We start from the raw sequence: 46644 nt of genomic DNA, 5'->3' as shown, positions 1-46644 counted from the left end.
ATTTCTTTCCCCGCTTAATCAGCTTAGGGTTGTTCTCTTTCCATTCCCAAACACCGCGTTTGTAGTGGTCCTGCTCTTTAAATTCGATATCTACCCATACCCAGTCATTCTGGTGGAATACCTTGATTTGTGCAGTCGTATCTGATGTTTTGTTGAACATGTTCCCTCTATAAAAAACAGGGAATTCTTTGTGTTCCACCTGCAGGCACGGAGGCTGTTTCTTGAATTTTTTTCCTTCGGAAAGAGCGTGCTTCTGCTCTTTTTCCCAGTTTTGATAGTTAGAGCGGAAGCTCTTTACCTTGCCAAAAGCAGAAGCAATGGCACTTCTGCGGAAGTAGGAAGGAAACTTGTAAAAACGCTCGTTAAACTCTTTGTATTTTGGAAGAGGGTTTGATTTGGTTGCGTGAATCAGTTTTTCTACTGCCGGCACAATTGACTTTGTTGTCAGGTCGTTGGTATTATCAAACTCTTTGTCGATGATCTCAATCACATAAGCTAAAGCGTGATTGTAAATATCTAGCGTAGCATTAAAGATTTCCGTCTGGTTTGTAATTTTGTGCAACAGCGACTTCGCAACTTTCATAAACAAAACCTCCTTTCCATTTTTTAGTCCGTATGATAGGTTGATCGTATCAAAATGGAAATCAATTGTAAAACGAAAAGGGATTCAGTATGAGTGATGATAAGTAAGAATCGGCAATCGATGTAATAAAGAATATATAGAAGAACAAGGAGAATAAAGACCTTAGCGCCTAACCCCCACTAAATCGGAGATTTTGAAGGGGAATGCGGCGCTAATTTTTTGTTCAATTAAAGAACAGATTAAATAAAATAATAGTCCGCTAGCTGTTTTGCAGCAGTGCCTTAATCCGAAAAGCAAGCCGGAGGCACAGCGTCTGTTCGGGGTCTTTTAAGCTGCGGCCGAGCAGCTCCTCGCATTTTTCCAGCCGGTAAATAACCGTGTTGCGGTGGATAAACAAACGCTTCGCGGTTTCGGACAGCTGGCAGTGCGACTCTAAATAAACCGACAGTGTCTGCATTAACAGATCATAATCTTTTTTCGGTTCGTCCACGAGTGCCTGGAATGTATTGTGGTAAAACTGCTTCATTTGCTCGTACGGAATCATCCGCAAAATCTCGGACACTTCTTTTGGCTGATAGGACTCTATGAATCCAGTACTGCCGAGCATAGCCCCGTAATAAAGCGCATTTACGGATTCTTTATAAGCTTCTGGAAGCCGCAGCAGCTGTTCGGCATACGTGCTGATGCCAAAAGAAATCGTTTTTTGCAACAGTGTTCCAACCGATGACTGGACCGCTTTTAAAAAAGAAACGAAGCTTTCTTCACTGTTCTTCCAATTCCCTCTCGCCTCCATCAGAATCACAAACTTATCCTCTGAAGCAAACAGCTGCATGTTTTCTCCGGTTCCCTGTATGTCTTCATCAATCGTATCGTAAATCAGCTCGGATTCCCATTGGTGCTCGGCAAGAGAAAAACTTTTTTCTGATTGATCTATACGGCCGGCTGCACAGAAATAGCGGTTTTCATTCGACAGACCAAACTCTTTCGCCCGGTTAAGGATTTCTTCAGACGAAGAAAAAGCCCCGTTCATAAAGTTTGTAAAAAATTCATTTCGAAGCCGCTGTGTTTTTTGTTTGAGCGCATTTTCTTTCATGAGCTCAAATGCAATCACGTTGGCAGCTTGCTCCACCGTTAAAACCGCAGAACGGTCTGTCGGCGGGATAAACCGGTGAACAGCAAGGTAGCTCGGCTGTTTTTTATGCGTGTAGATCGGAAACAGCGTAAAGGTTTTTTGGATTTCGCTGTCTCGAAGCGAAAAAGCGGTTAAACCGGCTTTTGGCAAATGAGCACCCATGCCGGCAAACAACGAGTAAAACGGATCCCCTAAATCGCCTGTGCTGTAAAACGGGCGCAGCTGGTGATTAAGCAAGGTGACCTGGTCCCCGATTAAGCCGGACAGGCTTTGAAGAATTTTATCGAGCCCCTGCCCGTTCAGAATAAAGTTGGTAAATTGCTGGTGTGTTTTCATTGCCTGGTGAAGTTCGGTTGTCCGCATATCCAAAATGCAGCTTAAGGATTGATGGACAATATCTCCAAGAGATGTTTCAAAAGGTATATCAACCAGCGGCATCTCGTATCGGTCGGCAAGTTCAACCGCTTCTTCCGGAATGTGATGTAAAAAGCGTTTCGTTTTAATGCCGAGGCCGGCACAGCCCTGCTTGTGCATTTCCTCCAGCAGCTCCGACAGGGAAGAGGGGTTGTCTTTTAAATGAAAAGCCGTCGTAACCAGCAGCTCATTAGGTTTCAAATAAGAAACGATATCGGGAGCGTCCATCATGTTAACCGTATTTACTTCACGGTCCAATCCTTCCCGCCCTCCGGCCACAACCGCGCCGGAGAAGACAGGGAGATTCAGTAAATCTTTCATGAACATGTTCGTTCTCTCCTTGATGTTCAAATAGGTTGATCTTTTAGTTAGATTAAACAATAAAACAAGAGAATTTTCTACATTTTTATGAATGTTTTTCATTTATCGTTCGATTACAATAAAATTACACAAGAAAAGAGCGGGGGGATGGATATGATTAAAACGGATCCGCCTATCGAAATGAAAACGGCCTATGAAATGACAGAATGGCTGGCTCGTTACGGGCAGACCGAAAGAGGCGGCGTTACCCGCCTTTTATACGATCAAAAATGGCAGGAAGCCCAACAGGCGCTTCAAAAAGAAATGGAAGCTGCCGGACTTGTTTCTTATTTTGACGATGCCGGAAATCTTTATGGGCGCTTGGAAGGGGCCGAAAAAACGGACGCTGTGATTTTAACCGGTTCCCATATTGATACAGTGGCAGATGGCGGTAAATATGATGGGGCGTATGGCATTGTGGCCGGTATACTGGCATTGAAGTCACTCTTTAAGCAGTACGGGCAGCCGAAGCAAACGATCGAAGTGGTGTCGCTTTGCGAAGAAGAAGGAAGCCGTTTTCCCCTCACATATTGGGGATCGGGAAACATTACAGGACTGCGGAAAGAGGAGCATATCCAAGAACTGAAAGACTCATCTGGCACAACGTTTACAGAAGCGATGAATGCGGCGGGATTTGGTCTTGGACACTTCCGCAAAGCAAAACGGGATGATCTGGATTGTTTTATTGAACTTCACATTGAGCAGGGAGAGGTACTGGAGCGGGAAGGAAAAGCAGTGGGCGTCGTCAGCCACATTGTCGGACAGCGCCGCTATAACGTAACGATTACAGGAGAAAGTAATCATGCGGGCACGACACCGATGCCGTACCGAAAAGACGCGGTTTACACAGCGGCCGCGCTTACTCAAACGCTGATCGAACAGGCAAAGAAAACCGACCCGGACCTCGTCGCGACCGTTGGCAGGATGGAGATTAAACCAAACATTCCAAACGTCATTGCCCGTGAAGTCGTGTTTTCAGTCGATATTCGCCATAGCGAGGAACCGTTGCTGGAATCGTTCAGCACTGCTATTTTCGAAACCTTTGAGCAAATCTGTCAGGTGCACCAGACAGGTATTCACATTGAAAACTGGATGAATGAAAAACCGGTGCCGATGTGTCAGAAGCTGAGTGCGCTGTCGACTGACATTTTAGAAAGAGAGCAGATTCCTTACAAAGTGATGACAAGCGGTGCAGGACATGATTCTCAAGTGTTTGGCCAGTATGTGCCGACCTCTTTATTGTTTGTGCCGAGCCACCGGGGGATCAGTCATTCACCGGATGAATATACAAAATCGGAAGACTTGGAACAGGGAGTCCAGCTGTTAAAAAAGACGTTATACGAGTTAGCTTACTAAGGAGGAAAACAAGATGACGGGATATCGTGAATTAAATACACCTTTACGTACAATCATGACACCGGGACCAGTTGAAGCAGATCCACGGGTGCTTCGTGCCATGAGTACACCGATTCTAGGCCAGTTTGATCCGGCTTTTACTCACATTATGAATGAAACGATGGAGATGCTGCGCCAGGTATTTCAGACAAAAAACCAATGGGCGTTTCCAATCGACGGAACATCCCGCTCAGGCCTTGAAGCGGTATTAACGAGTGTGCTGGCACCAGGAGATAAAGTTTTAATTCCGATCTTTGGACGGTTCGGCCATCTGCTGACGGAAATTGCAGAGCGCAATGGTGCTGAAATTCATACCATTGAAACAGAGTGGGGCCAGGTATTTGACCAAGATGAAATTATTGAAGTGTTAGAGCGTGTAAAACCGAAAGTATTGGCCATTGTGCATGGCGAAACGTCAACAGGATGCATGCAGCCGCTTGATAAAGTCGGGAAAGCCTGCCGCGAAATGGGCATTATCTCTATCGTAGACGCAGTTGCAACCATTGCCGGAACCGAAGTGAAAGTGGATGAGTGGCAGCTTGATGCGGTTATTGGAGGGACGCAAAAGTGTTTTTCTGTGCCATCTGGTATGGCGCCGATTACGTACAATGAGCGCGTCGAGAAAATTCTCGCTTCCCGTAAAAAAGTGGAAAGAGGCGTACGGACAGCGGAAGATGCAGAAAATGTCCTGCATCCTATTCAAAGTAATTACTTCGATTTAAGCCAGCTGCAGGACTACTGGGGACCACGCCGTCTGAACCACCATACGGAAGCGACGTCTATGCTTTATGCACTTCGGGAAGGCGCCCGTGTTGTGCTTGAAGAAGGTCTTGAAGCGCGTTTTGCCCGCCACCGCCTTCATGAAAAAGCGATCATGGAGGGAATTAAAGCCATGGGGCTGACGCTGTTCAACGATGTGCCATGGAAACTGCCAGTGGTCACATGTGTGAACATTCCAGAAGGTATCGATGGAGAAGCTGTTCGGTCTATGCTGCTTGAGCAGTTTGGAATTGAAATTGCCAGCTCATTCGGTCCGCTCCACGGAAAAATCTGGCGTATTGGCGCAATGGGATACAGCTGCCGGAAAGAGAATGTATTTGCTGTATTATCTGGCCTTGAAGCCGCATTGATCCGGAATGGCGCCGTTGTTCAAAGAGGAGAAGCACTGCAGGCTGCGCTAAATGTGTACGAGACAGCGGCTGCTGAAAAAGTTATGATGTAATAAGAAGCCGGCCCGTGTCCATAGTTTGTTTATGGTGGAAGCCGGCTTCTTACTCTTTTGCTTGGAAAAGAAGGTGAAGATATGCGGGAATGGATGAAGGTAAAACATTGGACCGCGGGTATGCAATGGCTGTTTTTTCTTTTTACAAATACAGTCGTCATCCCGATTACGATTGGAAGTGCATTTGAGCTGGAGCAGGGGAAAATAGTAGCGCTCCTTCAGCTTTCTTTTATTTTTACAGGACTCGCTTGTATTGTACAAGCCTTGTTTGGCCATCGCCGTTCGATTATGGAAGGGCAGTCAGGTCTTTGGTGGGGCGTTATTTTAAGTATGTGCTACATAGCACCCGCACAAGGGATTCCTCTCTCAGTGCTGGGAGGCAGTATTTCAGCCGGCATTGTTTTGTCTGGACTGATCACGGTGCTGGTCGGCTTATCCGGCTTATCCGCTCATATCGCCAAATGGTTCAATGCCGGTGTTATGGCCGTCTTTACGTTTTTGCTGGCCGTCCGGCTGAATACGATTTTTTTAAAAGGGATGCTCGGGCTCCCCTTTAGCACCGGCGAAGCCGCGCCGCAGATTGATGTTCCTGTTTTTTTACTGTCATGCGCCATCGTCCTGTTTACGATTTTGCTCAGTGTAAAAGGACATCCAAGCATCAGCCGCTATTCGCTTCTGATCAGCATTATCGTCGGCTGGATTGTATATGAAGCCCTGTTTTCAGCTTCAGGAGAAACCGCCGGTATGAGCAGCGATCCTGCTTTTGGCTTGTTTCTTCTTGGGGATCTGTCTTTTGATGCTGGCATTATCATGACAGCTGTCGTTGCTGGTATGCTGAATCTATCGAATACATTTGGTGCCTTAAAAGGAACCGACTCGATGTATCAGGATGAAACAGGGAACCGGCAGTACCGTCGTTCTTTCACGATTTCAGGTGTGTTTACCATGGTCTCTGGTGTCTTCGGCATGGTGCCATACGCTCCATACGTGTCGTCCATTGGTTTTTTGCATCAAACGCGCATTTTGGAGAGGCTGCCGTTTATTCTTGGAGGTATCTTCTTTATCATCATGGGGATCATTCCGGCGGTGGGCCATTTAATGGCGCAAATGCCTTTAAGCGTCGGCAGTGCCGCGCTGCTTGTTGCGTATATGCGCTTGCTGCAAACCGCGCTCGGTTACTTTGCTCAGATTGAGATGACACCGGCCAACCTGTACCGGGTGGCTGCGCCACTGTTTATCGGTATTATTTTTCTATTTTTCCCTACGGAATATTTTCTTTCATTTCCGGCTTTTATCCGGCCGCTCGTCAGCAACGGCCTGCTGATCGGGATTTTACTGTCGCTTGTGCTGGAGAACAGCCGCTTTAAGGAACGTAAGCGGAAACAAAGCAGGCGTTTCAAACTTATTAAAGGGGAGGCGTATCAAAATGAATGATCAATGGAATGCGTTTATCGATCAAGAAATCAAGCTTGTACCGACTGGAAAAGGAGCACTCGATGGCCGTACCTTTGCGGTCAAAGATGTGTTTTCCATCAAAGGATATACAAGCAGTGCAGGCAATCCAGACTGGCTCCGGACGCACGAGCCGGCGGAGGAAACAGCAGATTCGATTCGAAAACTGGTTGATGCAGGGGCCGCCCTTACAGGTACTCTTCAGACGGATGAACTGATGTACAGCTTGAACGGTGAAAATGCGCATTACGGAACGCCGGTGAACCCGAAAGCGCCGGACCGCATTCCAGGCGGCTCTTCAAGCGGCTCTGCTGCTGCCGCGGCGGCCGGGCTTGTGGATTTTGCCATTGGAACTGATACAGGCGGCTCGGTCCGCATTCCATCTTCATACTGCGGCTTGTATGGCATTCGGCCGACACATGGCGCTGTCGATATAAGCGGCGTGATTCCGCTGGCCAAAAGCTTTGATACGGTCGGCTGGATGGCACAGGATCTAAATCTGCTTGCCCAGGCAGGCGATGTCCTGCTTCCTGCTTCTGATAAAAAAAATCCATTCCAACGTATTTTAATAGAAGAAGAGGCGTGGGCACTGCCGGATACCGAAACGAAAGCGGCACTGCGACGTCTGCTGCCGGCAGCAGAAAAACAAACGAACCATGTGGAGCATGTCCGGGTTGCAGAAGAAGGGTTAGCGGCCTGGACAGAAGTGTTCCGGACGATTCAAGCGCTGGAAATTTGGGAAGAACACGGTTCATGGATTACGAAAGAGCAGCCAGTATTCGGGCCGGGTATTGCGGAGAGGTTTCAAATGGCCGGCACTCTAAAGAAAGCGGAGTGCCAGGGCCAGCTCGATAAGCGGAAGGACATTCAGCAGCGTATGGACGAACTGTTAAAAGATGACGCGCTTTTAATCATTCCAACGGCGCCAGGTCCTGCCCCGCTTTTGAATTTACATGGGGAAGCTGCGGAACAGTACCGTGCTAAAACAATGCAGCTAACCTGTATCGCGGGTCTTGCCGGCCTGCCTCAAATAACGCTGCCCCTGACAGAAGCCGGCGGCCTGCCAGTTGGATTATCCGTGATCGCTGGAAGACATCAAGACAGGCGGTTGATCCAATGGGCTTCTGCTTTTGTCCAAGCGTGCAGCGGGGAGGAAGTAAAAGGATGAAACTTGCTGCGATTTACAACGAAGGCTACGAAAAAGCGGTATTGATTGAGCAGGAAACGGTTTATTTGATGAGCCATGTGAACGAAGCTGCGGGAAAACAGTGGAGTGAAGACCTGCTTCTTCTTTTGCAAAAAGGGGAGCTGGATGAGGTAAGGAGCTGGTACCAGCAAGAAGGCCGTACCCGGCTTCAAACGCTAAATGGCTTTGCACTGGATGCTGTGTCATTTGCTCCGTTATTCCGCCATCCGGAAAAAGTATTCGGGGTCGGCATGAATTACATGGAAAAAGCATTAGAGTTATCAGGCAAGCCTCCCGAAGAAGAGCCGGTTATTTTTATGAAGCCAAATTCCAGTTTAATTGGTCCAGGTGAAGCGATTCAAATTCCGCCACAGTCGCCCAATGTATCGGGGGAAGCGGAACTGGCTATCGTGATAGGCAAAACATGCGAAAATGTAGAAGAAGCTGATTTTTGGGATGTAATTGCGGGCTTTACCGCCAGCCTGGATATGACTGCAAAAGATATCCAAAATCAAAATCCCCGTTTTCTCCAGCGGGCAAAAAGCTTTAATACGTTTTGCAGCTTTGGCCCGTATTTGATCACATCGGATGAAGTGACGGATCTGGCTTCAATTAAAGTTGAAACCGTACTAAACGGCTCAGTCTGTCACGAAAACGTCATTGCCAATATGATGTACTCACCGGCTTTTATCGTCTCCTTTTTCTCGAAAATCATGACGCTTCAGCCAGGAGATATGATTTTAACCGGAACACCGGGATCGGCTATCATCCGTGAAGGGGATGCCATCGAGTGCCGGATCACCGGGTTCCCCCGTTTAACAAATCCAGTCAAAAAGCGCAAATAAGAAAATAAGGAGCTGTTTCAGAAACCGGCGGAAAGGCCATTTCTGAAACAGCTTTTTTATTTGGTTCTATTTATTTAGTAACAATTGAATTTACCTGTTCGTCCACGGATTGGTACTTGCATACACAAGAGGAACACTGGACAGTCACCAGCAAGCTGACAGGCGAATGGAAAGAAAGATGTGATACCTACTGTAAAGGTGAGGGATTTGTTTCTTACGGAGCGACGGCATACTGCAGGAAAACAAAGGCGGGCAAGATCAGGACTGTTTAAATAACCGGGGAGAAGAACTCCCTCCTAACAGTTGGCCGGGACAGCAGTGAGCATTATTGTTTTCCCGATCCATTCTGTTGATTAGTTTGATCTTTTGGTTCAGGTTTATTAAGTTTGCTGTTCGGGCTGAAGCCTTGGTAAAGAAGCCAAGCGATAACAACAAAAGATACGACAAAAAATATGAGAAAAAAGGTTGTTTGAGTAAAAATGATAACCACTCCTAAAATTTTCTTTATTAGAATGGTTGCCAATTTAGGGGTGTTTATTCGTAAAAACGTAAAAAAGTCTTTTGCGTGTCGGGGAAGGTTACTCACATCAAAGAACTGACTCATTCGGCCTGCCGACCGAATTGTGTTTTTTCGTTCCAGTAATCATTATAAGGAGATTAACCATTTTTTAAAATTTTGTATAAATTTACTGGGAAATTAGTTAAGAGGAGTATCAAAGACGCGCTGAACGAGAGGATCCGGAAAGGGACAGTCACTGAGTGGTTTCAATTTCTATAGCGAATCGCCAAGAGTAGAGGTACTGGTTAAAGAGTTCAACAGAGGTTCATCAGCCATTAACCGAAATAATGCAAAAAAACTCTAAAATTTCTAGAGACTTTATAGAAAAGCTATTAATCTATTCGTTTACCGATGATACATGCAGCTTCTTCTACATTTTCATAATATTCAATCGCTTCATTTTGGATAAATGCTACTTTTAGTGTATCGGTGTTTTTCACATAACTAATTTTTAATAAAGGCTGTTCATCCTTGCTGAATGTATGAGTAACCTCTACATCTTTATAGTAACACAGCGTTTCCAACATCGTTTTTATACTATCGATTGACATTCTATTTCTCCTTTCCAATCAAGGGAAAGTGACGAAGGAAAGTCAAAAAGTTTCCGATGCTTTTATATCTTAACTTTAGTATAGTATGTACTTTGTTATTTTGCTCGACAGTTTGTTCAAAAGGGAACAAAAGGAGTGGCATCCTTGGTAAGAGATAAGGGTTAGCTCATTCGATACTGTAGGCGAGGCAGCTTCACAGGATTTCTCGTTCCGGAGAAATCTTCTAGTGCAGGGGATCGGGCAGGAAGCTGCGGTAATAGAATATAAACAAGAGGAGTGGAGGTGGAAGCGGTAACCTTATGTGTGCCGGAACAATAATAAAATTTGCAGGTTTTATGGGGAAATCCATGAAATGACCACCTTTTTACCCCTCATATATTGTATGTTTTGCTTATTCAAAAAGGGGGAGACAGCCTTGGAGATTGGAGAGTGGAAAAAAGTCAAAATTGGGCATGCTACGGTCGTTGGATATGTCAGTCGCATTGGTTATTACCATAGTCAAATTGAGCTGGTAATTGTCGGCAGAATCAAAAACGGTATTATGCAGTGGGAATGCCAACGAGGTTACTATTTGAGGAGCATCGTCTAGAACCGATGGGCACACTGCTGGATGATATACAGGATAAAACCACGCTCATTGATCTAGCCCTTATGACGAAAGACAAGGAATGGTTTGAAGAATTGACGGAAGGCTTAAAAAATGGCATATCGAAGAGCAATAGTTAAGAAGAAGTGAACGCCGGAAGAATGAAAAGCCTGCTGCGCTCAAAAGTTTGAATCAAAGCGGTCGGCTTATGTGAAGATACAATTGCAGTGAAACAAGCTGATTATATATACTATATCTATTATGAAACCTATCAAACTTAATATAAGTATTCTGTCAATGACGTTATTGACATTCGTCATTTTGGGTACCTTCATTGGAAGTGCCGTTTCTGGTGCCTTAGTAAGTAAAAGCAACTTGGAGAACAACTTTTTAGTAGACAATGAATTTTATGCTCAAAAGCTGGCTGCTACAACAGATTCTCTTTTTAAAAGCATGTTACAAAATCTCCGTGTAGAGTCACAAGAAGAGGAACTCCTGACGAAAGATACGGAAACGATCCAACATACATTAAACACCATTTTAAATGCTACTCGTTTTTTTAACACAGTTTGGTTTATAGATGAAACAGGCCATGTTGTTTCAACGGCACCGCATATGGATTTAGAAGGCCAAAAGGCGAATAGAGTCGGCGCAAGGGAAGCGCTCAAAAAAAGAGTTCCTTTAATATCTGAACCTTATGTAGGTCTTAATGGTCATCTCATTATGCTCGTTTCTTTTCCAGTTTATGATGAAAATGGGGGTTACGTAGGGTTTCTTGGTGGATCCATCAATTTAGACGAAAATAACAGTCTATCTGATATACTTGGCGAACATCCACAGCATGAAAGCGGTTCATATGTATATGTAGTGGATTCTAAAGGCAACATTATCTATCACCCGGATTTTAGCAGAATTAGTGAGAACGTAAAGGATAATGCAGTGATCAAGAAAGTGTTGAAGGGGAAAGATGGAAGCCAGGAGGTTGTTAATTCAAAAGGTATAACGATGTTAGCTGGCTATGCTTCCTCCAATTCATCAGCAGGTCATTGGGGGATTGTATCTCAAACGCCTAAAGAAGCTATTTTAGAACCAACTATTGAGCTGGCAAAAAAAGTGAGCTTGGTTACTTTTCCATTTATTGTATTGATGTATATATTAACCTACATCTTATTACAGAAACTTGTGAAGCCTATAAGGGATTTAGCCGCTTACACACAACAAATTACAGAGAATACAGCGGTTACAAAGCCGCGTATTCCTGATTGGTATTCTGAATTAAAGGAATTAAAGCGAGCTGTTTTGATCGCCTTTGATTTCTATGAGAAAAGAGCCAATTATGCTGAGAATGAATCAAACATTGATCCATTAACGGGTTATTTTAATCGCCGCTATTTAGAAAAAACCATCCAAGACTTAGATATATACTCAATCATTTTGTTTGATATTGACCACTTTAAAAAAATAAATGATCAATACGGACATTCAGTAGGAGATGAAGTATTAAAATATGTTGCCAGCTTGGTTCAGAAAGAAACCAGGGTAAACGATTTGTGTTTCCGCATAGGCGGTGAAGAGTTTTTAATTGTTCTTCCTGACACTGGCTTGGAAACTGCCCAGATTGCTGCAGAAAGAATTCGAAAAACATTGGAAACAACGAATAGTCCTACAGGTAAGCCGGTTACAGTCTCAATTGGAATCGGGAATACGTCAGCGATGCCCATTGATTTTAAAGCGTTATTGAATATGACTGACCAAGCATTATATAGAGCAAAACGAGAGGGAAGAAATAAAGTAGTCAGGGCAGATGATTTGAAAACAATGAATAAGGGTGCAAGCAGCACTCTTAATTGAACTATAGACAAAAAAGATTGGGCCGAAACAAGCTTGTGCCTATAGATTGATTTTGAGAGAAACCTATGCGTTAAATTGTAAAAGCCCTGGCTAATACCAGGGCTTTTACAATTTTATGTTCATATTCGCATTTTTAACAATCTCAGATGACATACCTCAAGCAACATTTAAAGAGCTTTTAAAGATAAAGCGGACTTGTAGATAGCGGTAAGCTATAACTAGTTAGACGATGGGCTCAGACAATATCCAAAAACACAAAAAAGATTTTTGATTACCTTATTACTTGAAGAATTTAATTAATATTCCTCCTTTTGTTTCGTCACCATATTAAACCAAAAATGAAGGCAGTCAAAACCTTATCACAAATATACATGTAGATGAGTATGTGTGTATACATGTATACATTGGAGGATTTTAAACATATGTTAGGCTGCTTTCCCATACACTGATTTAAAAATTTAGAAGTCGTGGAATGTGAAATAGAAATGGTAAAGGAAGAAACCGTGCCTGGCCAGGTATTTGAAGAAAAAATGTTCGGCGAGTCAAAAGAACTGCAGTTCTTCGAACAGATAAAACTTTTCTAAAGGGGTGGCGGAATTGCGATTTTTAGAGGGCGATTGGGTCATTGCTAATGCCAACGGAGGATACAGTAAAACAGTCGGTTATGTAACGAAAGTGGGTTATTCGGACGGACACATCCAGATTAAGCAAGTATTCCGGGTGACAAACAACCAATGGGAATGGATTAAGCCAAAGGTGAGTTCCTATATGCCGATCCAACTGGTATCAGCCGTTGAGCTGTTTAATCAATATCAAGACAAAACAACGCTTATTGATTTAGCGCTTCAGACAAAAGACAAGAAATGGTTTGAAGAATTGACGGGAGAAAAACAAAAATGGCATACCGTAGAGCAGTAAGTGGGCAATGATTGGGAACTTGATAAAAACCCAGAAACAATGCCCCTAGGCAATCAAGCTTAAGCCACAGGGGGTGGATTGCTTGATATCCCCATACTATCCTTTAACAATTTAAAAAACAAAAATGGATATGTTAATTTTTACAAAAATGCAGCCAGATAAGAGCTTGACTGCAGAACAGATTATTCTTTAGGAGTTAGATTTGAAACTAACAGAATAATCGGCAGTGTGTCGATTATGTAAAGGAAGAAAGAAGGGCTAACCTGCTTCCTTCTTCCCGGAAGTAGTATATGTTTCGAAATGGCGATTGACACTCCCACGGCTAAAGCCGCAAGCCCTTCACCTTGCGGTGAGACGGGTGGAATTCTGAAGTGCGAACGCGTTTTCAGTCCATTTCTGTTTAGAACTCGCCTTCAGTTAAGGGCGGTGTCATCAGCCCATCCTGCTTCGTTATGTATGCCTTCGGCATACATGTACCTAACAGGCGGTCCTGCTGTTACCACAGGACTAGGTTAAACTGCTTGCTTGTTTTTCTTTTTTGAAAGGCCGCTGATGGCCTTTGAAATATTAATGGCCGCATTCGCATCGGCATGAAGTTTATACTGGCATTTGACACACGCAAACGTGTGTCTTTTTCGATTCTTTTTGTCTACATGGCCACATTTACATGTTTGAGAGGTATGATGTGGATTCACATATTCAACTTGAATCCCTGCCATTTTGGCTTTGTATTCAATAAACTGCTGAAGCTGATAATGTGCCCAAGAATGCAGATTCCTGCCTGCGTCTTTTTTTGATTTGGCTTTACGACGAATGCCTGTCAAATCTTCCATTCGAATGCAGCGAACACCGTTCTCTGCAGCGAAATTCACGATTTGTCGGCTCATTTTATGATTTAGATTTTTCATCCATTGGGATTCTTTATTTTTAGAGGCTTTAATAACAGAAAGAAGCTTATTTCTTCCCAAGGTTTTTCTCCTTGAAGAAAATGTTCTTCGAATAAAAGCAGCCTCATTTCCTTTGAAAAACAATGAATTTGTCCCTACTGAAGCAACAGCTAAATAATTCAGCCCCACGTCTACACCCATCACTTTAGAAGAAGAGGAAACAACCTTCGGTTCAAAGGAAACCGCTACAGACATATACCATTTCCCTTTTTTCTCATAAAGCTCGCCGGCACCTAATTTTGCTTCGCCGGACAGTATTTTATCAAGCCAATGCTGCTGGTAGAGCTCTGCCACAACTGGAACACCAACCCGTTTCTCTAATGTAGGAAAAGAGAGTTTGTATAAGCCTTTTTCTTTTTCAACTTTTAAATTTTGGTTGTTAAAGGTACACCAAAAACGGCGAAAGACTTTTGCTTTTTGATTTTTCTTTTGTGACTTCACTTCCCGGATGGTTTGGTTGACAATGGCCAAAGGCAATTTGTCCGCAGAAAAAAGTTTGTAGACCTTCGAAGTGGCTTTTGAAAGTTCCTCATAATGAAGAAGCCAATTGGAAAATTCGGTGTTTAATTCGGTCATTTTGTAGTATATCTGTTCTTTTGCATGGGTTGGCTTCATGAGTTCTAGCTTTAAAGAAATGGTTTCCATTTCGTTCCTCCTTTCCAAAAGATTGGGTTATGTCAATTATAACAAACAAGTGTTTGGTATACAAGAGAGATAAACTAAAAGAAAAAAGTCGAACCTTTGACATGTCTGAAGACATGCCCGGTTCGACCTCGCTATCATCCCACACCTGAAGAAGTGGGCTTTCCCGCTCGTAAGGTCTGTAATAGAAAAAGCGAACGGTCTCTCAAATACGCTGCCGTCATGCTGCCAGAATCCCGTGGGCGCATTAGGTTGATTTTGAAAAAATTATAAAACCAGCACAGAAGTGAGTCCAGCTGCTCTGGTTCTTGTATGTATGATGTCACGGCTATTTTTCAAAATAGGAGAATCCATTTTGATCAGTCCTTTTCAAAATGGACTCTTTTTGTTTTACATAAGATGTAACATTATCAGGAATTTTGATTAAATGGCACTTTGATTACTTACACTGCATCCGTCTGGATCGGCGTGTTGTCTGTTGACATATGGGTCAATCCTTTTTCTGCCTTCAAGGACATAAAGAAACAAAGCAGAGAAAGCGGAGCACAGGACCAAACAACCATATATCCTCCATAAGAGTAAATGGTAAAAAAGATAAAGCTGATACTCAACAGGTAAAGAGAAAAAGCGAAATACATAATCATGCACCCCTTGTAAAAGGCAGCACGTTCATTCATTTGTGCTTCTTTTTTGCCGAGTTCTTTATGATGACGGTTAAAGGAATGGACAGAAGACAGCAGCAAAACGGCAAAAACAGGCAGGATATAAGCATATATATCAGGCTGCTGCAGACACACATACAAGCTGACTAAAAGAGACAATCCAGCAAAAGTTAAAAGGGAGGCTACATCGTAAAGGCCCGGGTTTTGTTTGGAATGGTTCATAACATCTTTTCCTTTCTTTGTGATGTAACTGCCTTTATATTTTGTCCCGATTTTCTTTTGTTCATAACTTTGTCACATTTTCACAAACATTTTTGTATAAATGGATCAAAAAAATGGAGGAGTTACAAAAGAATTTAAGGAAAACAAGCAATAAAAGAGCTGAAAAGTGGATATAATGCAGAGAAAGCGCTTTATATTTTCTTTATAGGAGCAGAGTAAAATGAATATCACAATCGATGAAGCACTTATCATTATTAATGAAGAATTATTAAACCAAAAGCCGTCCAGTTACAGAATTGAACGAAAAGATCATTATCCTAAGATAAGGGAAAATGATGTGCTGGCCAGCCTCGGCTGTTTAGGAACTGAGCTGAAAAAATCCGGTATTGTTCCTTTTCAAGATGCCGGTTACCTGCATCTTTTGCGGCTGGCTGAGCAGAAATTTGAAGTAGAGTTTCAATTTGGGGGAATGAAGCTGCCGAAAGAAGTATAATTCTGGCTGGACGGTTTCGATTCTCCCATCTACTGGGCTGGGCCAGGTCATTAAGATGTCTGTTTTTCCTTATAATTCTAAAAAACAGGCCTGAAACGAACAAAGCATAAAGAAAAATCCACCCAAACTGCCAGTAAATTAGGGGAGGAACAGCCGTAATGGTGTCATCCATGATCCTGATATTCAAAGAGAGTTGAAGTGGCAGCATCAGCCAGATAAGGCCTTTTGTATGTACAACCGAGTTGTTTAACGTAACTATGGAAATGTATCCAATTAAAACAGAAAGAACGCCCCACCACGTATTTCCCCTTTTTTGACGATCCCCCGTATAAAAAGCGCCCAAAGCACAATGGACAGTGTGGACAAGCTGAAGTGCGCTAAAAAGCCAAGAAGCACATGCACCGAATGAACCGGCCCGCCAAATGTATCAAAAACAATGAGATAGGCTGTTGAGCCAATACCCAAACAAAAGCCGATCAATAAGCAGATAAGAAACGCAGATAAGAAACAGCGATATATAGTAAGACCATCTGCTTTTTTTATGCATGAGTAATGTGCCGCTGACCTTGATCTTCGTGGGGTTTAGAATCCCATTTGCTTTAGCCGTGGGAGTGTCAAAATAATAAAACTTCACTTTGCTGAAGGCGGGAGATCTCTTGTATACGCCTTATTTAGCTGGTGAACAAACACCTGTTTCAATCTTGGGAAGAACCGTACAGAAAACCCCTCAAGCACAAAATGGACATCTCCCTGTGCTTGAGGGGTTCAGTATTTGTTTTACTTTAAGCTGATCGCTTGTTTCCCCATTTGTTCCCACGCAGCAATAAAAGCGGCTTTGTTTGATTTATTGTTTTTGATTCCTGTCAGCGGGTCATTAAAATAAATATAGTTTTCATCAAAGCCTGTCACGAGTACAGAGTGCTCTCTATACGTAATTTCCACCGGTCCATCTGGTGTTTCCCACGTCCTAAACTCTTCTTCTCCTAACACGTTGAATGTAGCGTTTGTAATAATCCAGACCGTTTTGTCGTCTTTGAGTTTGTTAATGACACTATCAAAGCTTTCCCCGGTGATGTTTTCTACTTTGCCAGGAAGATAGCGCTCAGCCAATTCGAAAATCGGCTCATTATACACGCCGTATCCCGGTGTTTCAAAGGAATACATGTCACCGACAAAACCCGTATGGGGGTTGCCAAAATAGGTTTTTCCATTTTGCTTCGTCATCGGTGTAGGGTCTCTTTTAATTTCTTTGGCAAGCTTCATCTTATCCGCGTTCACACCCGCATCCTGGAGCAGCATAGCAAGACTCGTCACTTCGCATCCCCGCGGCAGTTCAGGCATTTGATTGACTAAAGGGGCATCCAGAACTTTTTCTGTTACATTCGCTTCTGTGATTACACTCGCCTGTTTTTGCTCAGGCTCTGTTGCTTCTTTGGGCTGTTCTTCCTGGATGGTTTTCTCAGGCTCTGCTTGTTCGAAGGAAGAAACGGCCTGGCTGATGTCGTCTTTATACAAATTGAAGTTGTATACACAAAGAACGACAAACAGCACGAGTGATAAAAGAGAATAAATAAGAAGTGGTTTGGCGGGTTTTAAAAACCTGTTTTTTACATAAGCTGCTGCAAAAATAAGTGTCATGGCACCTGTGCCAAAAAGAAGGATAACCTCCATTGTTCAAACTCCTATAATTCGATGCCGAAAAAAAACAACACGGCATCTTTTATTTGTAAACCGTACTTTCTGCTTTTTTAGCCAAACGATTTCGCCAGCTTCCGAGAAACAATGAGGAAAAAAGATAGCTAAAAGGGAGCAGGAAGAGATTGATATCTAATCGTATTCTACCATAATCTGGTCAGGACGTTCATTGATTGATCACCTTTTATGCGGAGGAAGGTATAAGCGTTGGCGGGTTACATCTAGAAGATACCTATATGAGGGAGGAGAAGGGACATGGGAAGAAAGTGATTGACTGTATAGGGAAAAACCAAATGAATAATTTCTTTGTCAGAAAATATAACGATATGGCTTTACAATGAAGGAAATTTATTTATAATCATAGTAACCAGTTAAACAGATTTGTTTAAACTTGATTTTATTTAACAGATTTGTTTAAAATTAGTTTAACGGATTTGTTTAAACTGTCATCAGTCTTTCCAAAATTTCATCGTTTGCTAAATTAAAAGATCAAAGGGAATGGCTGAACTAAGAAAGAAAGCGCTTACGTATTTTTACCATCTGTTTCTATATTTAAAGGAGAGTGAGAAGATGAACCATTCACCAACAGAGTTAAAGAAAGATTTAAAGATTCGGCATATCACCATGATTTCTTTAGGTGGAATTATTGGAGCCGGATTGTTTGTAGGAAGCGGCTCACTTATTAATATGGCAGGCCCCGCTTCAATCTTTTCTTACGCCCTGGCAGGCCTGCTTGTCATTTTGGTTATGCGCATGCTGGGAGAAATGTCGATGGTCAACCCATCAAGCGGCTCGTTTGCGACCTATGCTAGAGAAGCACTTGGTCCCTGGGCAGGCTATACAATCGGCTGGCTGTATTGGTTTTTCTGGGTAATCGTAATCGCTGTTGAAGCCATTGCCGGAGCAAACATTATTCAATATTGGTTCCCGTCTTTGCCAAGCTGGTCCGTCAGTTTGATCCTGACTTTCTTGTTAACATTGACAAATTTGTACTCTGTTAAATCGTTTGGAGAATTTGAGTATTGGTTCTCATTAATCAAAGTAGTCAGCATTGGACTGTTTTTAATTCTCGGGGGAGCCATTATCTTTGGATTTTTCCCAGGCATTGAATCACCTGGAACATCTAATCTTATACACCACGGCGGCTTTTTCCCGAATGGAATCAGCTCTATTTTCCTAGGCATTACCCTTGTGATGTTTTCATTTATGGGAAGCGAAATTGTTGCGACAGCTGCAGGAGAGACGCCGGATCCTGAAAAAGCGATTACTGTGGCTACCAATAGTGTCATTTACCGCATTCTCATTTTTTATCTGGGCTCTATTCTTGTACTGGTAACGGTTCTTCCGTGGGATTCCCAGGATCTTTTGAAAAGCCCGTTTGTATCTGTATTGGAAATGGTCAATATTCCAGCTGCAGCACAAATTATGAACTTTATCGTACTCACTGCTGTGCTTTCCTGCTTGAATTCCGGCCTTTATACGAGTTCACGGATGCTGCTTACAATGGCGCAAAATGGAGACGCGCCTCGCATGTTCTTAAAAATTAATAAAAAAGGCGTACCCGTTCAGGCGATCTTAGGCTGTACCGTTATTTCTTACATCAGTGTGGCATTCAACTATTTGTCTCCGGATAAGATCTTTCTTTTCTTAGTAAACGCTTCCGGGGGAGTAGCGCTACTTGTTTATCTTGTTATTGCTTTTTCACAACTGCGCCTGAGACGCAAATATGAGAAAGAAAATCCAGGCGCGTTGCGCATCAGAATGTGGCTGTTTCCGTATTTGACGTATGCAACTATTCTAGCGATTTCGGCTATTTTTATCGCAATGGCATTTATTGATTCTCTTCGATCCCAGTTCTTCTTAACACTGTTGATCGCGGTTTTAGTTGTCGGTTCTTTCTTTTTGAAAAGAAACACACGGTCAGCAGATGCCGTTTCAAAAGAAAAAAAGCAAATGACCATTTAAAAACAGAATGCAAAAAAGAAAAGGAGCGAGTCCAAACCATTTGGACTCGCTCCTTTATTTTTTATAGAAACCGGAGGGACGTACTTAATTGATTTACATGCTGCTGATCAGCCCAGAGAATAAAATAGTTGTAAGTCGTTCCTTCAATCTGCACCGGCTTTGGATAGCGGACAATCAAAGCGGCCTGCCCGTTCATTTCCGGAGGCTGGTCCTCTGATGGGAAAATCAAGCAGGCTTCCTGCTGCTGGATTTTTGTATGAATGATTCTAGGCGCGGAGCCGTATGGCTGTAACGGGTGAAAGGCTTCGTTACGGCAGACTTCATGAATCGCTTCCTCTGAAGCAATAGCGGATATTTGAAAGAAACCGTCTGGGCCTTCATACCGCTCATCGCTTACTTTTTTCCAATGAGAAGGGTATTGAAATTGAACGCGATAGGAAGAATTTGTGAATGTTTTTGTCAGCGGCAAACGTGGCGCAGGAGACCATTGTAAAGCGGTAATAAAAGCCCCTTTTACAAGCTGGATTGGAACGGGGTGCTGGATATCTACCACCCACATCTCATCCGCGATTTCCTCAGTGCTGCATCCTGACAGATAAGCAACTTTTCGGCCGTTTGGCGACCATGTGACAGGAGTGGCAAAGCAATTAGAAAGAGCTTTTGTCCGGTCGTTTTCCCCTTGTTTTCCAGACGTTCGAATTAACGAAAAATACCCGGCTTCTTCAAAGGCAGTAGCACTGTAAGCAATCGTTGATGAATCAGGGGACCATACCGGAAAATAGTTTTTCGCAAGCGGTCCGCCTTTTATTTCAAATATTCTGCCTGTAGAGAGTTCCAGCGTATAAATCAGAGAGATACTGACACCAGGAGTGGTGAATAAGACGTATGCATCATCAGGAGAAAGGCGTACATTGTGAAGCGGCCCGCCAGTGTTTTGGGTAATTTGGCGTTTATGTGAGCCATCGCTTCTTATACGGTAAAGCTGGCTCGTTCCCGATGCATCCGGTGCTTGAAACAGCAGCTCCGCTCCGCCTTCAAACCATTGGACATCCGTTGCACCAGGCTCATTTATTTTTTGGGGTTGATGGGTGGAAAGAGGGTATAAGATAATCTGATTTTGGTTTGTATACGCTAGCGTTTGGCTATCTGGTGACCAACTGGGGTAAATGCCCAGCCCTTCTTCAAATTGATCAATACGGGAAACGGTTCTCTCCATTAAGTGGATAACATAGAGAATGTTGTTTTTTCCGACAAAAGCAATTTTCTGACTGTCTGGTGACCAAAAGGGGATTGAAAAAGCTTCTCCTAACCCTGTGGTCACCCGTGCACTTTCCCCGTTGTTTGGGTTATAAAGCCATATGTCATACGTTCCTTCACGATTAGAGGTGTAGGCAATAAAGCCATCATCGCCCGGAGGCGCATAAGGGATATGCAGTCTCATCCCAGGCAGCAGTCTATCAGACGGAAGGTGATTGGCTCTTCGGATCAACTCTGTATTAATGCGTCCTCCTGTTACTACGTTAAATCTTCTGGCAATGTCAAATAGCGTATCTCCAGGCTGCACAACATAATAAGGTGCGCCCTGGGGGACTTGTAGCAATTGTCCGACTTGAATCGTATAAGGAGGGCGAAGCTGATTGGCTTCAATAATCAACGATTGCGGAATGCCGAAAAATTGAGCAATGCCGAAAACGGTATCCCCCGGCTCAACGCGAATCGTATCAACACCAGGAGGAACAGAAAGCTGCTGCCCGACATAAATCGTATAAGGCGCCTTTAAGTGACTGGCAGCAATTAGAGACTCAAGCGGCAGCTGCCATCGCCTTGCGAGCTGATAAAGCGTGTCCCCAGGGCGGACTGTGTAAAAAAGCTGCATCCTCGACCCTCCCATTTTTATTTTTTAATAATCAGTTTAGCGTATTACAAACACGAGAAAAAAGTGCTTGTCCTTGATCCGTTCATGCTGAATTGGATAAAAGGATAGATCTTACTGCTTGGCAATTCGTTTGCTGCATATGGGGAACAGGCACATTCCTGCTATTCAATAAATGAACAATGCGTGAAAAGTATCTGTTTCAAGTTTAATACTTTCCCAGTCGGTCATATTAAAAGGGTATGTATATTTATGTGAAAAATTTTCCGTGAACCATTTCACAAATAATGTGTTTTATACTAAAATTTAAAAGTGTTTAAACTATTTTCATAGGTTATTATAGGGAGGGAATTATGGACACGTCTTTGTTGTTAGAGTATGGATGGATTTTAATTGTTTTAATCCTTCTAGAAGGTGTTCTATCGGCTGATAACGCCCTGGTTTTAGCGGTCATGGCTAAAAACCTGCCGGCAGAGCAGCAGAAAAAAGCGATTAATATAGGGCTGATGTTAGCTTTTGTATTCAGGATTGGAGCGATTTTTCTTATTTCGTTTCTTTTCCATGTTTGGCAGGTACAAGCTATCGGAGCCGCTTATTTAATTTTTATTGCCTTAAAACACCTGCTTAAAAAGAATAAGGGTCACGAAAAAGAAAAGAAAGTGAAAAGCTACCGCGCAACAGTGGCACAAATTGCGTTAGCGGATATTGCCTTTGCGATCGATTCGATTTTAGCAGCTGTAGCGCTAGTTCTGGCTTTGCCCGATACACCGATCGGTGCTATTGGCGGTATGGATGGCGCCAAGTTTATTGTCATTGTTCTTGGGGCGCTTGCTGGCCTGATCGTCATTAAATTTGCAGCCGGCTTTTTCGTTGAGTTACTTGTTAAGCGTCCAAGCCTTGAAACGGCGGCAATGGTGCTGGTAGGCTGGGTTGGGGTCAAGCTATTGATGCATACCCTTGCACACCCGGCTGTACATCTCATTTCTCATGATTTCGTTGAAGGACCTATTTGGAAAACGATTTTCTGGTCCGTGATGGTTCTGATTGCTTTAGGCGGCTGGTTTTTATCTAAAGGGCAGCCTGAAAAACTTAAAAGCGGGAACTAATAATATAGAAAATAAAAAGCGCCTGGAGCTTCCAGGTGCTTTTTTCGTTTTTTAATTTTATTATTTGCGTATAGAACACCCATTTGGTATGCTTGTTCTATAAAAGAAAATTGGAAATAAGGCTCATAGATGGAAATTATTTCATTGAAGTTAGAGCTGATGAAACCAACGGAAACAAAGAAACAGATGTATCAAAAAATGACCGAATTAAACACTTCTTTTTCAAACTGGCTGCTAAGTTATGAAGAACTGTCTAAAGCAACGTCTAAGGTCTACAAGCTTTTTTCTCAAGAAAAACTGCCTTCGGCAGTGGTGAATCAGACCATCCGTGAAGTGAAATCCAAGAAAAAGAATCAAAAAGCAAAAACGTTTCGCCGTTTTTGGTGCGGTTTTAATAATCAAAACCTCGCTATCGAAAAGGAAAACAGTTTATATAAGCTGTCTTTCCCTACGTTAGAAAAGAGAATTGGTGTGCCGGTTATCGCAGAAGTGTATCAGCAGCACTGGCTGGATAAAATTCTTTCCGGGCAGGCAAAACAAGGAGCCGCTGAGCTGTATGAGAAAAAAGGCAAATGGTATATCTCGCTTTCTATTTCATTTGAGCCAAAACGAGCTACTTCTTCTTCAAAAGTGATGGGCGTCGATGTAGGTCTGAACTATTTAGCTGTTGCCTCGGTGGGTACGAAAACGCTCTTCTTTCGCGGAAACGAGGCTGCTTTCATTCGAAGAACATTTTCTTCAAGAAGAAAAAAGCTAGGAAAGTTAAAGCTTCTATCCATTATTAAAAAATCTAAAAACAAAGAATCACAGTGGATGAAAAATCTAAATCATAAAATGAGCCGGCAAATCGTGAATTTTGCTGCAGAGAACGGTGTTCGCTGCATTCGAATGGAAGATTTGACGGGTATTCGCTACAAAGCAAAATCAAAAAAAGAAGCTGGAAGAAATCTGCACTCCTGGTCTCACTATCAGCTTCAAACGTTTATTGAATACAAAGCAAAAATGGCTGGTATTCAAGTCGAGTACGTGAATCCACATCACACTTCCCAAACGTGTAAATGTGGTCATGTTGATAAAAAGAATCGAAAAAGACACATGTTTTCGTGTGTCAAATGTCAATATACACTTCACTCTGATGCCAACGCGTCCATTAATATTTCGAAAGCCATCAGCGGCCTTTCAAAAAAGAAAAACAAGCAAGCAGCTTAACCTAGTCCTGTGGTAACAGCAGGACCGCCTGTAAGGTACATGTATGCCGAAGGTATACAAAACGAAGCAGGATGGGCTGATGACACCGCCCTTAACTGAAGGCGAGTTCTAAACAGAAATGGACTGGGAACGCGTTCGTACTTCAGAATCCCACCCGTCTCACCGCAAGGTGAAGGGCTTGCGGCTTTAGCCGTGGGAGTGTCAAAGTTTAATTAAAAAATAGGATGTGGAGCAAATGAAAACCTATTGCTGTGAAGACATGAAGTATCATGCTTCTTTTAAATGTAATGTTCATGAAAATCCCTTCGACTGTCCTGATCAGCTTGTCTACTGTGATAAGGATGGCAGGGAGTTTGGAATCATTATTCACGACGGGGGCAGCTCGATTATTGCAATTCAATATTGTCCTTGGTGTGGGAGCGATTTAGATTAAATACAAATAGGGTTTCCTATTTATTATGGAAAATGATAAGCATAGAAGATTATATTGACTGTAAATGCAGTTAATTCCATTATATTTGCAGAGTTGATTGTAGATTATCCAACTTAAGGATACTCATACAATATTATCTGTCTCTCTACCTATTTACTGTATTTTTGGAAAGTGCTAGAATCATTTTAATAAATTTGCAGAATAGGAGATACCCCTTTGAAAAAACTTTCTTTATTTACGGCTGCCACAGCCACTACAGTAGCGATTTCTAGTTTAGCCATTCCAGCGAGCGCGGCGGAGACCAGCCATCCTTTTACGGATGTAGGAAGCCGGTACGATGAAGCGGTCAGCTTTTTATATGATATTGAAGTAGTCAATGGGATTTCGGCTACAAAATTCGGTACGAGCCAAACGTTAACACGGGGCGATGCGGCGGTTATTTTAGCGAATATGCTGATGCTTGATACAGAAAGCGCACCAGACGCTGGATTTAAAGATTTAAATACTCGTGTAAGAGGATCGGTTAACGCACTTGCTGAAATCGGAGTGATTTCAGGTGTAACCAAAACGGAATTCAAGCCGGAATTGTCTCTCAGCCGCGGTGCAATGGCTAAATTCCTTGTAACGGCATTTGAGCTGGAGGATTATGCAGAGCAGACACCATTTACGGATGTTGGCGGCGTATTCAAGCCTTATGTTGAAGCTCTTTACGGAACAGGGGTTACATCAGGCAAGACGAGCACATCATACGGCACGAACTTAAATATTACGCGCGGCGAATTTGCCAATTTGTTATATGGAACGTATCTCTTTGTTGTTGAAAATTCTTATTTCCCAGTGGTTGCAAATGTACAAGTGACTTCTGCCACACAAACGAAAATTAATCTGACAGAAGCGGTGCCGGCAGACTATACAGCAGCTGATGTAGCAGCATACCTGTATTTCAGTGTTCAGTACAGCGATGGAAGTCTAGAGGAATTCGAACCTGCTTCTTATTCTCTTACAGCCGACCGCAAAGCTTTAGTGATCAACCATGCAGGTGTATCCTTAACAGGCAAAAAAGGAACGATGATTGTTGAAGACTTTGAATCCGAAGCAAAAGCAGCATTTGATTTCACAGCTGTGAAGACAACTTCAAGTGCAAATGCGGATTCTTCATTTGCACACACAGCAGGTCTTCCTGCAACGAAAGCAGCAGAATAAGCAGACAAAAAAGCCCAAACGTTTTGGGCTTTTTTTTATTTGTCCAAAACGGCACTGAACCGTGAAAGGAGCACGATTTTTCATCAAAAAAGTGTGCAGGCAGTCTTTCTTTAAGAGCAACTGCGGCCCATACTCTTAAAAACCGTCTGTCCAGCTGGATGGGCGGTTTTTTTATCTCAAAAGTGGATGACAGCCTTTGAGACATATTTTGCAGGCGTTTAGCCAATACTATCGGCTACAAATACGAAATTTATTCAAAGGGTGGGTTTTTGGTGCTGAAAATTTTATCTGTTCCGTTTGCGGAAAATAACATGACTGAAGCAGTACGCTGGACGAACGAAAGAATGGAAAAAGCTCTTCCAACTTTTATTGTAACGGCCAATCCGGAAATCGTCATGAAAGCCAGAAAGGATTCAAGCTTTTATGAGGTGATTTCTGCTGCTGATATGATTACACCTGATGGCATCGGTATTATCTATGCGTCTAAAATATTAGGATATTCCTTAAAAGAGCGAGTGGGGGGGTATGATATGATTCATGCCCTGCTTGAGCACAGGGAACATACAGGCGCGGCCACAAAATTGTTCTTGCTCGGAAGTACGGAAGACGTAGTGGCAGCTGCGGGCGAGAAACTAACAGACCTATATGGCCATGCTCGGGTTATGGGTACACACCACGGCTATTTTGAAAAAGACTCCGACGAGGAACGTCTCATTGTGGAACGGATCTCCCGTGAGAAACCGGATCTTTTATTAGTCGGTGCGGGTAACCCGAAGCAGGAGGAATTTATTCATCGGTTTAAAAATGAACTCGGTGCAACGGTGATGATTGGCGTCGGCGGCAGTTTTGATATTTTATCGGGGCGAATCTGCAGAGCACCTGAATTGTTTCGGAAATTAGGATTAGAATGGTTTTACCGCCTCTTATGTGAGCCGAAAAGAATAAAAAGACAAATGGTTCTGCCTGTCTTTGCCCTTCAAGTATTTGTAGAGAGAGTACGGCGCGGCAGCGGAGCTGTAGAGGTGAAATCGACAAAGACGAGGGTGTAAAGATCCCGAGTCAGCCACTAAATAAAGGCTTTCAAATAAATCCTTTCACACGATATGAATAAATGTACCGATTTATGTCTACAAAATAAATAATTGCCGGTATGGCTGCCATTCCTTCCAGCCGTCAATGGTGGCGGTCTTTGGAGAAAACGAAGCCTGAAGGTAAAAATATTAGTAGAAAGATGAGGTGGTTTTATGGGTAATGTATCGTGGATTTACAATGTAATAAAATTTCCGAAAACTCGTTCCTTTGACTATAACGCAGACGGCTATTATGAAGTTGAAAATAAACAGGGGAATAAAGCTAATCAAACGAAAGTATCTGTGGTCACGCCGGTTTATAATGCAGAAAAGTATTTAAGGAAAACGATCGACTCGGTTATCAACCAAACAATAGGATTTAAACACATTGAGTACCTCCTGGTTGATGATTGTTCAACGGATTCCTCCAGAAAGATCCTGTTAGAGTATGCTGCTAAATATAATAACATTCGGGCAGTTTTTTTAAAGTGCAATACGGGAACACCCGGACAGCCGCGCAACCTCGGCATTCAATTATCCACTTCTAAGTACATTACTTTTCTGGATGCGGATGATTGGCTTGAACCTTCTGGTTTAGAAACCTTGCACGATATTTTAGAGAAAACAGGCGATGACTATGCTGTAGGAAGAACCATACAGCTGAAATCGAATGGGTCCAAAATTGTAGGAGAGCATGAATCCTGTAAAGAGCGGAGAAATGTATCTCCTTACTCGATCCCTCATATATTTCAGCATTTGGGACCGCGGGCGAGGATGGTCAGAGCCAGTGTTATTAAAGATAATGGAATTGTGTTTCCAGAAATGAAGTTTGCAGAGGATAAACAGTTTTTTATGGACGTATTAATCCATTGCAATACCATTTCAACGACAAAAGCACCCATCTATTATTTGAACCGGCTTGATGATAATAATGCTTCACTTACAAAACAAACGAATATTATGCAAAAAACAGACAGCAATATCAAAGTGATTCATTATATCATCGATAAAAAGTTAGAGCCTGATAAAGAAAAAATGCTGCTCAATCGATTGTATGAATTTGATTCCGTCACACGATTGTTTAATACGGGCCATTTTCAAAAAACGAAACTGAAGGCACTCTACTACAATAAGTTCAATGAAATACTTAAAACGACAGAGGGGCTTCGCTATGAGGTCTCCGATAACTTTTTTCACCCATTAAATAAAACAGCTTATGAACTCTTCAAGGAAGGAAAAACGAAGCAGCTTGAAAAGCTATTTGAATGGGAGAGAAAAGAAAAAGTAAAGCCAGTGCTGATTAAAGACAATCTTCCTTATCATGTAGCTCCGTTCCTTGAAGAAAAATACCGGCATATACGGGTGCCGATGCTGGCCATTTTTAAAGAAGACCGGTTTTATGATAATAAGTATTGCCTGGACTTTAGGGTATACGGTGATTATATTGATCAAATTACCGATGTGATCATCAGGGACCGGGAAGAGGTGAATAGAGAATATTCCATCCCTGTTCAAGTGGATCAGGATGGACATGGAAGGCTGGAAGTAAGCCTTGATCTATTAAACCAGCTGCCGTCAGCGGGCTATGCGATGTTCCTGCGCTATAATGACTACCACAAAATCAATATTAGGAAACTCAATGAAAACCAAATTCGCTATGAAAATCGCGACTTTACTTTTTACACGACGATTCATTCAAATATGGGGTTAAAGGTAAAATAACTAAAAAAGAACCGGTTATTCGAAACCGGTTCTTTTTTAGCGTAAAAAGATTTGTTCCACGACTTTGCGGGTGGAATTTCCTTCTTCTAAGTAACAAAACTTTTCATAAAAGGAATCAAGCTTTGTGGATGGCTGAAATCCGTCTTCTTTGATTTTTCGGATTGCTTGAATCACTTCTTCCGTTGTTTTCACCAGCGGACCCGGTGCTTCCTGTTCAAAGTCAAAGTAAAAACCGCGAAGATGATCCCTGTACTGGTCAATATCGTATACGTAGAAAATCATCGGCCGCTTTAAGTTGCCGTAATCGAAAAATACGGATGAATAATCCGTCAGTAAAATATCGGCCATCACATACAATTCACGGATATCTTCGTGATGGGAGACATCATAAGCAAAATCTTTATAAGGAGTTAAATCCAGATTTTCAGACACCAGATAGTGCAGGCGGGTAAGAATCACAAACTCTTCACTCAGCTGCTCTTTCATTAAATCAAGATCCAGCTGGAGATCAAAACGATAGCGGCCTTTGGCATAAAATTGATTATCCCGCCAGGTTGGCGCGTATAAAATCACTTTTTTATGCCGGGGAATCCCATAAGCGGCTGCCAGCTTTTCAACCGTTTCCTCCTTCTCATGATTACAAATAAAATCATTTCGCGGATAGCCTGTTTCCAGTATTTCTTTATCGAATTGAAACGCTCTTCGAAAAATTTCGGTTGAATACGCATTAGGGGAGATTAAATAATCCCAGTTTTTTGCTTCTTGAATGAAATTTTTTTTGTAATTTTCAGCCGTTGTGCCGGGTATATATACTTCATCCATATCTGCCGCCAGCCGTTTTAACGGAGTACCATGCCAAGTTTGAAGATAAAGCGTTTGTTTTGGTTTTGGAAGCCACCCGGGCATCCGGCTGTTAGTGACCCAAAAGCGGGCCCGCGGCATGATCAAAAGCCATTTAAGAGAAAAACGGTGGATGCAGCGTACATTTTTATCCTGAAAATGATGAAGATGCTTCCTGTCCGCACTCCAATACAGTTTATAAGGGAAATTGTGCTGCTGCAAATATTCATAAATAGCGCGGGGATTATCGCTGAATTGTTTCCCCAGAAAGCTTTCAAACACAATGACATTTTTATTGACCGGAAGTCTGCCAATCCAATAAAAAGCATTTTTATAGAGCTGTTTGACGAGAGCATGTCTTTTTATAAAGACCATTCTTTCCTTCATTTTTGCTTTTACATTTGTCATCACATTAAAGTCACGGACCTGAATGGTTAAATGCCCGCTTTTTTTCGTTTGCGTGATCGAGATTTCTTTCTTTTGACCGTTTACTTTTTTAACGAGCACTTTTTTTGTAAAGCGGGGAGTTTTAAGCTTGATAGGAGCTGTCTCCATTTTGATGTTCCTGCTGTCCTCAGCATAGGAAAATTCAATTCTTGCTTTTAGGGCAGCCGCTTCACTGTGCGTTCTAAGCAACGATTCAATCGGGACGGCTGCTTCATACACAACTAAAGGCAGATAGTCTTCTCCATTTGATGAAAACCGGCGGTAACTTATGTTTAAAGGTACTTTAAAGGCATATTGATCTTCATTCGCTGACAGTATTAATGTTCCTGTCAGCTGGTCGGGCCGTTTGAGCCATAAAGGGTAAACGGTATAGCCTTTTAAGGTGATATGGTTCTTACCCATAAAATCAATTCGTTCTGCTTTTTCAATCAGCCCAGGCTGTTTGGATTTAAACGAAACATTTCCTTTGTTAGTTGTAAAAGGCATCAACATTTGGCCGTTTTTTAGAAAAAAAAGCAGCTCTAGATCCAGGCCATTACTGCATAGACGTATTCTGTCATCGGAACAGAGGGCGATATAAACGTCCCAGTCTTTTCCTTCAGATAAAAGCTGCTCGAGGTCCGCTTCCGTTAAACACGCTTGAAACATATTTTCTCTTTCATGAGCAGCTGTTAGAGCATACTCTTTCTTTTTGGTTTTGTACCGCTCAATGAACAGCAGGGTCAAGGAGTCTGGTTCTGTTGAATCAAAGCCGGGAACCCCAATCTGCATGTATAAGCAGTGTTCGCGAAAGTAAATCGAATCTAAAGAACAACGGGTGTGTAATCGCTTTTTTCTTATCAGAATCTTTTTCCTCCCTATGGTTGAAATTTCTGCCCTTTAGTATGTACAAAATGAACAATTATATACGCTTTCTGCTTAGAGTAAAAAGTTTGTCGGCTGGATTTGTAATCACTTCTGTGTGCTATTTTTATAAGCTTAACCGTTAAGCCATTTTTTTCTCTTTCTCCGAATAAAAACCAATTCTTCTTCCTACAATAAAGGTTAGAAAAACGTTTTTTCACATCATGAAGGAGGGCCAGCACATGAAAAAGGTGTTAACGTACGGTACTTTTGATTTGCTGCATTTCGGGCATATTAATTTACTGAAACGGGCGAAAGCATTAGGTGACTATTTAATTGTCGGCCTTTCTACAGATGAATTTAATCAAGGAAAAAATAAAAAAGCATACCACAGCTTTGAAAATAGAAAAATGATAGTGGAATCAATCCGCTTTGTTGACGAAGCAATACCGGAAAAAAGCTGGGACCAGAAAATTGAAGATGTCCTTAAACATAATGTTGATCTGTTTGTGATGGGAGACGACTGGGAGGGACATTTTGATTTTCTTAAAGAATACTGTGAAGTCGTGTACCTGCCGAGAACCATCGGGATTTCTACATCCCAAATCAAAAAAGATTTAAAGGCAATTCAAAATGGTTAGGGAGCTAGCCATTTTTCTTTTTCTATTTTCTTTTAAGTGGATGTTTTTCTTTTTTTCTTTTCTGCCGCTTCAAAACAAAATAACCTTTGTTGTCAGTTTTGGCGATAACAGCCGGTATGTACTGGATGAAATACGGCAGCAGCATATTTCTGTGAAAGTGGCTGTTCTTTGTAAAAGAAACAAGCTTCATCTCTTCGAAGACTGTCCTGACATTGATTTGGTTGTGTTTGAAACCAATCCATTTTATGTGCTCCGTTCTATATACCATTTAGCTACATCTCGTCGTGTTCTGGTGGATAATTATTATGGGTTTCTAGCTGCCGTTCACTTTAAAAGGAGTGTAGAATGCATACAATTATGGCACGCCTCAGGTGCATTAAAGAAGTTTGGACTCCAGGATGCATCGGTCAAACAAAGAAGCGAGAGGGCCCAAAAACGTTTTTTAAAGGTGTACAGCCAATTTCATAAAGTAGTGGCCGGCTCAGATCAGATGGCTGATATTTTTATCAAATCCTTTCACCTTCAAAAGAAACAGATTTTACCGTCGGGTGTCCCGCGGACCGATTTCTTTTTTGATAAAAAAGCGCTCCAAAAAGCGAAGCATAAAATAGCAGGCCAATATCCAGCCATTGAGCACAAACAAGTGATTTTGTACGTTCCTACATACCGGGATCAAGCATTAGCGCATTTTGAGCTTGAGCTGGATATGGGAAAAATGGCTGAACAGCTCGGAGGAGACTATCTATTGTTTCTACGGCTGCATCCGGCCATTCAGCAAACCCCTACTTTTGGGGAGGAATATCCGGACTTTATAGTAGATGTTTCTTCGGATCAATATGAAATTAATGAGCTGCTTGCTGTGGCGGATTATTTAATTACCGATTATTCATCAATCCCCGTTGAATTTTCACTTCTGCAAAAGCCCATGATTTTTTTTACATATGATTTAGAAGAGTATAAACAGACCCGGGGAGTGCCAGAAGGATTTGAAAGAGACCTTCCGGGACCTATGGTGAGGGATACAGAATCTATTGTTCACTGCATTCAAGCGAATCATTTTGATCTCGAAGCGATTCGCAGCTACGCGGAAAAATGGAATGCATATTCCAAAGGACAATCCAGCCGTAACGTCGTACGATACTTATTTCCTGAAAAAAGCTTGTCCCAAAAGAAAACAATGCGTTAAAGCTGCCTTCTGATAAAAGAAGCGTTATAGCCTTGCGTGATTATTTTTATAATATGGTTTTTTAGGCAATGATGGTAACAAAGTTATTATGCGTTTAAGGGAAGGATCACCTTTTATGATAAAGTCACTGATTACCATTGTAAGGGAGCAAATTCATTCTTTTTATCTTATTCTGAGACTTTCCGCTTTTGAACTGAAAAGCGCTCATACCAATAATTATTTGGGCCGGCTCTGGGAAATCTTAAATCCAGTGATTCAACTGGCCATTTACTGGCTGGTATTTGGCGTTGGGGTACGGGGAGGCCAGCAGATAACCATGGAAAATGGTATTCACGTACCTTTTTTTATTTGGATGGTAACAGGAATGATTGTATGGTTTTTTGTGAATCCGGCTATCTCAAAGTCCTCCAAATCGATTTATTCAAGGCTGCAGCTGATCTCGAAAATGAGCTTTCCGATGAGTGCTATTCCTTCCTTTGTCATTATGGCGAATTTTTATACTCATTTAATGCTAGTGGCCATTGTCATCATTGTATTACAGTTTACGGATTTTAAGATGTCTGTTTATTATATACAGCTGCCTTATTTTATGCTTGCCACCTTAATTTTTTTGTTAGCTCTTGCGCTAATTACATCAACACTTTCGACGATCATTCGTGATGTACAGCAGATTGTTCAGTCCATTTTAAGAATGGTATTGTACATTACGCCGCTTATTTGGCATACTGACCAGCTTGTGCTGAAAGGAGTGGACATAACGTTTTTATTAAAGCTGAATCCTCTTTATTATCTGGTGGAAGGGTATAGGGCATCTCTGTTGGGGACGACATGGTATATGACGGAATATGCGCCTTACACGCTTTATTTTTGGTCTTTAATATTAGTGATGCTTTTAATTGGGTCTGCTTTACATTTGAAATTCAGAAATCGCTTTGTTGATTTCTTGTAAGCTGGAGGCAGTGATGAAAGAAACCGTTGTCGTTCAAAACATTTACAAAAAATATAAAATGCACAAGTCCCCGAAAGAAAAGATTTTGGATGTGATCCTGCCGGGAGGCTATGGGGAAGATTTTTATGCTTTGCAAAACATTTCATTTACGGCGAAGCAAGGAGATGTTATTGGGCTGGTCGGTGTAAATGGTTCAGGAAAGTCTACTCTTTCAAATATATTAGGCGGTGTGATACCGCCTACATCCGGTACGGTTACAACAGTGGGACAGGCTTCGATCATCGCCATCTCATCGGGGCTGAACAATCAATTAACGGGCCGCGAAAACATTGAACTAAAATGTTTAATGCTCGGTTTCAAGAAAAACGAAATACGGGAGATGGAGGCAGAAATCATTGAGTTTACTGATATCGGCAAGTTTATTGATCAGCCTGTTAAAAAATACTCGAGCGGGATGAGATCCCGTCTTGGATTTGCGATTTCTGTCACGGTAAACCCGGATATTCTCATCGTGGATGAAGCTCTTTCAGTAGGAGACCAGGTATTTGGACAGAAATCAAAAAATAAAATGTTTGAGTTTAAAGAAAAAGGAAAAACAATGTTCTTTGTCAGCCATTCAATGGGGCAGATTAAAGAGTTTTGTGATAAAGCTCTTTGGCTGGAGTATGGAGAAATAAAAGACTTTGGACCGGTAAAAGAAGTGATCCCAGCGTATGAGGCCTTTTTAAAACAGCATAAGGCGCTGTCGCCTGAAGAGCAGAAGAAGTTCAGGGAAGAAGCGATGAAAAAACAAAGTGGTCTCAGTGCCATTTGAGCAATTTAAATAAAAAAGGTTAGCCAGCATACAACTGGCTAACCTGAGAGAACCTTAAATCCCTTCACCTTCATTATAAACAGAGCGTTGTTCGTCTCGTACGTGCTGCGCTAATTTGATGGAACCAACCGTAGCAATAAAGACACTTAACATCACGATTAAATTGTAAATGTCCATATCTACAAGCAGGTTGATTAGAAAATACGAAACGACAATAGAAAACAATGGAGAGATAACCCATATCAGCAGAATCCGTTTAATAATCCCTTTTTGAAAAATGCCAAAACCACCTTGAGCCGCCCCTACTCCAAGAATTCCGCAAGTAGTCACTTGCGTAAGAGGGATAGGCAGTCCAAATACAGAGGCCACTACCACAAGCGTACCGCCTGTAAATGAAATGGCGCTTCCTTCTAATAAAGACAGTTTGGTAATTTTCTTTGCATTGGTTTCCAGCACCCTGCTGCCCATCAACAAGGCCCCGATTGAAACAAATAAAGCGCCGAGCCAGAGGCCGCTATTGGTGGCCATAATACCTGCGCCAATAAGAGGGCCGACTGCGTTGGCCACGTTGTTCATTCCGGCAGAAAATGCTTCCCAGCAGCCGCCAAGTATTAATAGAATAGAAAGCCATTTTGCCCATTTTCCCTGCCCCTTTAATTGAGGCCAGCGTTTTTCCGCCCGGGAAATCATTTTTCCAGCAACAAAAGTAATGATGAAAGACGCAATAGGAACGATCACCCAAAACAATAAAATCACCAAGAGCTGATCTGTAAATAACCGGTGGTAAGCAAGACCGACACCTACTACGGCTCCGACGGTAACCTCACTTGTCGACAGTGGAATGCCCAGAAGGTTAGATACAAATAAAGTAAGAGTGGCGCCCAACAGAATAATAATAACGATTTTAACCGTTAGCAAATCAGAAGGGATAATCCCTTTTCCAATCGTTTTTACTACTTCACCACCGCCCAAAACGGCACCTAAGAAAGCGGCAATGGAAACTAAAATTAAAGCGGCCCGCTTTTTTATCGCGCTGGCGCCATAGGCCGCACCCATGGAAGCAGCTGTTCCGCTAGCGCCAATGTTCATAGCAAAAAATAAAGCAATTCCAATAGCTGTGTACGTGAATAACATATTTTTTTCCTTTCTCTTACAACGAAGTTTGTTTAAACAAGAACATTCAGTTTTTTCAGATCAGTGTAACCGATGCGTTTCTATTGAATCTCACATCCAAATCCAAGTTAACGAATTGGAATTATGAGTTTGTAATCCTAATTATAAATGTATTTTAAAAAAACACAAAGATTATTTTTCCTTATATTTAAAAAAGACGGCTGAATGTTCAGAATTCCTGCTTTTCATTGTGACCTTTCTACCTGTTATTTAGCCGCTCAGCCTTTTAGTTAATCAAAAGCAATTGGTAAACGGATAAAGAAGGTGGAAGGTGATCTATGCTGAAAGCCCTTCAGTTGCCAAGTAAAAGGCATGTATGGATCCTCATTGATACTGAGTGTGTCTGAACACTTGTAATCCGTGGCCTAGAAGGTAAAGCCAGAGATATATTGGAAACAGGCTATTTTCAGTAGAATACAGGTTACCTCGAACACAGTAAAGAAAAGGTTGCAGTGTGGAAGGGAAGGCGTTTATCAGCAGGCAGGGTCAGGCTCTTTTAGGAGCCCGATTTTTTTCTGGCAGTTAAAAGCAGAGCAGGATGTTAAAGAAGGATTAAACAAAAAGAGCAATGGGAAAACTTATATTGCACAAATGACATAAAAAAATAAAAATGTGCACAAAAGTTAAAATATTATTGACAGTGCATTTTTGAAAGCGTATACTCAACTCAAGTAAAGCACAAATGATTGATTTATGAAAAACGATGCACATATGTGCAAATTCATACCGTCAAAGGCAGGGAAAGAAGATGGATAGCAGAGAAGAAAAAAAGCTGATGGTGAGAATTGCTCAAATGTATTACGAAGAAGATATGACACAAAGTGCCATATCAAAAGAACTGGGGATTTACCGCACATCAATCAGCCGCTGGCTTAAAAAAGCCAGGGAAGAAGGAATTGTAAATATCACAATCAAAACCGATATTGATGAAACCTTTGATTTAGAGCAGCGCATTGCCAAAATATTTAACTTGCGGGAAGTTATAATTCTGCCTGTAAAAAAAGATCAAACAGCAGCAGATAAAAAGAAAGCGGTCGCAACGGCTGGTGCTGATCTTCTCAAGAGAATTATTAAGGACAGTGACGTAGTCGGCTTTGCCTGGGGAACCACCATGTCCAGCATGATCGGTGAATTTCATCATGTTGATAAAAAAGATGCCCATTTTGTTCCGCTGGTTGGCGGTCCCGGACCTATGGATACGAAATATCATGTGAATACGATTGTCTACAATATTGCAGAAGATTTTGATGGGACAGCTTATTTTATCGACGCAGCAGCAGTAGTAGAAAGAAAAGAAACAAAAGACGATATTGTTCAATCGAACTATTTCAGCAAAATAACAGAATTGTGGGATAACCTTACCATTGCTGTCGTAGGGATAGGGAATCCAAATCAATCCTCTAACCTAGTATGGGCTGGCTTTTGCGGTGATCAGGAGATTGAGGAGTTGAATCGTCAAGGTGCCATCGGAGATATTTGTTCCCGATTTTATGATATTAAAGGAACGCTCATTCGATCTGATTTATCAGAGCGGACAATCGCAATTGAAATCGAAAAGCTTCGGGGTATTCCGTATTCTATAGGTGTAGCAGAGTCGATTGAAAAAGCTCCCTCTATTATTGGGGGATTAAGAGGGGGATTTATTAATACACTTGTCACCACTGAAGAAACAGCTGAGGAAATGTTTCGTCTAATAGAGCAGGAAAAATAATTCTGCTTTAACAATACGGTAGAAAAAGAGCCTCAGCAGAAGTATTCTGCCATCAAGAAAGGAAGGTCCACCATGTTATGGTATGTGATTGTATTGATTGGTTTGTCCTGGCTTATGCAAAGCTTTTTCGGCTTTATGCAGATCAGGCATTTTAACAGGAAATATGCAGAAATGCGGCAGCTTGGCAGAGTAGCCATTGGCAAAAAAACAGGGCTTTTTAAAGCAGGCACTGTCGTAATGTTCGCCATTGACCGGCGAAACAACATTCTAAAAGCGGCCAAAATGCAAGGAGTAACGGTACTTTCCAGAGTCAAAACATTAAAAGGATTTGAAGGAAAAAACCTCTTGCATTTAAATGAAGGGGATTTCCATTCCGTAAACAAACTGACTCGATCAGCCATCGAGGATGCTTTAAATAGCTACCACATTATCTCTAAAGGAGGTGAGTTAAAGGTTAAAAAGGGCTGGATTGACTTACTTTTATCTAGAAAAAACAAATAAATATTTATGAGGTGAAACAGATGAATTGGCTTGTAAATGCAGCTGACGGCTTTATGAATTTATTTAGAGCAGGCGCTGAAACCTTTGTGGATTTAGTCACGGGGATTGTGCCCCTTCTCATTATGCTTTTGGTGGCAATGAACGCGCTTATCCGGTTGGTTGGGGAAGAAAAGGTTGAGCGGGTCGCAAGAAAATCAGGTAAAAATCCATTTACACGCTATTTTGTTCTTCCTGTTGTTGGAACCTTCATGCTGGCTAACCCGATGACATTATCATTAGGAAGATTTTTACCGGAAAAGTACAAGCCAAGCTATTATGCGGCAGCTTCCTACTCCTGCCACACGCACAATGGACTTTTCCCGCACGTTAATCCAGGGGAACTATTTGTATTCTTAGGGATTGCCGCTGGGATTACAACACTTGGCTTTGAAACTACTGAACTGGCGCTTCGTTATTTCTTGGTAGGGATCTTCACAAACTTCCTAAGAGGCTGGGTAACGGACCTGACTACTCATTTCGTGGCGAAACAGCAGGGTGTAAAACTGAAAGAAACAGTAGACCTGTAAGGAGGGAAAACAATGGCTCAAACAGCAACGAAGTATAATTCAGTTATTGTTGAGGCAGGACCAGGCGGGTTTGGCGGTCCTTTAATAATCACACCAACAGAGGAAAAAAATAAAGTGGTATATGTAACAGGCGGAACAAAGCCGGATATAGCGGATCGAATTGCTGAACTGACAGGGTGTGAGTTAGTAGATGGCTTTAAAACAAGTGTACCTGAAAATGAAATGGCATGCGTCATCATTGACTGTGGAGGAACACTCCGCTGCGGACTGTACCCGCAAAAGAGAATTATGACGATTAATATTATGCCAACTGGACAAAGCGGCCCGTTAGCAAAACACATTACCGAAGATATCTATGTTTCGGGTGTAAAACCGCAAAACATTCAATTACATGATGGTGCTGCAACACCTTCTGTATCGGAAAGTAGTTCTGCTAACGGACAAATTGAAAAAAATGTTTCTAAACCTAAGTATAGCGCAGATAAGAAAATTAGTGAACAACAAAAGCCTAAAGGCTTTATAGCCAGGGTTGGTATGGCGATGGGTTCCATTGTCAACGTCTTTTATCAAGCCGGCCGTGACACGATCGATACGATCATTAAAACGATTTTACCGTTTATGGCATTTGTCGCTATGTTGATTGGTGTGATTAAGGCATCTGGCGTTGGTGACTTGTTTGCCAACTACTTATCACCATATGCTGGTTCTTTACCTGGTCTTCTATTAATATCACTCATCTGCTCATTCCCATTGCTGTCCCCTTTCTTAGGGCCAGGAGCTGTTATTTCACAGGTAATTGGAACTTTAATCGGCGTGGAAATTGGAAAAGGGAACATTCCGCCGCATCTTGCACTGCCGGCTCTTTTCGCGATCAACTCCCAGGCTGCAGCTGACTTTGTGCCGGTTGGATTAGGATTAGCAGAAGCAGAAACGGAAACGGTTGAAGTCGGTGTGCCATCTGTCTTGTATGGACGTTTCTTAACCGGAGCTCCAACCGTATTTATTGCCTGGCTTGCAAGCTTTGGATTATATGAATAAAAAAGTAGAATCTTTATAACATCATAGATAATCAAAAACGGAGGCGTATTATATGCAAACAATTTATGAAACTCAAATTAACAGATTAGGCTCTGATGTAGCGGCTTTTCTTGGAGAAAAAATGTTCATTTTATTTGGAGCAAATGCGCCAAGTGAATTAGCAGATTATTGCCTGTTAATTGATGTAAATGATATTAACGATGAAATCGAAAAGGGAGATACTTTCGTAATGGGTGGCCAGCCATACATCATTACAGCTGTAGGAGATGTAGTGAAAAAGAATTTAGGTTCTCTTGGGCATATTACACTGAAATTTGACGGCGCGGAAACAGCGGATCTGCCAGGGACATTGCACCTTGAGGAATCAGATATCCAAGTACCTGCAGCAGGAACAACCATTCAAATTGTAAAAAAATAATTTATTTAAATGGTTAACAGATAAACACAAAATGAGGGTTTTCCTGGCGATGCCCAGCAAAAATCTTCTAAAAAGATGAACGATAAAAAATATAAAAAATCACGAACACGTGTCTGTTTATAAAGAAAGAGGAGGAAATAAAATGAGTAATTCATGGCTTGAATTAGAAAACAAAGTAGCAATTGTGACAGGAGGTGCTTCTGGAATTGGCGCAAAAATTACAGAAAATTTAGTGAACAACGGTGCGAAGGTCATTATCTCTGATATTAATGTAACGACAGGTGAGCAGGCAGATGGCACTTATCACATTCAATGTGATGTAACGAATAAAGAAAGCGTTGAAAGTATGGTGGCAAAAGCAACGGAATTGTTTGGAACCGTTGATATTTTGGTCAATAATGCAGGCGTCAACCTGCCTCGCTTGTTGGTAGATGCCAGAGGAGAAAAGGTACAATACGAGTTAAACGAAAAAGATTTTGATTTTATGGTTGCTATCAACCAAAAAGGTCCTTATCTGTGTGCGCAGGCAGCCGCAAGAGTCATGGTGAAGAATAATAAAGGCGTTATTATTAATATTTCTTCAGAAGCAGGAATGGAAGGCTCAGCTGGACAAAGTGCTTATTCAGCTACAAAAGGAGCTGTCAATGGCTTTACCCGTTCCTGGGCGAAAGAGCTGGGTAAATTTAATATTCGTGTCGTAGGAGTGGCCCCGGGAATTAACGAGCAAACAGGCTTAACAACAGATGCTTACAATGAGGCGCTGGCGTATACACGCGGTGTAACAGTAGAAGGTCTTGGAACAGACTACAGTAAAGCCATTCCACTTGGACGCCCTGGAAAGCTGGATGAGATTGGTGAACTGGTTACGTACCTGGCTTCGGATCGTGCCAGCTATGTAACAGGCACAACGGTGAATATTTCGGGAGGAAAATCACGCGGATAAATTTATCCATGAAGCATTTAACTGCTAAAATAAGTAAATCAGTGTATGATGGGAGTAACTGAAAAGTTACTCTCTTTATGTTAAAAGAGGTGAAAATATGTTACTCGTTATTGATTCAGCAAATATAGAAAGCATCCAAGAACTCAACGAATGTTTTCCGGTTGATGGGGTAACAACCAACCCGACTATTATTACGAAAGAAAAAAAGCCTTTACTTCCGCTGCTAAAAGAGATCCAATCGATCATTGGCAAAGAGAGGATGCTTTTTGGTGAACCTCTCCACCTAAATCAAAGATTTTGATGGAGCATCCCTTATCTTGAATACAGTACAACATCAGCGGATTAAGCTTCCTCCGGAAGCCCGAGTGCATGATGGAGACTAATGAACGAAGACAAGGTCTGAGATGTCCTTATTGCCAGCTCAGGAACTTTTGCCTGAAGTGACAACCATTTCGTTTCCGAAATGGTTTTTTGAAAAGCTCGAATGAAATAACGGGCTCCGATATTATAAGAAGCGGACAAATCCGAATGATAGACTTTGCCTGTTGAAAATGTGGCAAGGTCTTTTTTCGAGTTTCGTTCCACTTTTCCAGAGCCGTCAAACGCCAGGGCGCTGGTGTTTCGCGGATTGATCCGGGAAATACGCATGCCCAGGCAGTGCGCCATTTCTTCTACTTTGTTCTGGATACCTATTTTTCGCCAGCCGTGAAGCTTGAAACGAAGTTTCCTGGCTCCATAGAACCCTTTTGGGGTTTTCATTCTGCCCAAGTATTCGAATACGATGACGTCACAGCCATGTTTCGCCGCGAATTTTACAATTTCATGGCTTGTGTGGCGGACAATATGTTGCTGGTACCCATTGATCTGCCGCCAAAAATTCGGCGCCTGAATACGGCCGCTTGCCCGCTGGGCTTTCCGAAGCTTGTTCGTTAACGTCTGCAGCCGGTCTTTTTCTTTAGGCTGGTCAATAAACGTCCGTCCTAAGACAGTGCCTGTTGCATCGATAACCGAACAAACAGCAGAATTCGTCAGTCCAAGGTCTACCGCACACACTTTTTGCTCTTGAATAGGTGTTTTCGTTAAAGTGACTTTATTTTCATAACTGATGGAAAGAAAGAATTTCTTTCCCCGCTTAATCAGCTTAGGGTTATGTTCTTTCCATTCCCAGACACCGCGTTTGTAGTGGTCCTGCCCTTTAAATTCGATATCTATCCATACCCAGTCATTCTGATGGAATACCTTAATTTTTGCAGTCGTATCAGATGTTCTATTGAACATGTTTTTGCGATAAAAAACGGGGAACTCTTTATGTTTCACTTGCAGGCGCGGAGGCTGTTTCTTAAATCTTTTTCCTTCGGAAAGAGCGTACTTTTGCTCTTTTTCCCAATTTTGATAGTTAGAGCGGAAGCTCTTTACCTTGCCAAAAGCAGAAGCAATAGCACTTCTGCGGAAGTAGGATGGAAACTTGTAAAAACGTTCGTTAAACTCTTTGTATTTCGGGAGAGGGTTTGATTTGGTTGCGTGAATCAATTTTTCCACTGCCGGCACAATCGACTTTGTTGTCAGGCGTTTGGTATCATCAAATTCTTTGTCAATGACCTCAATCACGTAAGCCAAAGCGTCATTGTAAATATCGAGCGTAGCATTGAAGATTTCCGTCTGGTTTGTAATTTTGTGCAGCAGCGACTTCGCAACTTTCATGACCAAACCCTCCTTTCCATTTTTTAATTCTTATGATAGGTTGATCGTATCAAAATGGAAATCAATTGTAAAACGAAAAGAGAATCAGTATGATGATGATAAGTAGGAAGCGGCAATCGGTATAATAAAAAGATAGAGGAACAAGAAGAATAAAGACCTTAGCGCCTAACCCCCACTAAATCGGAGATTTTGAAGGGGAATGCGGCGCTAATTTTTTGTTCAAGTATTGGAGGGACATGCTGAAGAAATGGTGAAAGAAGCTGTCTATTTAAAAGAAGAAATTGGCGGGAACCTTTCTATAAAGATTCCTGTAACAGCAGAAGGCATCAAAGCAATCAAACAATTAAAGCAGCAAGGAATAAGCACACTTGCCACAGCTATCTACACGCCGATGCAGGCGCTCGTAGCGGCAAAAGCCGGAGCTGACTTTGTCGCTCCTTATGTCAACCGTATTGATAATCTGGCGGGTGACGGGGTTCAGGTGGTAAGAGATATCGTCGGATTATTTGAAGGCTGCCAGCTGTCCTGCCAGGTGCTGGCAGCCAGCTTTAAAAACACACAGCAGGTGCATGGAGTAGGTTTAGCAGGCGCACATGGTGTGATAGCGGGACCAGAGATTCTTAAATTGTTAGTAGAACATCCAGTCACTGAATCAAATGTCAAACAGTTTGAGGAGGACTGGAAGCTGTTTTATGGTGAATCATGTGATAGTGTCATCCATACTCAGTAAGAAGGGTATATATTTGAAGCAGGGCAAAAAATAGGCATTTGATTTTAAAGAGAAAGGGTGTAGAACATGATTAAAGGTGTTATTTTTGATTTCGACGGGCTGATTTTGGATACAGAGCTCCATGAATATGAAGTGCTTCAGGAGATTTTTCAGGAGCACGAGTGCGATCTGCCGCTCAGTAAATGGGCTGAATTAGTCGGGACCAAATCTGATTTTGACCCTTTCGTTTTTATGGAAGGCCAGCTGAACAGGCAGCTTGATCATGAAGCACTCAGAAAGCTGAGAACAGAACGATTTGATCAGAGAATCGCCTCTGAGAGGGCACGACCTGGCGTAGAAGCCTATTTGGCTTCTGCTAAAGCGCTTGGCTTAAAAGTTGGTTTGGCGTCAAGCTCTGATTCTAAGTGGATTTCCACTCATTTAGGAAATTTAGGCCTGCTTGAACATTTTGAATGTATTCGCACAGCGGATGATGTAGAAAACGTGAAACCGGACCCTGCGCTTTATTTGCAGGCAGCGGAATGTCTCGGCTTAAAACCGGAAGAGTGTCTTGTGTTTGAGGATTCCGCTAATGGGGCCCTTGCTGCAAAAAGAGCGGGGATGCGCTGTGTAATTATACCGAATCAGGTAACGAGCGGTTTGTCTTTCTGTGAAGTGGATCATCGCCTCGCTTCTATGGAAGAAATGTCTCTTGATGAGCTGATTCGCTTCCTTCATAAATAAATAGGAAAACCGTTCTGCTTCGCAAAAGCTTTATGACAGAGAGATCTGTTATAAAGCTTTTTTATTTAGAATGCCAAACAGCTGTTTCTTTTGCAGGAAAATATTTTTCTTATGCCCTGCGCATATACATTTGAAGTTTTGTTATTTATGGTAATATTGGTAAAAAATAAAATGAGGTATTTAAGTTGAGAAATCATTTATTTGCTTTGTATGCATATGCGGTAATCATTGCTTTCCTCGCTGCCTGTGCTTCTGGTGAAAATGAAAATGCCGATGAAAATCTCCTATTTAAGGGACAGGGAGAAAACTGGGAAGCAGAAGTTTATACAGGCAAAGTAATAGAGCCGGAAGTAAAGGGAATAGAGCCGTATATATACCTTAAACCGAGAGATGTTGCATTTGCAGAAATAAAAGATATTGTATATAAGCTGGAGTCCGATGGAGGAAGTTTTAGCGGGGGAGACCTTTCTTTCAATGAACAACGAGAAATTTCATTTAAGAATGAAAAGATCACGAAAACAATCACTTCAGAAACGGAGGAAGTCACATTGGTGCTTGATTGGCTTGAAGGACGTCAGCAGAAAACTGAAGTGATTATTTTAACAAAAAAGAATTAAGAAGAAGGACTCGCAGTTCTTGAACATAGCTGGTATTTTAATGTCTGTATAAAGGGGAGGGGGGAATGCCGTGTCACCCAATGCAATTGTAACCTGTTTTTTCATGGTGCTGCCTATTTTGGTTCTGTCGCTTGTCGCATTGTTTTATTCGAGGAAAAGAAGCGTGTTTTTAGCGCTGGCCCTTTTTATGAGTACAATGGAAGTCATCTATTTGATAGCGGAAAAAGACGCAGAAAAAAGAACGATCATGGAAAACATGGATGCGGTAGAAACACACCTGCGGGAGAAGTATCCAGGCGAACAGTGGTTTATTAGAAGAGAGGAAGGAGTCTCTCTTAATCATGGAGGAATAGAAGTGATTTTTCTTAATGAACTGGACAAAGGGTATACCTACTATGTAGAAGGCGGCCAGGTAAAGCAGAGTGGCGGGTTTTCTAAAGAAGGTGCTGACAAGGAATGGAAGCACTATGAAGAATCCTAATCTTTTAGCCAGGCGCTGGATTCCTGAATGTAAAACAGCCCATAAAAGCAACAGGGCAGAATTTTTTAGTGGCTTTTTGGGCGGAATAACGGGGGGGGGCTTCTTTTTCAAGTAAGGAGGATGGTTATGAACAGGAGAATGATGAATGTTTTATGTTCCTTATTTTTCATTGCAGGCTGTTCTAACGACAGTAATGTTCAGTCTCATAATAACAATGTTGAAGAGGTAGTGAATAAACATAATGATATTCAGAACTTAAAGGCTCTGGATACATTTATAAAACGTGCAAAACTCAAAAAGGAAGATACCGTAAATTATATTGAGTACGGGGTAGAAGGACAGCGAGGGGTAACAACCTTAACTTCTAAAGAAAACAACATTCATATTTCCAGCAGTGTTGATAAGAAATTTATAGAGGAATACAGTTGTGAAGACATAGCAATTGAAACAAAAAATGGTTCCGATCATTATGTTTTGAAACAATGTACCGGCGATTTTGAAGGTACGAGAGATATCCCTCTTTTGACAGTTTCTAAATAAGTTAGTCAAGTTTTTCATCAGAAGAGCATGCTACATACATGATCTGCTGTTGTGTGGCTAATTATGTGAATAGGGTTTTTAAAAAGCTTAATATTGACCAGGATTATTGACCTATTTAACTATTGTGTATTTTTACATCAAATTAATAGTGTATATAAATAATCAAACATAGTTTTAAATGGAAATGAGGAGACTTTACATGCTCTTCCTGCCTTTAATAACGACAATTTATGCATTAATCTTATCTATCTATACATGGGTTGCTAGGCCAGACGGAGTGACAATAGGGTTTCTCGCTAACAGTATTCTGGTTATCTTTATTTGTATTGTTTTATCATTAATGCTTAAAATGAAAAACAAAAAATTGAAATTAGTACTTGTATTGGCTAGTTTTATCCTTTTACTAATTTTATGTATCCAATGGATCGCTTTATTTGGTTTTCAAAATCCTTGATAAAAAGTTACTCCTTACAAGTAAAATAGTTATCCATTTTACGTTATTTAGGACCATCAAGGAAGCGCAATTTAATATTGTTGCTGTTAGTATTTTAATACCCACTATTTAGCAATTTTAAAAAACAACAGAGTTTTGATTAATAATTCGTGCATACGTACAAATAAAAATTAGAACAAGTATGAAAGGAGCTCATGATTATCACTCGAATAATCATGAGCTTTTTATGTTTCTTTTGTACAAATTAACGCTTAAAAACTACGCAAATTAAAGTCAACATCCATATCCTGCCGAGAACCGGGTGGGTGTATTCCAAAAGAGTCTTTTCTGAACACAATCGTTCTTAATTCACAAACATCAACCTCTATTTATGTATGAACATAACAGATGTTTTGGTTTAGAAAAGGGAGTTTGATCAGAGTATTAGAGAATAAGGGGAGGATAGTCTACTTTAGCTGCGGGAATGTCAATCTTCGAACTAGATACACATTTTCCCATTCTTTTTGATCCATACTCGCTGATGAGCGTCCGTATACTTGAACTTCCACATTTGCCGATACCATTTCATTTCTTCTGCCTGCACAGGCAATCCGATCTCTACGCGGTTAAAGCCCGTACCCATTTGAATGTTTTGATAAGGTGATTGGTTCGCCCACTCGAATAAAAGAGAAAGGATATCTTCTGGTTTTCTACAATCCGCAAGTTCGATATTATCCATCACAAGACACGTATGGTCCTCAGTAAGCCAGATCCATGATTGTGCCAAAACTTTAGACCCTCTTTCAAATACAAGAAATCCGCTATCCGGGTTGATTAGCCCTTCGATCATGCAAGCTTCACCCGTACCGTCCAATCGTTGGCAGCAAACGGTCAATACACCCAGCATTATTTGCATTTTATCATTGGGATCTAGAACTCGGACTTGTTCATCTTTCCTTTTATAGGGGGTGTTTTGGATCCTGCATTCAAACGGTTGATCAAATATTTGAGGGTATTTTTGTTTGGCAAATTCCCATTCGGTGACTGCTCTGT

The 46644-nt window shown here is 41.8% G+C and carries 41 protein-coding genes and 2 pseudogenes (1 of these 43 running past the window's edge); 32 read left to right on the top strand and 11 right to left on the bottom strand.

What is annotated here, in order from left to right; all coding sequences use genetic code 11:
- Both M3221_RS13300 and M3221_RS13295 read right to left on the bottom strand, forming a co-directional pair.
- Window positions 1–583 (bottom strand): annotated as a pseudogene (locus M3221_RS13300) (RNA-guided endonuclease TnpB family protein); the annotation flags it as partial.
- A gap of 259 nt (window positions 584–842) precedes the next feature.
- Complete coding sequence (locus M3221_RS13295; RefSeq protein WP_251272236.1) at window positions 843–2456, bottom strand: PucR family transcriptional regulator; 1614 nt, start codon at window positions 2454–2456, stop codon at window positions 843–845.
- Window positions 2457–2603: 147 nt separating this feature from the next.
- Between M3221_RS13295 and allC the strand changes: the two genes are divergently transcribed.
- The 5 genes from allC to M3221_RS13270 all read left to right on the top strand — a co-directional run bounded on the left by allC (window position 2604) and on the right by M3221_RS13270 (window position 8589).
- A complete protein-coding gene (allC, locus tag M3221_RS13290; protein WP_251272235.1) occupies window positions 2604–3845 on the top strand; it encodes an allantoate deiminase in 1242 nt (413 codons plus the stop codon).
- Window positions 3846–3858: 13 nt separating this feature from the next.
- Complete coding sequence (locus M3221_RS13285) at window positions 3859–5106, top strand: pyridoxal-phosphate-dependent aminotransferase family protein (protein ID WP_251272234.1); 1248 nt, start codon at window positions 3859–3861, stop codon at window positions 5104–5106.
- A gap of 81 nt (window positions 5107–5187) precedes the next feature.
- The gene (locus M3221_RS13280) at window positions 5188–6540 is read left to right on the top strand and encodes a uracil/xanthine transporter (RefSeq protein WP_251272233.1); all 1353 of its coding nucleotides are present in this window, start codon (window positions 5188–5190) and stop codon (window positions 6538–6540) included.
- Window positions 6533–7726: an amidase gene (locus M3221_RS13275; RefSeq protein ID WP_251272232.1), complete on the top strand. Its 1194-nt coding sequence runs from the start codon at window positions 6533–6535 to the stop codon at window positions 7724–7726. Before M3221_RS13280 ends, M3221_RS13275 begins: the two co-directional genes overlap by 8 nt.
- Window positions 7723–8589 (top strand): fumarylacetoacetate hydrolase family protein, encoded by an 867-nt coding sequence (locus M3221_RS13270; RefSeq protein ID WP_251272231.1) that lies wholly within the window; start codon window positions 7723–7725, stop codon window positions 8587–8589. The genes M3221_RS13275 and M3221_RS13270 overlap by 4 nt, the downstream gene beginning before the upstream one ends.
- Window positions 8590–9480: 891 nt before the next feature.
- Here M3221_RS13270 and M3221_RS13265 read toward each other — a convergent pair.
- On the bottom strand, window positions 9481–9699 hold the full coding sequence (locus tag M3221_RS13265; RefSeq protein WP_251272230.1) for a hypothetical protein: 219 nt from the start codon (window positions 9697–9699) through the stop codon (window positions 9481–9483).
- Window positions 9700–10251: 552 nt separating this feature from the next.
- Here M3221_RS13265 and M3221_RS13260 point away from each other — a divergent pair.
- From M3221_RS13260 to M3221_RS13250, 3 genes are all read left to right on the top strand, one after another.
- Complete coding sequence (locus M3221_RS13260; protein ID WP_251272229.1) at window positions 10252–10425, top strand: IDEAL domain-containing protein; 174 nt, start codon at window positions 10252–10254, stop codon at window positions 10423–10425.
- 157 nt (window positions 10426–10582) lie between these two features.
- A complete protein-coding gene (locus M3221_RS13255; RefSeq protein ID WP_251272228.1) occupies window positions 10583–12136 on the top strand; it encodes a sensor domain-containing diguanylate cyclase in 1554 nt (517 codons plus the stop codon).
- A gap of 597 nt (window positions 12137–12733) precedes the next feature.
- Window positions 12734–13054, top strand: a complete 321-nt coding sequence (locus M3221_RS13250; protein WP_251272227.1) for an IDEAL domain-containing protein — start codon at window positions 12734–12736, stop codon at window positions 13052–13054.
- A gap of 512 nt (window positions 13055–13566) precedes the next feature.
- On the opposite strand, the gene M3221_RS13245 is transcribed toward M3221_RS13250, so the two are convergent.
- On the bottom strand, window positions 13567–14646 hold the full coding sequence (locus M3221_RS13245) for an RNA-guided endonuclease InsQ/TnpB family protein (RefSeq protein WP_251272226.1): 1080 nt from the start codon (window positions 14644–14646) through the stop codon (window positions 13567–13569).
- A gap of 440 nt (window positions 14647–15086) precedes the next feature.
- Window positions 15087–15527: a hypothetical protein gene (locus M3221_RS13240; protein WP_251272225.1), complete on the bottom strand. Its 441-nt coding sequence runs from the start codon at window positions 15525–15527 to the stop codon at window positions 15087–15089.
- 220 nt (window positions 15528–15747) lie between these two features.
- Here M3221_RS13240 and M3221_RS13235 point away from each other — a divergent pair, with 220 nt between their 5' ends.
- Complete coding sequence (locus tag M3221_RS13235; protein ID WP_251272224.1) at window positions 15748–16020, top strand: hypothetical protein; 273 nt, start codon at window positions 15748–15750, stop codon at window positions 16018–16020.
- A gap of 777 nt (window positions 16021–16797) precedes the next feature.
- Here M3221_RS13235 and M3221_RS13230 read toward each other — a convergent pair.
- Window positions 16798–17691, bottom strand: coding sequence for a C39 family peptidase (locus M3221_RS13230; RefSeq protein WP_251272223.1), 894 nt, complete (start codon window positions 17689–17691; stop codon window positions 16798–16800).
- Window positions 17692–18285: 594 nt separating this feature from the next.
- Here M3221_RS13230 and M3221_RS13225 point away from each other — a divergent pair.
- Complete coding sequence (locus tag M3221_RS13225; protein ID WP_251272222.1) at window positions 18286–19680, top strand: amino acid permease; 1395 nt, start codon at window positions 18286–18288, stop codon at window positions 19678–19680.
- A 61-nt stretch (window positions 19681–19741) separates the two neighbouring features.
- Here M3221_RS13225 and M3221_RS13220 read toward each other — a convergent pair whose 3' ends face one another.
- Entirely contained in the window at window positions 19742–21556 is a 1815-nt protein-coding gene (locus M3221_RS13220) for a LysM peptidoglycan-binding domain-containing protein (protein ID WP_251272221.1), read from the bottom strand.
- 350 nt (window positions 21557–21906) lie between these two features.
- Here M3221_RS13220 and M3221_RS13215 point away from each other — a divergent pair, with 350 nt between their 5' ends.
- The 6 genes from M3221_RS13215 (at window position 21907) to M3221_RS13195 (ending at window position 28296) form a co-directional block, all read left to right on the top strand.
- Window positions 21907–22659, top strand: coding sequence for a TerC family protein (locus M3221_RS13215; RefSeq protein ID WP_251272220.1), 753 nt, complete (start codon window positions 21907–21909; stop codon window positions 22657–22659).
- Between the two features lie 129 nt (window positions 22660–22788).
- Window positions 22789–23868, top strand: a complete 1080-nt coding sequence (locus M3221_RS13210; protein WP_251272219.1) for an RNA-guided endonuclease InsQ/TnpB family protein — start codon at window positions 22789–22791, stop codon at window positions 23866–23868.
- A gap of 235 nt (window positions 23869–24103) precedes the next feature.
- A complete protein-coding gene (locus M3221_RS26825; RefSeq protein WP_396120279.1) occupies window positions 24104–24301 on the top strand; it encodes a DUF6980 family protein in 198 nt (65 codons plus the stop codon).
- Window positions 24302–24517: 216 nt separating this feature from the next.
- Window positions 24518–25504, top strand: a complete 987-nt coding sequence (locus M3221_RS13205) for an S-layer homology domain-containing protein (RefSeq protein WP_251272218.1) — start codon at window positions 24518–24520, stop codon at window positions 25502–25504.
- 272 nt (window positions 25505–25776) lie between these two features.
- On the top strand, window positions 25777–26553 hold the full coding sequence (locus M3221_RS13200) for a WecB/TagA/CpsF family glycosyltransferase (RefSeq protein ID WP_251272217.1): 777 nt from the start codon (window positions 25777–25779) through the stop codon (window positions 26551–26553).
- A gap of 195 nt (window positions 26554–26748) precedes the next feature.
- Window positions 26749–28296, top strand: coding sequence for a glycosyltransferase family 2 protein (locus M3221_RS13195; protein ID WP_251272216.1), 1548 nt, complete (start codon window positions 26749–26751; stop codon window positions 28294–28296).
- A gap of 36 nt (window positions 28297–28332) precedes the next feature.
- On the opposite strand, the gene M3221_RS13190 is transcribed toward M3221_RS13195, so the two are convergent.
- On the bottom strand, window positions 28333–30354 hold the full coding sequence (locus tag M3221_RS13190; RefSeq protein WP_251272215.1) for a CDP-glycerol glycerophosphotransferase family protein: 2022 nt from the start codon (window positions 30352–30354) through the stop codon (window positions 28333–28335).
- Window positions 30355–30668: 314 nt separating this feature from the next.
- Here M3221_RS13190 and tagD point away from each other — a divergent pair, with 314 nt between their 5' ends.
- The 4 genes and pseudogenes from tagD to tagH form a co-directional block, all read left to right on the top strand.
- Window positions 30669–31067, top strand: a complete 399-nt coding sequence (tagD, locus tag M3221_RS13185; protein WP_251272214.1) for a glycerol-3-phosphate cytidylyltransferase — start codon at window positions 30669–30671, stop codon at window positions 31065–31067.
- Window positions 31060–32253, top strand: coding sequence for a CDP-glycerol glycerophosphotransferase family protein (locus M3221_RS13180; protein WP_251272213.1), 1194 nt, complete (start codon window positions 31060–31062; stop codon window positions 32251–32253). Before tagD ends, M3221_RS13180 begins: the two co-directional genes overlap by 8 nt.
- Before the next feature lie 118 nt (window positions 32254–32371).
- The gene (locus M3221_RS13175; protein ID WP_251272244.1) at window positions 32372–33202 is read left to right on the top strand and encodes an ABC transporter permease; all 831 of its coding nucleotides are present in this window, start codon (window positions 32372–32374) and stop codon (window positions 33200–33202) included.
- Between the two features lie 13 nt (window positions 33203–33215).
- Window positions 33216–34001 (top strand): annotated as a pseudogene (tagH, locus tag M3221_RS13170) (teichoic acids export ABC transporter ATP-binding subunit TagH); the annotation flags it as partial.
- A 69-nt stretch (window positions 34002–34070) separates the two neighbouring features.
- Here the strand turns inward: tagH and M3221_RS13165 are convergent.
- A complete protein-coding gene (locus M3221_RS13165) occupies window positions 34071–35150 on the bottom strand; it encodes an inorganic phosphate transporter (RefSeq protein ID WP_251272212.1) in 1080 nt (359 codons plus the stop codon).
- Window positions 35151–35937: 787 nt separating this feature from the next.
- Here M3221_RS13165 and M3221_RS13160 point away from each other — a divergent pair.
- The 7 genes from M3221_RS13160 (at window position 35938) to M3221_RS13130 (ending at window position 40667) form a co-directional block, all read left to right on the top strand.
- Window positions 35938–36900 (top strand): sugar-binding transcriptional regulator, encoded by a 963-nt coding sequence (locus M3221_RS13160; RefSeq protein WP_251272211.1) that lies wholly within the window; start codon window positions 35938–35940, stop codon window positions 36898–36900.
- A 72-nt stretch (window positions 36901–36972) separates the two neighbouring features.
- On the top strand, window positions 36973–37401 hold the full coding sequence (locus M3221_RS13155) for a transcriptional regulator GutM (protein ID WP_251272210.1): 429 nt from the start codon (window positions 36973–36975) through the stop codon (window positions 37399–37401).
- A 20-nt stretch (window positions 37402–37421) separates the two neighbouring features.
- A complete protein-coding gene (gene srlA / locus M3221_RS13150) occupies window positions 37422–37967 on the top strand; it encodes a PTS glucitol/sorbitol transporter subunit IIC (RefSeq protein ID WP_251272209.1) in 546 nt (181 codons plus the stop codon).
- 12 nt (window positions 37968–37979) lie between these two features.
- The gene (gene srlE, locus M3221_RS13145) at window positions 37980–39005 is read left to right on the top strand and encodes a PTS glucitol/sorbitol transporter subunit IIB (protein WP_251272208.1); all 1026 of its coding nucleotides are present in this window, start codon (window positions 37980–37982) and stop codon (window positions 39003–39005) included.
- 52 nt (window positions 39006–39057) lie between these two features.
- Window positions 39058–39423: a PTS glucitol/sorbitol transporter subunit IIA gene (locus M3221_RS13140; RefSeq protein ID WP_251272207.1), complete on the top strand. Its 366-nt coding sequence runs from the start codon at window positions 39058–39060 to the stop codon at window positions 39421–39423.
- 142 nt (window positions 39424–39565) lie between these two features.
- Window positions 39566–40366 (top strand): SDR family oxidoreductase, encoded by an 801-nt coding sequence (locus M3221_RS13135; protein ID WP_251272206.1) that lies wholly within the window; start codon window positions 39566–39568, stop codon window positions 40364–40366.
- Between the two features lie 97 nt (window positions 40367–40463).
- The gene (locus tag M3221_RS13130; RefSeq protein WP_251272205.1) at window positions 40464–40667 is read left to right on the top strand and encodes a transaldolase family protein; all 204 of its coding nucleotides are present in this window, start codon (window positions 40464–40466) and stop codon (window positions 40665–40667) included.
- 41 nt (window positions 40668–40708) lie between these two features.
- Here M3221_RS13130 and M3221_RS13125 read toward each other — a convergent pair whose 3' ends face one another.
- Window positions 40709–42067 carry an RNA-guided endonuclease TnpB family protein gene (locus tag M3221_RS13125; RefSeq protein ID WP_251272204.1) on the bottom strand — a complete coding sequence of 453 codons (1359 nt, stop codon included), beginning with the start codon at window positions 42065–42067 and terminating at the stop codon, window positions 40709–40711.
- A 226-nt stretch (window positions 42068–42293) separates the two neighbouring features.
- Here M3221_RS13125 and M3221_RS13120 point away from each other — a divergent pair, with 226 nt between their 5' ends.
- The 5 genes from M3221_RS13120 (at window position 42294) to M3221_RS13100 (ending at window position 45158) form a co-directional block, all read left to right on the top strand.
- Complete coding sequence (locus tag M3221_RS13120) at window positions 42294–42797, top strand: transaldolase family protein (protein WP_285880412.1); 504 nt, start codon at window positions 42294–42296, stop codon at window positions 42795–42797.
- Between the two features lie 66 nt (window positions 42798–42863).
- The gene (locus M3221_RS13115) at window positions 42864–43520 is read left to right on the top strand and encodes an HAD family hydrolase (RefSeq protein WP_251272202.1); all 657 of its coding nucleotides are present in this window, start codon (window positions 42864–42866) and stop codon (window positions 43518–43520) included.
- A 185-nt stretch (window positions 43521–43705) separates the two neighbouring features.
- Window positions 43706–44137, top strand: a complete 432-nt coding sequence (locus tag M3221_RS13110; RefSeq protein WP_251272201.1) for a hypothetical protein — start codon at window positions 43706–43708, stop codon at window positions 44135–44137.
- Window positions 44138–44207: 70 nt separating this feature from the next.
- Window positions 44208–44618 carry a hypothetical protein gene (locus M3221_RS13105; RefSeq protein ID WP_251272200.1) on the top strand — a complete coding sequence of 137 codons (411 nt, stop codon included), beginning with the start codon at window positions 44208–44210 and terminating at the stop codon, window positions 44616–44618.
- A gap of 126 nt (window positions 44619–44744) precedes the next feature.
- Entirely contained in the window at window positions 44745–45158 is a 414-nt protein-coding gene (locus M3221_RS13100) for a DUF4362 domain-containing protein (RefSeq protein WP_251272199.1), read from the top strand.
- Window positions 45159–46090: 932 nt separating this feature from the next.
- On the opposite strand, the gene M3221_RS13095 is transcribed toward M3221_RS13100, so the two are convergent.
- A protein-coding gene (locus M3221_RS13095; RefSeq protein ID WP_251272198.1) for a hypothetical protein crosses the window boundary here: on the bottom strand, window positions 46091–46644 show its 3' portion. It continues 721 nt past the right edge of the window; only the last 554 of its 1275 coding nucleotides appear in the window; the start codon falls outside the window, past its right edge; the stop codon is at window positions 46091–46093.

Source organism: Domibacillus indicus (genome assembly GCF_023715895.1).
GTDB classification, from domain to species: domain Bacteria; phylum Bacillota; class Bacilli; order Bacillales; family Domibacillaceae; genus Domibacillus; species Domibacillus indicus_A.
This window is presented reverse-complemented; position numbering and strand designations above follow the sequence as displayed.

Bases quoted from the DNA above. Each gene is read 5' to 3' on its own strand.
- M3221_RS13295 (WP_251272236.1), bottom strand. From the start codon at position 2,456: ATGTTCATGAAAGATTTACTGAATCTCCCTGTCTTCTCCGGCGCGGTT.
- allC (WP_251272235.1), top strand. From the start codon at position 2,604: ATGATTAAAACGGATCCGCCTATCGAAATGAAAACGGCCTATGAAATG.
- M3221_RS13285 (WP_251272234.1), top strand. From the start codon at position 3,859: ATGACGGGATATCGTGAATTAAATACACCTTTACGTACAATCATGACA.
- M3221_RS13280 (WP_251272233.1), top strand. From the start codon at position 5,188: ATGCGGGAATGGATGAAGGTAAAACATTGGACCGCGGGTATGCAATGG.
- M3221_RS13275 (WP_251272232.1), top strand. From the start codon at position 6,533: ATGAATGATCAATGGAATGCGTTTATCGATCAAGAAATCAAGCTTGTA.
- M3221_RS13270 (WP_251272231.1), top strand. From the start codon at position 7,723: ATGAAACTTGCTGCGATTTACAACGAAGGCTACGAAAAAGCGGTATTG.
- M3221_RS13265 (WP_251272230.1), bottom strand. From the start codon at position 9,699: ATGTCAATCGATAGTATAAAAACGATGTTGGAAACGCTGTGTTACTAT.
- M3221_RS13260 (WP_251272229.1), top strand. From the start codon at position 10,252: ATGCCAACGAGGTTACTATTTGAGGAGCATCGTCTAGAACCGATGGGC.
- M3221_RS13255 (WP_251272228.1), top strand. From the start codon at position 10,583: ATGACGTTATTGACATTCGTCATTTTGGGTACCTTCATTGGAAGTGCC.
- M3221_RS13245 (WP_251272226.1), bottom strand. From the start codon at position 14,646: ATGGAAACCATTTCTTTAAAGCTAGAACTCATGAAGCCAACCCATGCA.
- M3221_RS13240 (WP_251272225.1), bottom strand. From the start codon at position 15,527: ATGAACCATTCCAAACAAAACCCGGGCCTTTACGATGTAGCCTCCCTT.
- M3221_RS13235 (WP_251272224.1), top strand. From the start codon at position 15,748: ATGAATATCACAATCGATGAAGCACTTATCATTATTAATGAAGAATTA.
- M3221_RS13230 (WP_251272223.1), bottom strand. From the start codon at position 17,691: ATGGAGGTTATCCTTCTTTTTGGCACAGGTGCCATGACACTTATTTTT.
- M3221_RS13225 (WP_251272222.1), top strand. From the start codon at position 18,286: ATGAACCATTCACCAACAGAGTTAAAGAAAGATTTAAAGATTCGGCAT.
- M3221_RS13220 (WP_251272221.1), bottom strand. From the start codon at position 21,556: ATGCAGCTTTTTTACACAGTCCGCCCTGGGGACACGCTTTATCAGCTC.
- M3221_RS13215 (WP_251272220.1), top strand. From the start codon at position 21,907: ATGGACACGTCTTTGTTGTTAGAGTATGGATGGATTTTAATTGTTTTA.
- M3221_RS13210 (WP_251272219.1), top strand. From the start codon at position 22,789: ATGGAAATTATTTCATTGAAGTTAGAGCTGATGAAACCAACGGAAACA.
- M3221_RS26825 (WP_396120279.1), top strand. From the start codon at position 24,104: ATGAAAACCTATTGCTGTGAAGACATGAAGTATCATGCTTCTTTTAAA.
- M3221_RS13195 (WP_251272216.1), top strand. From the start codon at position 26,749: ATGGGTAATGTATCGTGGATTTACAATGTAATAAAATTTCCGAAAACT.
- M3221_RS13190 (WP_251272215.1), bottom strand. From the start codon at position 30,354: ATGCAGATTGGGGTTCCCGGCTTTGATTCAACAGAACCAGACTCCTTG.
- tagD (WP_251272214.1), top strand. From the start codon at position 30,669: ATGAAAAAGGTGTTAACGTACGGTACTTTTGATTTGCTGCATTTCGGG.
- M3221_RS13180 (WP_251272213.1), top strand. From the start codon at position 31,060: ATGGTTAGGGAGCTAGCCATTTTTCTTTTTCTATTTTCTTTTAAGTGG.
- M3221_RS13165 (WP_251272212.1), bottom strand. From the start codon at position 35,150: ATGTTATTCACGTACACAGCTATTGGAATTGCTTTATTTTTTGCTATG.
- M3221_RS13160 (WP_251272211.1), top strand. From the start codon at position 35,938: ATGGATAGCAGAGAAGAAAAAAAGCTGATGGTGAGAATTGCTCAAATG.
- M3221_RS13155 (WP_251272210.1), top strand. From the start codon at position 36,973: ATGTTATGGTATGTGATTGTATTGATTGGTTTGTCCTGGCTTATGCAA.
- srlA (WP_251272209.1), top strand. From the start codon at position 37,422: ATGAATTGGCTTGTAAATGCAGCTGACGGCTTTATGAATTTATTTAGA.
- srlE (WP_251272208.1), top strand. From the start codon at position 37,980: ATGGCTCAAACAGCAACGAAGTATAATTCAGTTATTGTTGAGGCAGGA.
- M3221_RS13140 (WP_251272207.1), top strand. From the start codon at position 39,058: ATGCAAACAATTTATGAAACTCAAATTAACAGATTAGGCTCTGATGTA.
- M3221_RS13135 (WP_251272206.1), top strand. From the start codon at position 39,566: ATGAGTAATTCATGGCTTGAATTAGAAAACAAAGTAGCAATTGTGACA.
- M3221_RS13130 (WP_251272205.1), top strand. From the start codon at position 40,464: ATGTTACTCGTTATTGATTCAGCAAATATAGAAAGCATCCAAGAACTC.
- M3221_RS13125 (WP_251272204.1), bottom strand. From the start codon at position 42,067: ATGAAAGTTGCGAAGTCGCTGCTGCACAAAATTACAAACCAGACGGAA.
- M3221_RS13115 (WP_251272202.1), top strand. From the start codon at position 42,864: ATGATTAAAGGTGTTATTTTTGATTTCGACGGGCTGATTTTGGATACA.
- M3221_RS13100 (WP_251272199.1), top strand. From the start codon at position 44,745: ATGAACAGGAGAATGATGAATGTTTTATGTTCCTTATTTTTCATTGCA.